The 47,490-nt window shown below is 38.7% G+C and carries 35 protein-coding genes; 10 read left to right on the top strand and 25 right to left on the bottom strand.

Features of this window, described 5'->3' with window-relative positions:
* Window positions 1-320: 320 nt before the first annotated feature.
* The 4 genes from SFC47_RS16935 to SFC47_RS16920 all read right to left on the bottom strand — a co-directional run bounded on the left by SFC47_RS16935 (window position 321) and on the right by SFC47_RS16920 (window position 2,598).
* Complete coding sequence (locus SFC47_RS16935; RefSeq protein ID WP_411255483.1) at window positions 321-680, bottom strand: ArsR/SmtB family transcription factor; 360 nt, start codon at window positions 678-680, stop codon at window positions 321-323.
* A complete protein-coding gene (locus tag SFC47_RS16930) occupies window positions 681-1,100 on the bottom strand; it encodes an SRPBCC family protein (protein WP_411255482.1) in 420 nt (139 codons plus the stop codon).
* Window positions 1,101-1,265: 165 nt separating this feature from the next.
* Window positions 1,266-2,252: a bile acid:sodium symporter family protein gene (locus SFC47_RS16925; protein ID WP_411255481.1), complete on the bottom strand. Its 987-nt coding sequence runs from the start codon at window positions 2,250-2,252 to the stop codon at window positions 1,266-1,268.
* Window positions 2,253-2,268: 16 nt separating this feature from the next.
* Entirely contained in the window at window positions 2,269-2,598 is a 330-nt protein-coding gene (locus tag SFC47_RS16920) for a rhodanese-like domain-containing protein (RefSeq protein ID WP_411255480.1), read from the bottom strand.
* Between the two features lie 191 nt (window positions 2,599-2,789).
* Between SFC47_RS16920 and liaG the strand changes: the two genes are divergently transcribed.
* Both liaG and SFC47_RS16910 read left to right on the top strand, forming a co-directional pair.
* A complete protein-coding gene (gene liaG / locus SFC47_RS16915; RefSeq protein WP_411255479.1) occupies window positions 2,790-3,623 on the top strand; it encodes a LiaG family protein in 834 nt (277 codons plus the stop codon).
* A gap of 112 nt (window positions 3,624-3,735) precedes the next feature.
* Window positions 3,736-4,125: a YuzC family spore coat inner layer protein gene (locus SFC47_RS16910; protein WP_411255478.1), complete on the top strand. Its 390-nt coding sequence runs from the start codon at window positions 3,736-3,738 to the stop codon at window positions 4,123-4,125.
* A gap of 59 nt (window positions 4,126-4,184) precedes the next feature.
* On the opposite strand, the gene SFC47_RS16905 is transcribed toward SFC47_RS16910, so the two are convergent.
* Window positions 4,185-6,416 carry an EAL domain-containing protein gene (locus SFC47_RS16905; protein WP_411255477.1) on the bottom strand — a complete coding sequence of 744 codons (2,232 nt, stop codon included), beginning with the start codon at window positions 6,414-6,416 and terminating at the stop codon, window positions 4,185-4,187.
* A gap of 192 nt (window positions 6,417-6,608) precedes the next feature.
* Between SFC47_RS16905 and SFC47_RS16900 the strand changes: the two genes are divergently transcribed.
* A complete protein-coding gene (locus tag SFC47_RS16900; protein WP_411255476.1) occupies window positions 6,609-7,967 on the top strand; it encodes an MATE family efflux transporter in 1,359 nt (452 codons plus the stop codon).
* 539 nt (window positions 7,968-8,506) lie between these two features.
* On the opposite strand, the gene SFC47_RS16895 is transcribed toward SFC47_RS16900, so the two are convergent.
* The 5 genes from SFC47_RS16895 to SFC47_RS16875 are packed head-to-tail and all read right to left on the bottom strand — an operon-like array spanning window position 8,507 to window position 13,007.
* A complete protein-coding gene (locus tag SFC47_RS16895; protein WP_411255475.1) occupies window positions 8,507-9,475 on the bottom strand; it encodes a sugar phosphate isomerase/epimerase family protein in 969 nt (322 codons plus the stop codon).
* Complete coding sequence (locus SFC47_RS16890) at window positions 9,472-10,491, bottom strand: Gfo/Idh/MocA family protein (protein WP_411255474.1); 1,020 nt, start codon at window positions 10,489-10,491, stop codon at window positions 9,472-9,474. Before SFC47_RS16890 ends, SFC47_RS16895 begins: the two co-directional genes overlap by 4 nt.
* The gene (locus tag SFC47_RS16885; protein ID WP_411255473.1) at window positions 10,488-11,522 is read right to left on the bottom strand and encodes a Gfo/Idh/MocA family protein; all 1,035 of its coding nucleotides are present in this window, start codon (window positions 11,520-11,522) and stop codon (window positions 10,488-10,490) included. Before SFC47_RS16885 ends, SFC47_RS16890 begins: the two co-directional genes overlap by 4 nt.
* Window positions 11,523-11,524: 2 nt before the next feature.
* Window positions 11,525-12,247 (bottom strand): ThuA domain-containing protein, encoded by a 723-nt coding sequence (locus SFC47_RS16880; protein WP_411255472.1) that lies wholly within the window; start codon window positions 12,245-12,247, stop codon window positions 11,525-11,527.
* On the bottom strand, window positions 12,222-13,007 hold the full coding sequence (locus SFC47_RS16875; RefSeq protein WP_411255471.1) for a sugar phosphate isomerase/epimerase family protein: 786 nt from the start codon (window positions 13,005-13,007) through the stop codon (window positions 12,222-12,224). Before SFC47_RS16875 ends, SFC47_RS16880 begins: the two co-directional genes overlap by 26 nt.
* A 129-nt stretch (window positions 13,008-13,136) precedes the next feature.
* Between SFC47_RS16875 and SFC47_RS16870 the strand changes: the two genes are divergently transcribed.
* The 4 genes from SFC47_RS16870 to SFC47_RS16855 all read left to right on the top strand — a co-directional run bounded on the left by SFC47_RS16870 (window position 13,137) and on the right by SFC47_RS16855 (window position 20,689).
* Complete coding sequence (locus SFC47_RS16870; RefSeq protein ID WP_411255470.1) at window positions 13,137-13,916, top strand: AraC family transcriptional regulator; 780 nt, start codon at window positions 13,137-13,139, stop codon at window positions 13,914-13,916.
* Window positions 13,917-14,087: 171 nt separating this feature from the next.
* On the top strand, window positions 14,088-16,247 hold the full coding sequence (locus SFC47_RS16865) for a glycoside hydrolase family 3 N-terminal domain-containing protein (RefSeq protein ID WP_411255469.1): 2,160 nt from the start codon (window positions 14,088-14,090) through the stop codon (window positions 16,245-16,247).
* A 19-nt stretch (window positions 16,248-16,266) separates the two neighbouring features.
* Window positions 16,267-19,608, top strand: coding sequence for a GH36-type glycosyl hydrolase domain-containing protein (locus SFC47_RS16860; protein ID WP_411255468.1), 3,342 nt, complete (start codon window positions 16,267-16,269; stop codon window positions 19,606-19,608).
* A gap of 109 nt (window positions 19,609-19,717) precedes the next feature.
* Complete coding sequence (locus SFC47_RS16855; RefSeq protein WP_411255467.1) at window positions 19,718-20,689, top strand: LacI family DNA-binding transcriptional regulator; 972 nt, start codon at window positions 19,718-19,720, stop codon at window positions 20,687-20,689.
* Between the two features lie 69 nt (window positions 20,690-20,758).
* Here the strand turns inward: SFC47_RS16855 and SFC47_RS16850 are convergent, their stop codons facing one another.
* The 13 genes from SFC47_RS16850 to SFC47_RS16790 form a co-directional block, all read right to left on the bottom strand.
* Window positions 20,759-21,529: an ankyrin repeat domain-containing protein gene (locus SFC47_RS16850; RefSeq protein WP_411255466.1), complete on the bottom strand. Its 771-nt coding sequence runs from the start codon at window positions 21,527-21,529 to the stop codon at window positions 20,759-20,761.
* A gap of 37 nt (window positions 21,530-21,566) precedes the next feature.
* Window positions 21,567-22,832: a hypothetical protein gene (locus SFC47_RS16845; RefSeq protein ID WP_411255465.1), complete on the bottom strand. Its 1,266-nt coding sequence runs from the start codon at window positions 22,830-22,832 to the stop codon at window positions 21,567-21,569.
* Window positions 22,832-25,261, bottom strand: coding sequence for a beta-galactosidase (locus SFC47_RS16840; RefSeq protein WP_411255464.1), 2,430 nt, complete (start codon window positions 25,259-25,261; stop codon window positions 22,832-22,834). Before SFC47_RS16840 ends, SFC47_RS16845 begins: the two co-directional genes overlap by 1 nt.
* A gap of 69 nt (window positions 25,262-25,330) precedes the next feature.
* Window positions 25,331-26,281 carry a carbohydrate ABC transporter permease gene (locus tag SFC47_RS16835; protein WP_411255463.1) on the bottom strand — a complete coding sequence of 317 codons (951 nt, stop codon included), beginning with the start codon at window positions 26,279-26,281 and terminating at the stop codon, window positions 25,331-25,333.
* Between the two features lie 16 nt (window positions 26,282-26,297).
* Window positions 26,298-27,158 (bottom strand): carbohydrate ABC transporter permease, encoded by an 861-nt coding sequence (locus SFC47_RS16830; protein WP_411255462.1) that lies wholly within the window; start codon window positions 27,156-27,158, stop codon window positions 26,298-26,300.
* Window positions 27,159-27,160: 2 nt separating this feature from the next.
* Window positions 27,161-29,419: a DUF5696 domain-containing protein gene (locus tag SFC47_RS16825; protein WP_411255461.1), complete on the bottom strand. Its 2,259-nt coding sequence runs from the start codon at window positions 29,417-29,419 to the stop codon at window positions 27,161-27,163.
* Window positions 29,412-31,433: a YIP1 family protein gene (locus SFC47_RS16820; protein WP_411255460.1), complete on the bottom strand. Its 2,022-nt coding sequence runs from the start codon at window positions 31,431-31,433 to the stop codon at window positions 29,412-29,414. Before SFC47_RS16820 ends, SFC47_RS16825 begins: the two co-directional genes overlap by 8 nt.
* Window positions 31,434-31,450: 17 nt before the next feature.
* Window positions 31,451-32,329 (bottom strand): carbohydrate ABC transporter permease, encoded by an 879-nt coding sequence (locus SFC47_RS16815; protein ID WP_411255459.1) that lies wholly within the window; start codon window positions 32,327-32,329, stop codon window positions 31,451-31,453.
* A gap of 18 nt (window positions 32,330-32,347) precedes the next feature.
* Complete coding sequence (locus SFC47_RS16810; RefSeq protein WP_411255458.1) at window positions 32,348-33,238, bottom strand: carbohydrate ABC transporter permease; 891 nt, start codon at window positions 33,236-33,238, stop codon at window positions 32,348-32,350.
* Complete coding sequence (locus tag SFC47_RS16805) at window positions 33,225-36,176, bottom strand: extracellular solute-binding protein (RefSeq protein ID WP_411255457.1); 2,952 nt, start codon at window positions 36,174-36,176, stop codon at window positions 33,225-33,227. The genes SFC47_RS16810 and SFC47_RS16805 overlap by 14 nt, the downstream gene beginning before the upstream one ends.
* A gap of 26 nt (window positions 36,177-36,202) precedes the next feature.
* A complete protein-coding gene (locus SFC47_RS16800; RefSeq protein ID WP_411255456.1) occupies window positions 36,203-37,585 on the bottom strand; it encodes an ABC transporter substrate-binding protein in 1,383 nt (460 codons plus the stop codon).
* Window positions 37,586-37,667: 82 nt separating this feature from the next.
* Window positions 37,668-40,034 carry a beta-galactosidase gene (locus SFC47_RS16795; protein WP_411255455.1) on the bottom strand — a complete coding sequence of 789 codons (2,367 nt, stop codon included), beginning with the start codon at window positions 40,032-40,034 and terminating at the stop codon, window positions 37,668-37,670.
* A gap of 15 nt (window positions 40,035-40,049) precedes the next feature.
* Window positions 40,050-41,021 carry a LacI family DNA-binding transcriptional regulator gene (locus SFC47_RS16790; protein WP_411255454.1) on the bottom strand — a complete coding sequence of 324 codons (972 nt, stop codon included), beginning with the start codon at window positions 41,019-41,021 and terminating at the stop codon, window positions 40,050-40,052.
* A 279-nt stretch (window positions 41,022-41,300) separates the two neighbouring features.
* Here SFC47_RS16790 and SFC47_RS16785 point away from each other — a divergent pair, with 279 nt between their 5' ends.
* Window positions 41,301-42,764, top strand: coding sequence for a sulfatase family protein (locus SFC47_RS16785; protein ID WP_411255453.1), 1,464 nt, complete (start codon window positions 41,301-41,303; stop codon window positions 42,762-42,764).
* A gap of 60 nt (window positions 42,765-42,824) precedes the next feature.
* Here the strand turns inward: SFC47_RS16785 and SFC47_RS16780 are convergent, their stop codons facing one another.
* Together SFC47_RS16780 and SFC47_RS16775 are read right to left on the bottom strand one after the other, a co-directional pair.
* Entirely contained in the window at window positions 42,825-44,087 is a 1,263-nt protein-coding gene (locus tag SFC47_RS16780; RefSeq protein WP_411255452.1) for an anaerobic sulfatase maturase, read from the bottom strand.
* A gap of 25 nt (window positions 44,088-44,112) precedes the next feature.
* Complete coding sequence (locus SFC47_RS16775) at window positions 44,113-45,573, bottom strand: sulfatase family protein (protein ID WP_411255451.1); 1,461 nt, start codon at window positions 45,571-45,573, stop codon at window positions 44,113-44,115.
* Window positions 45,574-45,747: 174 nt separating this feature from the next.
* Here SFC47_RS16775 and SFC47_RS16770 point away from each other — a divergent pair, with 174 nt between their 5' ends.
* Together SFC47_RS16770 and SFC47_RS16765 are read left to right on the top strand one after the other, a co-directional pair.
* Window positions 45,748-46,518, top strand: a complete 771-nt coding sequence (locus SFC47_RS16770) for an endonuclease/exonuclease/phosphatase family protein (RefSeq protein ID WP_411255450.1) — start codon at window positions 45,748-45,750, stop codon at window positions 46,516-46,518.
* A gap of 62 nt (window positions 46,519-46,580) precedes the next feature.
* Complete coding sequence (locus tag SFC47_RS16765; protein ID WP_411255449.1) at window positions 46,581-47,417, top strand: phytanoyl-CoA dioxygenase family protein; 837 nt, start codon at window positions 46,581-46,583, stop codon at window positions 47,415-47,417.
* Window positions 47,418-47,490 lie beyond the last annotated feature (73 nt).

The following is a 47,490-nucleotide window of genomic DNA, read 5'->3' as shown; positions in this document are numbered from 1 at the left end:
ACTCTTTCTGCCATGCTCTGCGGTCACTCCAGACCAACTGGAGTTACCCAAATGCTTTTTCTGCATCCTCTTCGGTAACTCCAGACCAACTGGAGTGACCCAAATGCTTTTTCTGCATCCTCTTCGGTCACTCCAGACACACTGGAGTTACCCAAATGCTCTATCTACCATGCTCTGCGATCACTCCAGACCAACTGGAGTGACCCAAATGCTCTTTCTGCATCCTCTTCGATCACTCCGACACCTTGTAGTTAACCTAACCCCCTCATAATCCGGCTCTCGGTTACTCCACACCTATAAACCAATAGAAAAAACCGACATTACTTCTTGTCGGTTTCATCTGATGGATTAACGTTCAAAATTGAGTTTTCAACAATATGTTTAAGAATCGAAAGTTTGTTTTCCCAAAACTTTTCATAGTAAGAAAGCCAATCTTTTAGCTCATTTAAAGGTTCTGGGTGCAAAGTATAAATCTTTTCTCTTCCTACCTTCCTTCCGCTGACTAATTCAGCTTCGGATAGGACTTGGAGGTGCTTGGCAATGGCTGTTCGGCTCATAGGAAAATGTGCCGTTATTTCCGAAATGGGCCTCTCTTTTTCCGAAAGTAATCTTAGCACCTCTCTCCGGGTCGGGTCAGCAATCGCTTGAAAGACATCATGCTTTTGAGCTGAAGCTGACACTTAGTTCTCCAAAAGTGTACGAAGTTTTTCTAAGATGCCTGTCCAGCCTTGAGACATATTCTCACGAATAACAGAAGATTTTTGTCCTGCTTTTCCAACAATTTCATCCGCTGCTTTCCATCCGCCATGGATAAGCGTGAATTCTGTTTTATCCCCCAAATCCTTTAAGCTAAATGATAAAAACCAGCCATCTGTATCCCATTTGAATGAAAGGGAATTCGGAGGATCAAATTCTGTCACTTTACAAGGTGATGGTCCAAATGGAGATTGGATATGGAATTCATAGCCAACTTCAGGCTTAAAGTCATTTGGCATAAACCATGCGGCAATCCCTTCAGATGTCGAAACCTGATCCCATACCTTTTGAATAGGCGCGTTGATTACAATCGTTTGTTTAATATCCTGTAATGTATTTTGCAAAAGTTTCTCCTACCTTCTATCAATGATATAAAACCTTTTGGTTTCACTTTCTGTATTATATAAAACCTTTTGGTTTCATGTCAACCGAATTTCTCCCATTACTTTACCCCAAACTGAAGTTTTTACCATCAAAAAAGACACTCCATTTTTGAAGTGCCTCTAGTGTCATATTCCTTCATTTTTGTTAACCCCATCCAGCTTTACATATAACGTTTTCTTGCTATAATAACGCGCTAATACAGATCCCGCAAAAGAAGCAAGTACCTGCTGGAACAGCATTCCGACTACCACTGGAACCGCCACTGCCGGCGGAAAATAGGTAACCGCAATAACAGCACCTGCACTGATATTTCTCATTCCGCCAGAAAAGGTCAAAGATACGATTGTATCTTTGTCACTTCTGATTAGTTTACCTATGAAAAACGAAAACACATATCCTGTGGCCGCAATAAAAAAGACCACCAGTATGATACCCATTAATTTAAGATTAATATTCTTCAAGTAAGGAGCAATGACAGCACCATTCAGCATGACAACAATTCCGATACAGATTTTAGAAAAGGGTGCCAATGTCGTGCTCAACTGCTTTGTCACACTGCGTTTTAAAAATTGATTAAGCAGCATTCCTAAGATGGAAGGAAGAACAATCATTCCAACTAAACCTTGCATGATTCCGAGCATATCCATTTCAATTTTTTCACCGATTAATAGAGACAAACAATAAGGTACAATAATCGGTGAAAGCATTGTATCGATTAAGATAATGGATAAAGTAAGCGGAATATTTCCTTTATAAATCGAAACCCAAATAAAGCTGGTGACACCGGTTGGGATAGCCATTCCTAATACAATACCGGTAATAGTAAAAATATCGTCCTGGAAAGTAAGATGTCCGACTCCCCATGCCCATATTGGCATGAGTATGTGTAATAAAATCATGGCAGCAAAGATCGGGAGTGGATGCCGCACCACAGTAGATAATGATTTGAAATTAGAATTTAAGCTCCCAGCAAATGTCATAAAAGCGAATATCCAAGGGATTAAATAAGAAAAGTCCTTTATATAGACAGAAAGTAATACACCCACTATAACACTCACAGGAGTGATTAAAGGCATGATTTTTTCTAGTTGTTTATTTAACGTCTGTAGCATGTTACTTCTCTCCAAGCTATTTTCTATATTCCTTCCATGCGGTAAGGCCGCCTTCTAAAACTTCTACTTGATAGCCCAGACTATCTAGAATGTTTGCGCACTTTGCCGCTGAGTTTCCAGTGGTACACGTAACAACAACATGCTGTTCCTTTGGAAGCTGGGATAGAACACCACCCTCTTCAAGGTTGAATATATCCGTTTTCGGGATATTCAGGCTCACCACTTGAGGTTCTTCGATATGGGATTCATTATATTTTTCAACTGCACGAACATCTAGAAGAATGATTTGATTTTCACCTATAATTCTCTCATGAAGCTCTTTTGGGGTAATCTTTTTTACGGTCATGGTAACACCTCCAATACCAAGAATATCACAAATTTAATAGTTCGGATATCGAATAAAATTTCCACTTTAGCTGCCATAATACATCTCTAGCCTTAGAAATAATTAAATCTCAGGTTCATTGGCGGTTCATGTAATATCCCTTATGATGAAACTATAAGAAATGAAGGGCAGGGATTTATATGAAGAGGATTGTGATACTCCTACTTATCATCACAGGGTTATATATTGTATTTAATCAGTCATTCCAATTGAATGGTTTTGCATTTGGAGGCAGTAAAGATGGGAGAGCTGCGGTATCAAAGACAATAAAAACCATCGATATTAATGTAGGAGGAGTAAAAACAACGATTATTCCTGAGAATCGTGATGATGTCGAGGCCGTTTTAACAGGCAAAGGGTCGCTGACCGTTAAAGAAACAGGCAGCACATTATTAGTAGAAACAAAGAAAATGTTTAACTGGTTCTCTTTTTCCGATAAAAGGGAATTAAAAATCTATATTCCTAACGATTATAACCGTAATATGAACATTCAAGTTGGTTCAGGCAGCTTAACTTTCGATGGGGAGTCAATGAATTTAGATGGACTTTCTTTGGATATTGGTTCTGGGAATGTTAATATCGATGATTTAATCGTGAATGAATTTACTCATGATGGTTCTTCAGGTGACGTTACCATTGACCGTTTACAAACGAAATCAAGCTCCTTCGACCTTAGTTCTGGGAATGTAGAGGTTACCCACTTTACAGGCGAACTAAAGGCAGATGTGTCATCCGGAGAATTCTCCATTCAAATGGATAAACTTAATGATCCGATTGAGATTGACCTGAGCTCTGGAGAAGTTAACATTGATTTACCTGATGATGCGGATTTCAGATTAGACGGCAAAGTAAGCAGTGGAGATATTACAAGTGATTTTCCATTAACCACTAATGGAAGTGATAAGAATAGTTTAAAGGGAACACACGGTTCCGGAAAGAATCCAATAAATGTTTCAGTCTCTAGCGGTGAGGTTCATTTATACTAATTTGGTAAGAGCGCTTGGATCTAAAATCCAGGCGCTCCTTCTTTGTAACCAAAAAAGTCCAATACACATAACGTATAATGCCTTGTGTTTTAAGTATGGAAGGAGCGTTACAATGTACTATTATTACAATCCTTATCAACCATATCCTCAGCCCCCTGCTTACCCGAGTTATTATGTTTATCCACCAGTAACCAGGCAATACCCGCAGGTGGATGTAAATGTTTTTACGAAGTCCATTAAATCCTATCGGCTATTAATGGCTCAAGGCAGCATTCTGTTGGACCGGTTAGGGGATGAAGATTTTGACGTACAGCTAATGAGTGCTGCACAGCAAGGGAATAAAGCGGAAGTAGACCGGTTAATGAAAACGATTGGCCTGAAGGTACCGGTGGAAACGAAATATACACCAAGCGGGGTAACCTTTGAGCTTATTACCCACCCTGAGCCTGGCAGCCCAATGTCCTGCTGTTCATTGACCGTACACTTGAAATGGGGAAACTAATAGACCTTCAGTTTGAAGGTTTTTTTTCATAAAAATGAGGCGGGAAGTCCCGCCTAATCCTATTCAAATGGAACAATGCCATTTAATAAAAACTCTTCCAGTTTCTCTGCAGATAAAGGTTTACTATAGTAGTAGCCTTGTCCAATCCGGCAGGAATTCTGCGTTAAGAATTTAACCTGCTCTTCTGTTTCAATTCCCTCAGCTATGACTCCGAATTTTAAATTCATCCCCATATCAATGATGGTTTTCACCATCATGCCTTGATTATCATGATAGATAATATCGTCAACAAATGATTTATCTATTTTAATTTTATCAATTGGAAGATGCTTTAAATAACTTAAAGAGGAATAACCTGTACCAAAGTCATCTATTGATAGCTGCACACCCAGCTCCTTTAACTGATTCAGAAGGATCGTGGAGTTCCCTAGGTTTTGCATAAGACTTTCTGTAATTTCGAGTTCTAAATACTTGGGTTCTAGACCAACTTCTTCTAGCATATCGGAGATAAACTGGATAATCTGCTCGTCCTGAAATTGACGCACAGACACGTTTACCGCAATCGGAAAAACTCCATAACCTGCATCTTTCCATGCCTTTCTCCGCTCACACGCCTCTCTTAATATCCACTTTCCTAATGGAACAATCAAACCTGTTTCTTCTGCAAGTGGTATAAATTCAGAAGGTGCAATATTCCCATATTCCGGGTGGTTCCACCGAATTAACGCTTCCACCCCGACAATTTCCCCCGTACGCAGATCTAACTGCGGCTGGTAATGGAGTGTCATTTGTTTCTGCTCCAAGGCTCTTCGTAACCAGTTCTCTACTTTCATCTTCCACGTTGAAATACCATCAAAGGTAGTTGAGTAAAACTGATAATTATTTTTTCCACGTTCTTTTGCTTGGTACATGGCGGTATCCGCATTTTTAATAAGTGTTTCCTCATCACTTCCATCCGTTGGATAAATGCTAATTCCAATGCTTGGTGTTACAAAAAATTCATCACAGTTTATTTCAAATGGAATTGAAAATTCATTAAGGATCCGCTTAGCAACAAAAACAGCATTTTCTTTGTCCATATCTTCAAGAACGATAATAAATTCATCCCCGCCCTGACGGGATACGAGACCTGCATTTTGTACGGCTTTTTCTAATCGGCGGGCTACCTTTTGAAGAATAATATCCCCAATTGAGTGACCTTTTGTATCATTGATAATTTTAAAGCGATCCAAATCTAAGAACAGCACAGCGTGTTTTCTATTCTCTTGTTTGTGCAGGACCTCATTCAGGTAATTTCTAAATTGATTCCGATTCGGTAATCCGGTTAACGTATCAAAGTAGGCCATGTATTTAATCGTTTGCTCCGATTTCTTTCGTTGTGTAATATCCCTGCCCACAACCTGAATCGCAAATCTGCCTTCGTAAAGTATAGACCTGGCTGCCATCTCCACATCAATGCTTTCACCGTCTGTTCGCTTAACCTGGAATTCAAGTCTAAGCCGTTCGTTCTCTAATTTATCAGTTGAGAACACTTTAGTCTTAATTAAATCTGTAATATGAGAAGGAACAAAATTCCTAACTGAATGCCCAAGCACCTGCTCCTGACATTGTGCACCAATCAATTTGAAGCCTGCTTCATTAATATATTCAATTTTCCCATCATAAACGACAGCAATAATATCAGGTGACATTTCTACTAAACTTTGATAGAGTCCTTCACTTTCTTTCCGATCTGTAATATCAAATAGTACGCTGGTAAAATCAACAAACTCACCTTTTGAATCAAAGGTTGGTATCCCTCTGTCCTGAATCCAGCGCACTTCACCATCTGGGCGAACTATTCGATATTGACTCGTTACCGTTTCACTAGCTGCCAGTTTCTTTTCTCTTTCCTCTAAAACATATAAATCCTCTGGATAGATCACTTCTCTCCAGAGGGTCGTATTTTCATAAAAATCATCCAGTGTATATCCATATAGTTTTTCTATTCCAGGAGTGATGAGCAGCGTGTCAGACTTTAGATCATGAGACCAGATTGCTACATCCAGCGTATCAAAGATGTTTTTCATTTTCTTTTCGTTTATTGTAAATTCGTTGGCTTTCTTATCGAATTCCTTTACTAAGAAAATTAAGAAACCGATAGCTGCAATCGAAATAACGGATGCGATATTGTTAATTATTTTAATAGAATGAAAGAGGTCTGGATTGATTAAATCTATCACTTGTAAAAGGACAAATAAACCAACAATGAGGATTAACAAAAACCTATATAAATTTCTTTTCGTATACATATTTGTCCCCCAATTAGTCTGGTATTATTTTAAAAATAGCAAATTCATAACTATATAACAATCTTATTATTTTTCCTTTTGTGAGTACCAATTTTGGAAATATTTTTAATAGAGGATTTCCTATTCCAAAATCTCTCAATGAGGAGTAAAATTAATCATTACTTTTACTAGACAAATGGATGGGAGAATATCGTGGAGGAACAAAAAAACAAATATCAAGACCAGACTCTCTTTAGTATTACCTGGCCGCTCTTTATCGAACTATCCCTTCATATGGGAATGGGTATTGTGGCTACTTTGATGTTAAGTCAATACTCAGATCAGGCAGTCGCTGGTGTTGGAGTAGCCAATCAACTGCTGAATATTTTCATCTTAGTTTTTAATGTTACTTCCATCGGTGCAACCGTATTAATCAGCCAAAATCTTGGTGCAGGTAAACTGCAGCGTGCAAGGCAGCTATCTTATTCTGTATTTGGTTTAAATTTCTGGTTTGGTGTATCCATCGCCATTCTCGTTTTTATTTTTGGAGAACCTTTACTTCGTTTATATAATGTCCATGGAGTTGTTTTCGACTATGGCCTTACCTTTGTAAGGATATGTGCTCTTTCACTGTTTTTCGAATCACTTTCTCTGGCATTAAGTGCCATTCTGCGCAGCCATGGCTACACCAAGGAATCAATGATGGTTACGGTTTATATGAATGTTATCAGTATTGGCGGCAATATTATTGCGACTACCGGAATCCTGGGTCTGCCGATTACAGGTGTAACGGGCGTATCGTGGGCCATCTTTGCAGCAAGAGCTTATGCTGTTTGCGCACTATTGTATTTGCTATATAATAGACTTTCCTTAAAAATTGTCATTCGGGACATTTTCAACGCAAAAAAACAAGATATCCGAGAATTGCTCGAAATTGGAATTCCGTCAGCTGGTGAAAATCTTTCTTATCAATTATCTCAAGTAGTTATTACTAGTTTCGTAGTAACAATGGGCACAGCCTCTTTGGCTGGAAGAGTATATATTTTAAATATCAGTATGCTCTGCTTTTTGTTCACTGTCGCGATTGCGCAGGGAACGCAGCTTTTGGTAGCACGTTATATTGGGGCAAAACAATATGACCGCGCCTTAAAACGAGGAATTCGCACACTGAAAATTGCGATGTTTGCCTCAACCTCTGCCTCACTTATCATCGCCTTCAAAGGGGATTTTGTCTTAAGGGCATTTACAGAGGACCCTTCGATTATTATGGTTTGTCTTCCTGTTTTATGGGCAATTGTATTCGTTGAGCCAGGAAGGGCCATGAATATCGTCCTTATGAATTCATTAAAGTCTGCAGGAGATGTTCGCTTTCCTGTTGTCATTGGGATTATCTCGATGTGGGGTATAGCGGTGTCACTAAGCTATTTACTTGGCGTTCATTTTGGTTTAGGACTTCTCGGTATCTGGCTTGCTCAAGGAGCCGATGAGTGGCTGCGCGGCTGTTTCGCTTTAAAACGCTGGCTGAGCAAACCATGGGAACGGTTTACTAAGGCTGTATTGACTCAATCCTGATACAGTAAAAAAGATTCGCGGGCACTCTTTGTGTCGATGAGTGACCGGTATCTTATTAAAAAAGCTGGTGCCGGCTCTCATTGATTCGATGAGTGACCGGTATCTTATTAAAAAGGATGGTGTGGGCTCTCATTGCTTCGATGAGTGACCGGTACCCTATTAAAATAGCTGGTGCGGGCTCTCATAAGGTCAATGAGTGACCGGTACCCTATTAAAAAAGCTGGTACGGGCTCTCATAAGGTCGATGAGTGACCGGTACCTTATTAAAAAAGCTGGTACGGGCTCTCATAAGGTCGATGAGTGACCGGTATCTTATTAAAAAGGCTGGTGCCGGCTCTCATCGCTTCGATGAGTGACCGGTATCTTATTAAAAAGGATGGTGCGGGCTCGCATAGTGTCAATGAGTGACCGTTACCTTGTAAAAAAAGTACTTACGGGCTCTCATAAGCGTGATAACGACTCAGAATCCCGATATCTATTGATTAACTACAAAATAAAAAACATAAGGGACAAGCAGTCCCTTATGTTTTTTTGTATTTTTAAGCCCACCACATTTGAGAAACAGACTCTTCGATTAACACAGACTTCAAATTAGTCACAGCACGTTTAAATCCTTCATCTATTGACATGATTGGGTCCTCATGTTCAATGCTGACTACATAATCGTAGCCATATGTACGAAGGGCACTCATCATGTCTGACCATTCCTTCAAACTATGTCCACAGCCCACTGAACGGAATGTCCATGCGCGAGATCTTACTTCCCCGTATGGCTGCATATCAGTGAGTCCATACATATTCACATTTTCTTGGTCAATATAGGTGTCTTTCGCATGAAAATGGTGAATTGCATTTTCTTTTGCTAGTATTTTGATAGCCGCAACAGGATCAATTCCCTGCCACCATAAGTGACTTGGGTCTAAATTGGCACCGATCGCGTCACATGTTTGTTCACGCAATTTTAATAGAGTATATGGAGTGTGAACTAAAAATCCTCCATGAAGCTCCAGTCCAATTTTCACGTTATGATCCTGCGCAAACTGACCGACTTCCTTCCAATAAGGAATGAGCTTTTCTTCCCACTGCCACTTTAACACATCACCATATTCGTTGGGCCATGGTGTAACGGGCCAGTTTGGATATTTTGCATCTTCATGATCTCCTGCCGTACCAGAAAAACAGTTAACAACAGGGACATTTAAAAGGGAAGCAAGCTTAATCGTTTTTAAAAGTGTTTCATGTGAGGTTCTGGCAAATCCCTCTTCAGGAGAAATTGGGTTGCCATGACAACTAAATGCACTGATTGTAAGCCCGCGGCTTTCCACTTGCTGAAGGTATTGATTACGAGCCTCTTCACTCTCTAATAATCCATCTAAATCACAATGGCTGTTTCCTGGATAGCACCCTGTACCGATCTCCACTGCATGGAGTCCAGCATCTTTGACTGTATCAAGCATTTCCTCAAATGATTTTTCCGCAAATAGAACCGTAAAAACTCCTAATTTCATATTTTATTTCCCCCGCTCTCATATATTTGATCAATAATTTGTGAAACTTGAAGTGCCTCTTCTGGTTTGACCACTAGCTCAGCCAATCCAAGGCATGCCTCTATAAAGTTTCTAGCCTGCTTCAATCCAGGATCTTCTTCTCCAGGAAGCCATGCCGCTTCACTATTTAAAAGCATTCCGTTCTTTGATGTATATAGTTCGAAAGGGAATACGCTCAATCCCCCGTCCACACCAGAAATGCTCAGATGCTCAGCGTCAGCCTTTATATTGGCTGCCCATGATGTTTCAAACAACATCGAAGCTCCACCTTCAAATTGAATATATGCCGTCACATGATCATCAACATTAAAGGTTTCATGATTAAACGAACCCCATTGATTCACTTGACCAGGCATTTTACTTAATGTGTTATAAGCGGTGCCTGTCACTCCTATCTGTTTCGGATTCCCCATCAGCCATAGCGCTAGATCTAACAGATGGCAGCCATAATCAATCAAACTGCCGCCGCCCTGCAGGTCTTTGTTGGTAAAAACTCCCCAGCCCGGTACTTTTCGGCGTCTCAGTGCCTGAACTCTAATAACAAGAGGTGCACCTACATCTTCCATCGCTTTCTTAGCAGCTTCAGCTTCCTTCATAAAACGGTAATGATAGGCAATCGCGAGAACTTTATCTGCCTTTTTAGCAGCCAAGACCATTGCCTCGCATTCTTCCGCAGACAAAGCCATTGGCTTTTCACACAGCACATGTACACCTGCTTCAAGGGCAGCAATCGTTATTTCTGCGTGGAATTTATTTGGTGTACAAATACAAACAGCATCCACCACTGAAAAAAGATCATGATAATTCGAAAATACATGGGGAATTTGATATTTCTCTGCCGTTTCTTTTGCATTTTCAACATTAATATCACTTAAAGCCGTAATCTCGCAAAAATCCTTCAACTGTAGAAAGGAAGGAATATGCCGGCCTAAGGCAATACCGCCGACTCCGATGATTCCAATGCGAAGCTTTTTCATCTTTCTCTCACTCTTACAATCTGCTTTGTTTCATTGGACTCTAACGCTGCCAAAATTACCTCCAATGATTTCATGCCTTCTTCACCGGTGACAGGCACCTCATGGTCAAGAACGATAGCATCGACAAATTTATTAATCACATGTGAAGTATTCTGCCCTCCGGCATCATTGGACTGTATTTTGCCCAGCTGATAATTCACTACTTCTCCGTTTACATATTGAACGATAAGTGAACTTACAGGATCATCCTCTAAACGCAGGACTGCTTTTTCTCCGTATATAATGGTGGAGTTATCTTCTTTACCCTTATAAGCCCAGCTTGCGGCAAGAGTTCCGATGATTCCGCTCTCGGTTTTTAAAACACAAACTGCATTATCATCTACACTTGCGAAATCCTTTGCATTTGTTTCAACAAAAGCTCCTACTTCTGTAATTTCTTCACCTAGTACATAGCGAAGTAAATCGGTCTTGTGGACACCTAGGTCACCCATCGCCCCAACAAAGGCTTTTTCTTTTTCAAAGAACCAGCTTTCTTTGCCATCAATACTCCAGCCTTCTGGTCCTCCATGGCCGAAAGCGGTACGGAAGCTATATATCTTGCCGATTTCACCGCTTTGGATTAACTGACGTGCTCTTTGGTGTGAGGGTACAAATCGCTGATTATGAGCAATCATTAGCTTCTTGTCATTAGCCTTTGCTGCTTCAACCATTTCTTCTGCTTCCTTCCTTGAAGTTGCCATTGGTTTTTCACAAAGGACATGAAGTCCGGCGTTTAAAGCAGCAATCGTAATCGGAGCATGGAGATAATTTGGTGTACAAACGCTGACGGCATCGACCAAACCGCTGTTTATTAACTCTTCATAACTCGTATATGCTTTCGCTCCATATTTTTCAGCGGTGGCTTGGGCACGTTCCTCATTGATATCACAAACCGCTGCCAGCTCAACATTTTTATTCAATTTATATTCCGGTAAATGGCGGTACTGAGAGATACTGCCGCAACCAATCACGCCGACTCTTAATTTTTCCATTCTTATTTCCCTCCAATTACTTCTAGTGGTTTCGCGTTCCCATAGACAGGACGCTCACGCTTAACAGGCTTCGCCCATTTCACGGCATTACTAATAACACGTTGTATGTCTTTGTTATGGTAAGTTGGATATGTCTCATGACCCGGACGGAAATAAAATACTTTTCCATTCCCGCGTTTGAAAGTACATCCGCTGCGGAAGACTTCTCCGCCCTCAAACCAGCTTGTAAAAATAAGCTCATCTGGCTGTGGGATATCAAAGTGCTCCCCATACATTTCTTCCTTTTCTAATTCAATAAACTCAGAGATACCTTCTGTGATCGGATGGCTTGGGCTCACAACCCAAAGTCGTTCTTTTTCGTCTGCTTCCCGCCATTTTAAATCACAGCTTGTGCCCATTAGGATTTTAAAGATTTTAGAGAAATGACCTGAATGAAGAACAATGAGACCCATCCCGTCAAGAACACGCTGTTGAACCTTTTGTACAATTTCATCCTTTACTTCACCATGTGCTAAATGCCCCCACCAAACTAATACATCTGTTTTGTCGAGAACTTCATCCATTAACCCATGCTCTGGTTCGTCTAATGTAGCAGTCCTTGCATCGAAACCGTCTGCCTTTAAAAACTGTGCTATCGTACCATGGATTCCATTAGGGTATATATCTCTTACAACAGGATTTTTTTGTTCGTGACGGTTTTCATTCCACACTGTTACGTTTACCATAACAACCAACTCCATTTTTCTTTAAATAATTTAAGCTTATCTCTATACTTTCAAATGGTGTAAGGCGGCTTTCATCCTGCTCAATAATCCACCACTGAACACCAGCTTCCTCTCCCATATTTAAAACGGATTGTATATCGACACCGCCTGTACCAAGCTCTGCAAAGAATTGTGCCTCATCTCTTGTCATGTCTTTCAAATGAATCAGTGGTGTTCTATTTTGATAACGACTAATCCACTCAACCGGTATTTCTCCTGCTTTTGTCAGCCAATAAATATCGAACTCTGCCTTTACATTTTCTGGGTTGGTATCTTCATAAATCGCTTCAAGTGCAGTTCTCCCATCGGACAGTCGTTTTAGTTCAAAATCGTGATTATGATAGCAAAGTGTTATCCCTTCACGTCTTAAAATTTCACCAGTCTGATTTAAAAATGAAGTAAGTGCAATATAACCATCTTCACTCTGGCGTTCAGGCATTAAGTATGGGCAGACAACAAAGCTGCTTCCAATTGTTTTCTGATCTTCAATCACTTGCATTAGATTATTTTCCAATTCTTCGAGGGGTACATGGCTCGACACAGCTTTTAGGTTAAGATCATCTAGTAATACTTTTACTTCCTTTGCTGATAAGCCGCCGAAGCCTGCAAGTTCAATACCATCGAAGCCAAGTTCAGCCACTCTTCTCAAGGTACCGGTAAAATCTTTAGAGCTTTCTTCCCGCAATGTGTACATTTGAACAGCTATTGGAATTTTAGACATCCTTAACACTCACTTCCTTTTCCTTACTTATTTGATTACATATTAAATGGTATATTTATAAATAAACATAGATGATATACTTAAAACATATACTATTTTGCTATTTTTCTATTTTTTAAGGAGGAATTTATGGAAACTAATATATTTTTTTGCGGATATTCCTATCACACAAATGGATATCATTCCCAGCACAAATCCGGATATCCTGCTTATTTATTCCGTCTCCAAACGGAAGGATTCAGTGAAGTTGTGGTGAAGGGAAGAAAAATGGAAATGAAGAAGGGTGACCTTTTGATTATAGAACCTGGCGATCATTATGAACTGCTAGTCAAAGAGGGCCAAAATTGCGGGGACTATCACTTAGGATGTGAAGGGTCATGGATTGAAGAATGGTGGCGTAATTCCGACATAGTTAATGTCTCCCAAATCGAAATTGATGACAAACTGCTGACTTTATGGCGTCAAATCATGATGGAAAAGCGCCGCCCAGCTTCCAGCCAAAACGAGGAGCTCTCCGGCTATTTACTACGAGCACTTTGTTTATATTTGGAACGTGCAGCAAACGAAACGGTTTCATCCTTCATCTACCCTTATCCAGTGTCTCGGATGATGCGTTACATTGAAGAGCACGCCACTACTGCTTTTAAACTAGAGGATGTGGCACGACATGCTGGTCTTAGCATTTCTCGTTCTGTTCATCTTTTTAAAAGTCATGTCGGAAAAACCATCATCGAATATGCTCTTGAAATTAGGCTTTCCGCAGCAATCGAGCGCATGAAGTACACTACTATGACACTCGAGCAGATTGCTGAAGATTGCGGATTCGGCAGCTATCCTTACTTTCACAGGGTATTTCATAAAAAATATGGCGTAGCTCCTGGAGTTTACAGACGTCAAGATATAGAGTAGCTTTATTCTAATAAATTATCATTTGTTTTCTCAACGACACTTAATCTCTCACAATAAAAACGTTTCGATTTTTCATTGACTCTATTTTTGAAAGCGTTTATAATCCAATTATATCCTATATTGAAACGTTTCAATAATTAAAATACATTAAGAAACAGGAGGAGAATAATAGTGGAACAACAATTGAAGGATCTACTTCAAAAAATGACTTTAAAGGAAAAGATTGGCCAACTTCTTCAGTTAGCAACACCCTTCTTTAAAGGAGCATCTGATAATGGTGAGATAACAGGACCAATGGTCGGTATGGGGATTTCTGAAGAAGATTCACAAAATTGCGGTTCGGTCTTGGGTGCGTCAGGTGCAAGAGAAGTTATAAACATTCAAAAAGCGCATTTAGAAGACAATCGTCTAGGTATTCCTTTATTAATGATGGCCGACATTGTTCACGGATTTAAAACAATTTTCCCTGTACCTCTTGCCATGGGTTGCAGCTGGGACATGGACCTTGCAGAAAAGAGTGCTGAGATTGCCGCCAAAGAAGCTGCCGTTTCTGGTGTTCATGTTACATTTGCACCAATGGTTGATTTAGTTCGCGACCCGCGCTGGGGCAGAGTTATGGAGTCTACTGGGGAGGATCCATATTTAAATAGTCTATTTGCTCGTGCGTTTGTTCGAGGATTCCAAGGAACAAATTTAACAAGTGATCATAATCGTGTAGCGGCATGTGTAAAGCACTTTGCAGCCTATGGTGCGCCAGAAGGCGGGCGTGAATATAACACGGTTAATATGTCAGAAAGACAGTTGCGAGAGTCCTATTTACCCGCTTATAAAGCCGCATTAGATGAAGGCTGTGAAATGGTTATGACTGCTTTTAATACCGTAGATGGTATCCCTGCTACTGGAAATAAGAAGTTAATGCGCGATTTACTTCGTGATGAATGGGGATTTGACGGAGTCATGATCTCTGACTGGGGTGCTGTCAAGGAGTTAATTCCTCATGGTATTGCTGAAGATTCCTCTGAAGCTGCCATAAAAGCGCTGCAAGCTGGCGTAGATATTGAAATGATGACAACCTGCTACATAGATAACTTAAAACAGTTAGTGGAAACGGGCAAAATAGAGGAATCACTCATTGATGAAGCCGTACTTCGTATTTTGAAATTAAAACAAACTTTAGGATTATTTGAAAATCCACATCGTGGTGCAGATGAAAAACGTGAGCAAGAATATATTCTATCCGAGGAGCATCGCAAGGCAGCACGAGAAGCAGCGAGGAAGTCTTGTGTACTATTGAAGAATGAATCTGTTCTTCCATTAAACAGGCACCAGAAAATTGCGTTAATTGGTCCTTTTGCTCACAATGGCGATATTTTAGGCCCTTGGTCTTGGCAAGGTTCTTACGAGGATGCCGTTAAATTGGACGAAGGTTTAAAAATGAAAATTGATCCTTCTTTGCTTACAGTCTCAAAAGGCTGTGACATTGAAACAGGTGCAGAAAATGAAATGAATATGGCATTAAAGGCAGCAAGTGAAGCAGATGTTATTGTCCTTGCTTTAGGTGAAAGTTCAGCAATGAGCGGAGAAGGCGGCAGCCGAGCTGATATTCGTTTACCGGAAATTCAACTCCAATTGATCGCTGAAGTGAAAAAACTGCAAAAACCAATGGCAGTTGTATTATTTAATGGTCGTCCTCTCGATTTACATGGTGTGATTGATCAAGCAGATGCTGTGTTAGAGGCTTGGTATCCAGGTACAGAAGGTGGAGCTGCGATTAGTGATTTATTATTTGGTGATGAAAATCCATCCGGCCGTCTATCCATGACATTCCCATATTCAGTCGGACAAGTGCCAGTATATTACAATCATTTTAATACTGGCCGCCCGAAAACTTCTGATGAATATGTACGATATGTAACTCACTATTTGGATATTCCGAATGAACCGTTACTTCCATTTGGGTTTGGTTTAAGCTATACAACCTTCTCATATAGCAATGCTTCATTGTCAGCTGAGAATATGACTCCTGAAGAAACTATTACTCTATCTGTAAATGTAACCAATTCGGGCAATGTTGCTGGTGAAGAAGTCGTACAGCTTTATATCCGTGACGTTGCAGGTGAAATTGTCAGACCTGTAAAGGAATTGAAGGCGTTTAAAAAGATTATGTTAGAGCCGAATGAGACGAAAGAAGTGTCCTTCACTATCACCGAGGAACAACTTCGATACCATCATGAGAATCTTCAGTTTACAAGTGATGCTGGTACGTTTATTGCATATGTTGGGCCGAACAGCCAGAATGTATCTGCTCTTACTTTTAAATTAGTAAAATAGGAAACTAGAGGTGACAACCATGTTAAAAGCAAAGGAATCAACATTTAAGATACAATCAGGAGACTTGTCCTTTTCGTTTCTTAATAGCGGTGATATATCTTCTATTACCTCAAAACATGTAATGATTAACCAAATCATTGGTAATCCAATTGATGGATCATTAAATAACCTTTACTTAAGGCTGAATAAAAATAATGAAATAAAAGTTGTTCCGCTCTTAGGAGTTAAATCTGAAAGCATTTTACACTATTCTGATTCTCTTATATCTTGGGAAGGAAGATTGGATCAGGTTATTTATAAGGTCACTTTTAGACTGTCTGATAAAGGCATTTGGTTCTGGGATGTAAATCTCAGCGGTACAGATGTAGAAGTAGATGTAATCTACGGACAAGATTTAGGTCTCGCTGATATGGGGGCTGTTCGCTCGAATGAATCTTATATGGCTCAGTATATTGATCATTCTGTATTTGAGGATGCTTCACGAGGATATGTGGTTTGTTCACGCCAAAACCAGCCGCAATCAACTGGATTCCCTTATATACAACAGGGCTCCTTATCAAAAACAGCCGCTTATTCCACAGATGGCTTCCAATTTTTTGGACTTTCTTATAAAGAAACAAACCAACCTGAAATACTAACAAAGTTATCACTTGCAAATGAAGTATACCAATATGAATTTGCTTATACTGCCCTTCAATCTGAGCGTGTTCATTTGAATGGATCAACAAAATTTGTATTCTATGGTATCTATAAAGACACACACCAAGAGGCGATCACCACATTAGAGTTTGAAGAAGAACTTATGGAAGCCTGGAACCAAGTTAAAGATTTAAATCCATTAGGTGCTGCAATTGAGGAAGTTAGTATCTCCCCTATTATTGGTGAGCCGCTAAAAACTTTATCGATGGAAAAAAATGAAATTGATCAACTCTTCCCGAACCGTCATCAAGAGGAATGGGATGGAGAAAACCTGCTTTCTTTCTTCACTGACAAGTATGAGCATGTTGTTTTAAAAGAAAAGGAACTGCTTGTTGAGCGTCCGCATGGCCATATTATTATGACTGGTCAAAATGGCAAGTTAAAAGATGATATTATTACTTCCACCTCTTACATGTTCGGAGTGTTTAACGCTCAACTTGTTGTAGGTAATACTTCAATGAATAAAATGTTAACAAATACTAGAAATGCATTAAATATCCTGAAAACATCTGGGCAGCGAATTTATATTGAAATGGAAGGCAAATTTCAACTGCTTACGATGCCTTCAATGTATGAAATGGGCTTTAACTATGCACGGTGGTATTATAAAACAGCTGATGATACACTAGTCATTACGAATTTCACAACTGTTGACACACCAGAAGTTCATCTCAAGGTGCGTTCTTTAAGCGGTAAATCATATCGTTATCTCGTTACGAATCAAGTTTCCATGAACAATAATGAGTATGTTGTACCTTTCCATATGGAGTTAGACGATCAAGAGATTACGTTCCGAGCAGATTCAAAAGCCGATAGTGCTAAAGCTTATCCACATCTTACCTATCGTCTACAAGTCAGAGGAGCAGATTATCAGGTAAATGATGAACGAAGATTTGGAGAAAATCATATTCCTAGGTCTGCTTCATTGGTAGTATTAGAATTATCCGAAACAGCCGAATGGGAAATTACATTCCAAGGCCTACTGCATGGAGAAAAAATCCCTTTTGCTAAACGCGAAGCGGCTATCGAAATAGAATCCTATCGTGAAGTTTATCGTAAGGTAATGAATGGATTCAAGCTTTCTCAGAACGAAAGTACACCTGCTGAACTTGAAAAGGTAAATGCTTTAACCTGGTGGTACACACACAATATGTTAGTCCACTACTCAGTACCACATGGTCTTGAGCAATACGGTGGTGCAGCCTGGGGAACACGTGATGTATGCCAAGGACCAACAGAATATTTTATGGCAACTCAAAACTACGATGCCGTACGTAATATTATAAAAACAGTCTTCTCCCATCAATACGAAGAAACTGGAAATTGGCCTCAATGGTTTATGTTTGATAACTATGTAAGCATACAAGCACATGAAAGCCATGGTGATATTATCGTTTGGCCGCTAAAAATGCTTAGTGATTATTTAACGGCGACAAATGATTTTAGTATTTTAGAAGAACAGGTACCATTTACAACTACGAAAACGTATACGTTCACTGAATATACGGCTTCTATTTTAGAACATGCAAAAAAAGAAATTGGCTATATAAAAGATAATTTTCTTCACAATACGTATTTGTCATCCTATGGCGATGGGGATTGGGACGATACACTTCAACCTGCCAATGCACAGTTGAAGAAATACATGGTAAGCAGCTGGACCGTGTCTTTAACCTACCAAGTAATGAGCCAACTATCTAAAGTAATTGAAAAAGCAGATTCTGTTATTGCAAATGAATTACAAACATTAGCATCTGGTATCGAAACTGATTTTAATAAGTTTATTTTGCAGAATAAAATCATCCCTGGGTTCGTTTATATGGAAAATCCAGATGAAGCAGAATTGATGCTTCATCCAACCGATACAAAAACAGGAATTCACTATCGCTTATTACCAATGACGCGAAGCATGATTAGCGAGTTATTAACACCTGAGCAAGCAGAAACACATTATCAAATCATTAAAAATGAGCTATTCTGTCCTGATGGAGTTCGGTTAATGAACCGTCCTGCTAATTATATGGGTGGAGTAAGCACACATTTCAAGCGTGCTGAGCAGGCAGCCAATTTCGGACGGGAAATCGGTCTGCAATATGTTCATGCCCATATCCGTTTTGTTGAAGCGATGGCAAAGCTAGGAAAAGTGGACGAGGCTTGGAATGGTCTTCAGGTTATTAACCCAATTGGTATTCAATCTGTTGTTCCAAATGCAGAAATACGCCAAAGTAATGCATATTTCAGCAGCTCAGACGGAAAATTCAACACACGTTATGAAGCACAAGACCGTTTTGATGAATTACGAAAAGGTACCGTTCAGGTAAAAGGCGGATGGCGAATCTATTCTAGCGGACCAGGAATCTATATGAATCAACTAATCTCAAATTGCTTGGGTATTCGCTTTGAAGCAGCTGATTTAGTGATTGATCCAGTCTTACCACAACAGTTGGATGGATTACATTTCGAATTTATGGTTAATGACTTCCTTGTTACGTTTGTCTATCATTTAACAAATCAAAAAGAAAAACGTGCTGTGATTAATGGGCAAGTCACGAAGGCGGAGGCTCTATCTAACCGATATCGAAATGGTGGAGTTCGTATTACTCATCAAGAACTCGAACAAAATTTAAACAACGACAATAATATAATTGAAATATTTATGTAGTTCCTGACCGGCGGTTAACCATACCGCCGGTTTTTTTGTGATTGAAACTTTTACTTATTGGCATATTGGACTATATAATAGAAGAATATGAATGTTAGGAGAACAAGCTATGGTCAGTATAAAGGATATCGCAAAAAAAGCTGGTGTTTCCATTTCTACAGTTTCCTACGCACTGAATGGAAGCACAAAGGTAACAAAAGCAACCTCGGAGAGAATTTTAGCGATTGCAAAAGAGCTGAACTACATACCTAATGCAGCCGCAAGAACACTAAAAAAAAGGGAAACAAAAATTATCGGTGCATTTTTAACAGAATTTAGCGGGGCCTTTTATGGAGAACTCCTCAAAGGGATGAGAGAAATGCTTTCTCTGAATGGTTATGATCTCATCGTCTGCAGCGGTGAACACTCCCACCGATTTCTGCCAGAACGTATGATTGATGGAGCCATTATTTTAGATGAAACCTTTTCTACTGAAGAACTAATAAGATATGCGGACCTCGGGAATAAATTAGTTGTACTTGATCGAGAAATAAATCACCCTGCCATTAAGCAAGTACTGCTTGATAATAAGGGCGGTGCTAAATTAGCCATTCAACACTTAGTTGATAAAGGCTTTTCAGAAATTTTTATCCTAACTGGGCCCGAGGGCTCATACGATTCCAACCAGCGTCTTTCCTCTGCTAGGGAAATAGCCAAAGATATAACCATTATTGAATTAAATGGCGATTTCACAAAGTCCTCAGGAGAACTAGCTGCCGAGAAATTGGTTCGTGACTATAAACATCCAATCGCAGTCTTTTCTTTAAATGATGAAATGGCAATTGGAATGTACAATTACTTATCAAAGACGCCTTACCGTGTCGGTGAACACTTCCATATTATTGGATTTGATAACATTGAGGTTTCTCATTATTTACAGCCGCGCCTGACAACGATTGATTATTCAAAACAAGAATGGGGTGCATTGGCTTCTGAGCAATTATTAAAACTAATTGAGAATCACCCCTCTGATAACAAACAAGTATTTGTGTCTTTATATGAAGGCGAGTCAGTCAAAAGCAATAGTGACAGTCATAATTAAAGAAAAGCAGGAACGCTGATTGACGTTCCTGCTTCTTTAGTTGAAGATTTTGAAAAACTATCAAATTAATCATCCTAGATCACTGGCGGAATTTGCCCCCCGACTCCGCAGCAACTCAACTAATTCGCGGGCATTACTGCGACGTGCTGCATCGAGAGGGGTAAGCTTGTCGTACCCTACCCAATTAATATCAGCATCGTGCTCAAGAAGGTATTCAGCAGTATTCTTCTGCCCTCCATGACACGCACACCAAAAGGCTTGGGTAACCTCGTTTGAAGTGGGTATGACACTTCCAATAAAGTATTCTTTTACCTTACTCAATAATCCGAGCGCAGCAGCATGCCAAAGCTTAGTCTTTGCACCACAAGCGACTAATCTCTTTGCTGCATTCCACTGCCCGAATGCCACCGCATCGTCGAGCGGCGTACCACCGGCGATAACAGCACCAGGAGCTTCAATGTCAGCACCGGCTTCTAGAAGAGCGTCAATCACTTCAATGTCATCACTGCTTGAAGCCCAGTGAAGCGGTGTTTCGGTGTGCGGACCAGTAAATCGAGCGTTCACCTCAGCACCGGCACGAACCAAAACTCCGACTGTTGTTGCACCATTCGGAAAGTGACCTGGCCAGTCTGTAACAATATGGAGCAGAGTACGTGACATTCCAAGGCTGCTACACTTTTCATCATAATCTCTTCCTACAATTCTCGCATTGACTAGATTAGGATTTTCAGCAAGCAGACATTTCAATGATGTGACATCACCCGTGTGGATTGCCTTGACAACGTCGACGGCAAGCTTATCATCTTCATAAATAAAGTCCATGTCAGTCTCCCATCGCAATTTATATAAGTCATTGTATTTGTGAAACGAATATAAATTATTTTACAAGCCGTTCTGTAAAGAAGGACATACCCCGCTTAAAAGCAGTTAATCCATACAGCATGGAACTCCAGTCAATCAGCGTAACCTTCGTTGGGTACCAGCGATTTGGCTGCTCAAGATGCCACCATGAGTATCGATGTAAACCATACTTATAGGCTGCTCTAAACTTTTCCTCATCTTCCGGATTATTCGGATTCGTGTAGACATCGTACGGAATATGAAGTTTATATAAGGCATATAAATCATAAATTCCAGCAGGATATACTGGTAAAAAACCTGCTACAATATAGGCAGAAGCAATATCATGTGGTGAATCATTTATCTTATCTGCATGGTAGCCTCCGTGCAAACCATCATTTGGACCTGCTCCATAACCCCATACATATGACCCGACATCACTTAATTCCTTCCATTTTAATCGATCTGCCATACAAGCATTCTCATAAAACTCTCGATAGGTCGGACTAGTTGCATATTCTGGAACAAGATAAAATGGAAATTGATGTACAAAGGATGACAAGAATGCTCTTGCATCATGATCTGTAAGAACAGGAATATCACGATAATGGATTTGCGGTAAATTATTGATTTCTTCTTCCGCGAAATTATTATTCCATAAATCTTGGATATCCTGGTCTTCAGGCTGACACAATAAAGCAAGATATGAAACGATTACGTACTCGTTATAAGCAGGAAGTGGAAGTGTGCCTTTTCCATCCTTCACCACCATGTTGATGACACCCTTCTCTTTATCATTAACAACTACACGCCAGTCGATAGATTTTAAAAGTTTTTGCGCCAGTTCAGCAATAACTGGATCCTTGTCTTTAAAATGCTGCCCTGCAAATAGTGCTCCCGCGACCAATAAGGAGGTATCAATTGTTGATATTTCCGAGTGAAGGTTTTCACCTGTCTCCATATCGACGAAATGTGCAAAAAATCCGGTTGAAGCGTCACGTGCTACTTTGCAGCCTTCCACTTCTCCGAGACAAGCCTGCAAAGTAAGCAATGCTTTCTCCCCTGCTTTGTCATCCCATCCTTCCATATCCGCTATAGCAAGACTGATTAACCCAACCCCTGTAGCTGCAATAGAGCAACGGAAATCAGGATTTTCGCCAAACGTCATATAGGCATCAGCATATAAACCAGTTCTTGGGTGACGAGAGGCCTCAAACAACGCATACGAATCATGATACTGTCGATCGAAAAAATCTTTCACATTAGCTGGAAGTTGCTTATAAAAGTCTGTAACTAAAGTCATTACATAACTCCTTTCACATTCTTGAAATAGATGGTTAGATCGTCATCAACTTTAGCATGTTTATGACTATTAACCAGAGTTATTTCCCCTATCTTCACTACGGAATAGTTCTCATTAGGCTCAATTTCCTTAGTTGTTTCAAAAGCAATAACATCTTGACATTGTGTTAAACGGAACTGAATACTTTCTTCTGTAATTTTTGTAATTTCGGCAGTGGAGTATACAATCTTACTTTCATTAACCAATAGATTGACAGGTAACATCACTCCATCTTTGCTCTGAAGTGTAATCGATTTACCACCAAACAAAGCTTCACCATTTTCATATACTTTAAATTCCTTCTCAAATCCGTCAAGGTTAAGGATATGAATAAATTTCTCACCTTCATGATTAGAGGTAGATGTCATAAATATCCCATGTTCCTTACAATCGTGTGTCAGCCTAGCTTTTGCACCCAGCTTTTCAAAGCCTTCTTTAAATAACGCGATATCACAAGGGTATGCATTTGCCATTACGATTGCCCGTCCTTTTCCTACGGTTACATCGAATGCGCAAACTTCATCATTTTCATAGACCCGTAATATTGGTGCAGCTTGACCTATTTCAAAGGTTTGAGCAAAATGACTTCTAACTTCAGGTCGTGGCGCAGCCCAGTTATCAGCGTAAACAGACAGAAAATGTCTATGTGTATCTCTATAGATTCCTTTTGGTTTGACACCAAAGGCATCGGCAAGAATTGTGCAGGGTTTCCCTTCCATATCGTACTGTGGAACTTCACCATACAGGAAGATTCCGCCGCCTTCATCCAAATAATCGACAAGTTTTCGTTGAATTTCACTATCCATGTATCTTGCGGAAGGAAGCGCCAATACAGGTGTTTCTTTCGCTGATAAAGTCTTATTCTGAATATCAACAGACCCGAATCGATAGCCTGAAAGGAGCATTGATTTACCCATAATCTCCCATGAACCTCTAGCACGAATAGATTCAATGTTTGTTAGAATTTCTCTCATCTTTTCACTTTGTGGATAACGGTACTCTGTCATGTAATAATCAGGGATAAACGCAAATGCAACATCATCGCGTTCTTCATCCATAACAGCTATTTTGTCTGAAACTGCCATCATCGTTTTGATTGCCCTCGCCATACGTGGAAAAGTATAATTAAGCTCTCCTTCAGGGCTGATTGGAGCAGCAAATCCATGGCGTTCTCCGGTGCTCGCAATTCTATCGTTTCCATCTCCAACCTTATTATCTAGACGATAATTTCTTCCCCCAGTTAATAAGTAATAGTTCAGTAAACGATTTCCTTGAGCAATACACATTCTCGTTTTAAAATCAGCAGCCGATACATCATAGCGTGAACCAAGGTTATTTCCAAAATTACCATCACCGCAGTTGAATTCCACTGAAGTTAAAGGTTGATCTGGATTATGAACTGCATCCATGAAACCATTGATGATATATAAGTCTTGGAAGCTCACGATATCTAAATCACCGAAATAAATATCAGAACCTGATAAATAACCAGGGGCTTGTGTATAAGATTCATAAAGCTGACTGATTCCAATCGGAAAACTAAATCCGCGTCCTGCACCTGTTCCATGAATATTTACAACAAATGGGATGTCTTTTACGCCAAACTCTTCTGCATATCCTCTAAGTGCAGCTACATATTGCGCAAATCGATGTCTCATATAGTAACCGAGATCCTTCATTAGTTCTGCCGCATATTCCTCTTTTGGTGAACGAATTGCATTATTTCTAATTTCTGGATCATTTAGATTAAACGGATATCTTGAATTTAGTACTTCTTCTTCATACTGATTACTTAACCATTTAGAGAATTCTCCAAGGACAAAATCGGTTAAATCAGGACAATTACTTACCCAGGAAAGCATCCCAATTTCATTATCAAGTTGGAATGCAATGATGTTTCCGCCGTTGGTATGCAATCTAGGTGTAACAATTTTCATTACAGCTTCGTACCAATTTCGGACCTCTTGCAAAAATCCAGGAGCATTATAATCCAGAGTAGGAGTTGTAGCAGGCTTACGATCCCATGCTATTGGTATGATTTCCGGATGTTTTTCATAAACCCAGTATGGAACACCTTCGTTTTTCATTTCTGCCATAATAAATGGACCTGGCCTTACAAAAAAGTATAAATCGTTTTCTTCACAAAGGTCTATGAACCCTTCTAAATCTAACTCGGGACGAGTTTTCCCTTGTAGATCTACTTCCCCTTCAACTGGTTCATGAAGAAGCCATGGAACATATGTCGCGACTGCATTACAACCAGAAAGTTTTAATTTATCAATCCTGTCTTGCCACTCATTTCGGTCAAGACGGTAATAATGAATTTCCCCGCACATAATGATTTGAGGCTTACCATCGATAATGATTTGTTTATTTTTAATTTCAATCATAACGCACCATGCCTTTCACCAATTTCGTTCTATAACAATAGTAAAGGGTGGTAAATCCACCCTATAGTTTTATTCACCTGTAATACCTGAACGGTCTACTCCTTCAACAAACCAACGTTGAGTAATAAAGTAAACAACCAGTAATGGAAGAATCGAAAGAATCGTCCCAGCCATCTTAATTCCTTCATTCAATTGATTTCCATCCAGCCCCATTTCAGCTGGGAACATTTTTTCATAGGTAGCAACAAACTTTTGTAACTGCAGCGGCAAAGTAGTAAGCACATCGCCAAAGTAAATCGCCGCAAGATATGTTTCATTCCAATACCATACAAACGAAAATAAAAACGAAATAATAATGGCTGGAACCGCCATCGGAAGAGCAATGGTAAAGAATATTCGTAAATGTCCTGCTCCATCAATTTGTGCAGCTTCTTCAAGTGCTTTCGGTACCATTTTAAAAAATTGATAAAATATCAAGATAAATATGGCACTGTTCAATCCCTGTCCAAAAGAAGCGGGCAGCATAAATGCCTTTAGACTTCCAAGAATATTCAATTCATTGAATAATAGATATCTTGGAATCATCGTAACCTGTGGAGGAATGATAAAAGTCGCAAGCACTAGCACAAATATAACCTTTTTGCCGCGGAATTCAAATCGTGCTAACCCATAGCCAATAACGGCTGCAACAGCCGTCTGTGCTATAGCAGGAAGAATCGTTACATATAATGTTTCCATGAGTGTTGAAAAGAAATTAAGTACATGATTAGCCTTCGTATAATTTTCTAAATAAAACTGGGTAGGAATCCAATTGACCATAGGGTTTAGAAGATCATCCAAACTTTTGAAACTGTATACCCCCATATAAATCACTGGGAACAAGTAAACAAACCCAATTCCAATTAATAATCCATATACTAAGACTTTAAAGAGCAAACCGTCAGTCCCTTGCATTCCAAGAAAAAACCTTTTCGTTTTCAAGTAATATTTATCAAGCTGCTGTGTTTTTGATTTTTGCACTTTGAACCCTTCCTTTTTAATTGTAATTTTTCTTCCCCTTTAACGTCATAGCTCCTACACTAATAACGAGTGCAAGTGCAATTATGAGAAAGTAAATCCAGGACAGTGCCGATGCATATCCAAAACCAGTATCAACTTTAAACATGTTTGTCTGGATATGCTCAATAATCGGATTCAAAGAAAATATCGAATACATAACAATTGTATAAATCGTGTTAACAATAATCATTGGGAATATACTTGGAAGTGTGACTTTCCAGAATGATTCCCAATTTGAGGCGCCATCAATCTTTGCCGCTTCATAAATCTGCTTATCCATCTTTTGTAATGCTGCGAGGAAAATCAAAATTTGCACTCCAGAAAACCAAAGAATCATGATTAAGTTTTTTATTAAATAAAGCAAAATTCCATTAAAAAAACCATCAGGACTATCTATCAGAGCTTGATAGATTGCATATTTCTCGATCGTTGGTATCGTCGTAATTCCTTGGTCGATCAGTTCCTTCATTACTGGACCGCTGGCAATAATTACAGGGAGGAAAAAAATCGTTCGGAACATTCCTCGGAATTTTACCTTTTGGTTAAGCAAGAGAGCAATAATCAATGAAAAGACAATGATAATGGGAACGGATATGATCATTTCCTCTAGGTACTTCGTTAATCGTTCAGTAAAGATAGCATCGACAACAAAGGCATATTGAAAGTTTTCAAATTTAATAAACTCAGTTTGAATTCCACTTGTTGTAATCTTCACCTTTTGAAAGCTTAAAAATAAAGAATATAATAGAGGAAATGCGGTAAAAATTAAAAACCCAATGATCCATGGTGAAACAAATAACAGTCCTACTAAACTATTTTTCGCCTTTAAACCTTTCACCGCTATTCCCCCCTTTCAATCACTGCAAAGTCTTGCGCCTGGACCTGGGTTCCATGTGCACTGTATGGTGAGTCAGTATAGTTGACAATAATCATCTTTCCATTTGAATATGACATTTCGACAACTCCAGCTTTCGTTACTTCCCTTGCTGTAATTGCTGCACCTTCTACTTGCCCAAGACTCTCTTCAATCTTCTTATATTGTTCAACAATCTCATCTTTCCAAAGATCAAATTCAGAAGTATAAACACCTTTTGATGGTGTTTTCTTCAATAAATGTGACGGTTGATCGGTTAATAAGAAAGACGGATAAGCTCCATATTCAATCATTCTAAGCACATCCTCCTCAGGATTAGCATTGAAATTGGAATATGGCGCGAAATAAGGTATATACCCCTTTAAAACGATTTGTAAGAAAGGAACGGTATCTGTTTCGAATGCATAGCTGGATGAGTACATCGGGATGTCCAAATAACGATCTGTCTGGTTCCAGGCATATACATTTGGCTCATATAGTGCAACATTCCCCAGCTTTTTGTTAAATTCATGAACCAGATCATTATAAGTATTAATCGTTTGCATCCGATCCGAAGACGAACTCTTATTATAATCTGAAAACAGTGTGAAGCCAGTTGAATCTACGGCAAGATTGGATATCCCATTTTTACTATAATCATGGATATCATCCTTAGCCATCTCCAAAGATTTCGAAGGAGACAGATAAAATACTTTCTCTTCACCTTCTAAGTGTGAAATCGTTTCTGAACTTATTTTCTTCGCTACATCCTTACTGCCTGAGTATCCAGATGCTCCTTCATAGGCTTTTGTATAGTCAGTATAAAAATAGAGTGGGATGTTGTCCTTTTTTAATGCAGCGGTAGTATCAAATACATCATTTTTATTACCCAGCTTTTTCTCAATTGGAAATTTAGAAGGCAGTGTTCCAGTTAAACCTCCCTTTGACCACCCTTTATAAACAACAAACATATTATCCACATCATTTTTTTTCAACTCTTTGGTGAATTGTGGGATTTGGTTAATTTCTGTCATCCGAATGACAGAATCCCAAATTAATCCATCCTTTACTTCTCCGCCGAGAATTTCAAGTCGTACTTGTGCTTTGTCATCTTGTTTTTTTAATTGATTCTTTTCTTCTAAGTACTTTTGATATCTTTTAGCCATACCAACATAATCTGCATCTCTATCTCTTAGGAACATATAACGGAGTTTTATATCAACGTTATTTGCATTTTCTTGATATACATTAATTCCATTCATGCTCTTACTTGTCGGCTGGTAATATTCTTTCCGATAATGAAACTGTGAAGATATCCAGTTAAAATCAGTCGAAACCCCCGCTGGGTAAGCCAAGATATCACCGTAAGTATATCCATCTTCAATAACAGTTAGGAAAGCATTTTGTTTTACACCATGTACAGCTCCGAAAACAGGCATCTTGATTTGTTGGACTGGATACACTTTTTCATTGACTTTTACAGTTTTCATAAAGCTTTCATCTTTTCCAAAGATTGAGCCAACAAATGGAGTATCTGCTTTTTTTCCGCTCTTCTCATATCGAATTAATGCACCGCTGCCATCTGGCAAAAACATGTATCCATTCAAATCATTCTCGTTAACCGCCCCTAGGAACGGGTAAACCTTTATTGAAATCAGCTTTGTACGCTTGTTTTCTTCAATCTTTTCTTGTGGAATAGAAACTTGTAAACTATCATCCTCTAATTCTACATTTAATTGAAAGCTAACCTTCGCTTGATTCATAAACACTTTGGCACTAAAACCATTTTTGGTCATTTCAATTTTAGGCTTGGAGTTGTTTGTCAATATGCTCTCGCTTCTTACCTTCCCTTTACGGTCAGCGTATTCCACTGTAATAGCGGACTGGATCATTTCTTCCCATGTCTTATTAATCCGGTAGTTTTCAGGATGATCGACTCCGGTGTTCCAAACATATTGGGTTTGTTTATCCTGAATTTTTAAAGCGAGAGATTCTTTATTTACGTAAAGGACTAAGTTCTCATTTTCCGCTGCTTTTTCAAAGCCTTCGAAAGATGGTGAGGGTTTCATTTGGTGTTCGTTTGCTTTTTCCGGTTTAGTAAATTGAGCAGAAGTATATTTCATTTCATTATGATCAATATCATTTAATACAGAAGGTTGTTCCGAATTTGATTTATTAGTCGAATCCGCAATTGCATGAATGGGCATAAGCATAATGGTAAGGGCTATAAGTAGTATCCTATACACGCATCATAACCTCCTTTATGATGGAATAGACAAAGTCATAAACTTGGTCAAATAATACAAATACAATGAAAACAACAAGAATCATTATGATCATTCCGAACAAAGTAACAAAGATATTCCGCACCGTTTCTGAGAAGGTGTAATTGTGAATTTCCTGAATCATGATAAACAGAATGATTAAACACCAGACGTAAATAATACGGATGGAGAAAATGTAAATAAACGATTCATTATAAGTTAGAACATTAGATATTACGGTAATAGGAATAATGAACACGAGATAAGGAGCAAGAGAATAGATCGTCCCAATATAAATATCCTTAAATCTTCCTTCTCCATCATTAATGGTACTTACCATATAGTTAATCAATATAAATAGCAGCAGCGGAACAAAAACGATTAAAATTTCTACTAGTAAACTTTGGTCCCCAAGTCCATGGTACGAGAAGATAAATCCCGTTTGGAATTTTGCTATTAAATATTCAATGAATAAAAGGATATAAAGAATGGTTGCAGACAAAACCGTAGCATACTGTTTCCGTTTTAAATAATAAAAACTGTCAATGGGATGCTTGAAAAATTTAAATAAAAATAGTAATTCTGACAAAAGCTTTCGCTTCTTCCATTCATTCCATTTGTTTCTCGGTAAATCTAATATTTTTCTCTTTTTATCCAGGTATTTAATAAAATAATAGATTATCATTAATCCGATAAGGATGAGCAAAACGGAACTTAGGTTTTCCTGCATCCATGCTTGCCGGACTTCCCAGAAAGCATCTGAATAACCATAAACATCCTCAGCAAATTTATATTCTTCTAAAGCTTTGTCAAAGTTTTGCTGTTTATAATAGGATTTTCCCATTGCTGTATGGGCAAGTCCAAAAGAAGAGTTTAATTCCAAGACTGATTCCCAGTATTGTTGACTTTCTACATATAATCCTTCTTTAAATAAAGCAATTCCTTTATGAACTTGACCTGCAAAAGCAGTTGCCGCCAAGACTGTAATCATACCGCGCTCTTTATCAGTTATGTAAAGCTTGCCATTTCGGTCAATGGTAATCCCAGTCGGTTGTTTAAATAATCCCAGGCGGTTTGAACCATCATCTGTCCCGCCAAACACAAACAACAAATTTCCGAAACTATCAAATTCATGAATTTCTCCAGTACTGTTTAAGGTAAAAATGTTCCCATCTTTATCAACCGTGATATCTTGATAGGTTGAATCCCAAGAGATAAATGGGTCGAGCATATTCTTTCCGGCAACATTTAGTTTTTTGATTACCTCGTTTTCAGTTCCTTCCGTCACAGAATATATAAGTCCCTGTTTATCAAGTGCAATATTATCTGGAGCCGGTGGAGTTTTCATAAACATTTTAGATTTCTGAGTTTCTGTAGTGATTAAATTCTGGATAAATGACTTAAAGCTAATCTCAGTATTATTTACACCGTAATAACCTAAGAATGAACCATCTTGACTAAGCTGAATGATTCCATTCGTTGAACCTTCACTAATAACATAAAGATTTCCACGGCGGTCCACTCCAACCTTTTGTGGTTTATATGGAGATTTTTTTCCAAAAAGTGGTGAATCTGGTTTACCGTATTCAGCCTTAAGCTCCCCGCCTGAATTAAAACGAAAAACCTTCTCTTTTGCATAATCTGCTACAAAAATATCGCCGGTCTCGTCAACGAATACCCCTGTCGGTTTCTCAAGTACACCTTCTCCAATTCGTGCATGAATATTTCCATTTTCATCAGCCATAATAACTTTTTTAGTTCCAGAATCGACTATATAAATATATCCATTTGCATCAGAAAAAATATCTTCAGGATTTACCACCTCTTCTCCCGATAAAAACTCACCAAGAGGTGTAAATGCTGTTTGTGTTTCAATTAATCCCCCATCAGATGATAATGTTTCTGTCTTATATGGAGCAGAAGCAAATGCAATTGATTGTAAGGGAAGCATTAATAATAAAACTATGCACAAAACAACTCTAATAAAATGCTGCATGTCCCTCCCCCTATCTGTTACTTAATTCCTGAATGCGCCATTGTATTCATAACTTGACTTTGAAGTATGATAAAAATAATTAAGTTCGGAACGAACATGATTAATGAAGCAGCAGCTGCCATGCCCTGTCCGGCAACAACATTTCCTGAAGCCTGTGCAGTTAGAGTCGACATATAGAAAGAAAAGGTTTTGAGTCCTTCATCATTTACATAAAATGTGGAACTTTCAACACTATTCCAAACTAACTGGAACGATAATATCGCAATGGTTGCAATAGCAGGCTTTACTAATGGGATAATAATTTTTGTGAAAATGTGTAGATCCGACGCTCCATCTAATTTGGCAGCTTCAATTAATTCATTAGGTATTTGATCGATAAACTGCTTAACTAAAAACAGACCAATCGGCATGGCTAACAAAGGAAGAATATGAACTAAAAAGTTATTAATTAATCCTAATTCTTCTATTAATAAGTATCTTGGGATTGCAACTGCTGCAGGAACAAACATTAATGCAAGAGTATTAATCTCAAATATAGTCTTTTTTAATTTGAATTCTTTCTTTGATAAAGCGTATCCAGCCATCGTACTAATAATAATAGTTAATAAGACTACGATCAGCGTAATAACAATACTATTAAATAAATACCGGGACATAGGCACCCCAGACGCATTTGCTTGTCCAAACAAGTCAGCAAAATTTTGCAAGGTAGGCTTTTCAACGAAAAAACGCGGCGGGTAGGCAAACAGCTCATCAATTGGTTTGAATGCATGGAAAAATATATAAACAATTGGTAAAGCCATAAATACTGCCAACGGAATTAAAAAAGCAAGAAACTTTATTTGGCTTTTATGAAACTTTGATGGATTCATTTTTGTTCCATGAAAGGCTGACATACAATTCACTCCTAGTTGTTAGTCCTTTTCTCCAAACAGCCTCCAAGCCACTTTAGAGAATGCATATACAACGATTAATAGTACAACCGATATCGCTGCTGCATAACCCATTTCGTAGCGGATGAAGCCAAAGTCTTCTAAATGGTTTACCATCAATTGACCTGAATACTGTGGTGTAGGGTTTGCCCCAGAAAGAGCAACCCCAATGGCACCCGCCTGAAATGTTCCTACTACAGCCATAACGGCACCAAACAGCATTTGCGGTCTCATGGATGGGATCGTAATGTAGATAACCTCTTGAAAACGGTTCTTGATCCCATCAATATAACCTGCTTCATAAATTTCACTATTGATGTTAAGTACCCCCGACAGCATCGCCAAAAATCCTACACCCATACTGCCCCAAAGGGTAACAAGAATCATGATTTTCATTAAATATTCAGGCGATTGCAGCCATTGAATCGGCTCTAACAATAATCCCATAGTAATTAGCATACTATTTAAATATCCTGTTTGATCTCCACTAAAGATAATGGTCCATACCACAGCCATTGCAACACCAGCGGTCATGGAAGGAGAATAAATAATTAATGCTAGAATGGTCCTTATTTTTTTAGGAACCTGAGCCAAAGCCCAGGCAAGGATAAACGAAAGTATATATCCCCCCGGACCAACTATTAAAGCAAATGTTAGAGTATTCGGAACAATCTTTTGCATAAAAACTTCATCTTGAGTAATTAAGCTTACATAATTACTTAACCCAATGAAAGTTGGTGCTTCAATGGCATTGAAGTAGGTAAAGGACAATAGTATGGCTGCACCTACAGGAATAACGATAAAAGCTGAAAATAAGAGTATATATGGACCAAGAAAAATCCATTGACTAAAGTCTCGTTTATTTTTTGTCATTTTCTTCGCCTGCCCAACTTTCTACTTGTTCAATGGTAGGGATTGGATACGGCTTAATCATTTTTCCATTTTTCATATAGCCAAACTCCTCCATTTTGCGGCTCATCTCTCTATCAATGGCTATGATTGAGTCATCAACCGCAGATCTCGTATTTTCCCCATCGAAAACAATCCGATTCCAGATGTTACTTAACTCACGTTCTATCATGTAAGTGCCAGGTGTTTTCGGTACTTCCTGTAAAAACTCCCATTGCTTTAGAATTTCTTCCTTATGTTCTTCTGGCCATGGCAGATTTTCAAATGCCTCAATATTGGCCGTATTCCACATGAATTCTGGTCCATAAAGGGTTTGCAGACTAGATGCAAATTCTGATTGTGTTTCAACAGACATCCACCATTTTAGAAGTTCCCATGATTTTTCAGGTTCTTTTGTACCTTTAAAAATCATTGCCGAACGGCCAGAACCTGTCGCCCAGCGTTCAATCGTTCCATCTTCCTGCTTCACTCCCGGTTGAGGTGCGATATCCCACCATCCTGCAATTTCAGGTGCTGCTGCTGTCAATTGGACATAGGTTGAAAAGTTTGCGATTCCAATCGGCAGTGTTCCATACCTAAAGTGATTGTAGAAATTAGGAACCTGAAGGGGCAAGCTATAGATGGTATTTAGATCCGCCATGAATTGAATACCCTTTAGCGCTTCCTCACTTCCAATCGCTGTCTTCATTCCATCCTTTTCATAAAGGTCTCCATGGAATTGATAAATAAAAGGAGCGGTTGTTTGAAACGGTTTAAACGCTGCAGATCCTGAAATAGGTGTGTAGTAATTCATCCCAAATCGTTGTAACTCAGGTAAAATACTAATCACATCATCCCAGGTATCCGGTACAGGAAGATTCAAAGCATCAAGGATATCTTTTCGATAAAACTGAACATAGAAATCCTGTGTTTCCGGAAGAGCATATACCGAGTCCTCAATCATTAAAGGTAAAAACGCTCCTGGTGAAAACTGTTTGCTATATTCTTCAAAATCTTCGAATTGATGCAAATCTACTGCTGCATCACGGATTGCTAATTCGTATGGCAGCCAGTTGCTTATTCCAAGAGCAACATCAGGCTGTTTATTAGCTGCATTAGCCAGTACTAATTTTTGTTCTTCTGGCATAATTGAAAACTTAACAGATATTCCTGATTCTGGTGTAAAGGTCCGATCAGCTAAATTTTGGATAAGCTCTACGTATTGGCGTGAATGGTTCACCCATACCTCAATCGTTTTATCATCATTATTTGATACTGAATAATTTCCAGATGTAAATGATAGAATAAATCGTTCCATTGCATCCCATGATTTTTTGAAAAAACCAATCTCCTCAGATGGCAATTCTTGTTTTCCATGAACATAAAAACGATCAATTAATAATGGTTGTTTCGGTAAATCCACTAACAGGTTCCCAAGCAATTGCGCTACTGAAGAAGAACCTTCAGATAGTTCTGTCAACCTATTTGGAATTTCATCTGGTTCTTCACTTAACGTCATTAGTTTCTTAACAGCCATTTGAAGTGAAACCATTTCTTTTGAACTTTGTTCGGATTTACTCAAGGTTGCTAAATAGTCATTTTCTTCTTCTAGTATGTCGGCCCACTTAATAACACGCTGTTCTATATCCGGAATAAATTCACTTATTTTCCAGCCGCGGGAGCGGTCAGTTTGATTTCCTGTTAGTTTTTTAATAGAAAGAGATAACTCTTCAATTTCTTTCATAACCTCATTGGTTGTATTGATTACTCTTTCTACTGGTGAAGCATCAGCTTCTAAACTAATAACGTGTTGCCCCTTTGTTAAATAGAATAAATATGGTTCTCCCTTTTTATCGCTGAGAGTGAGATTGGACCACTTTTTATTAAAATCAATTTTAAAGGGTGATACTTCAGCAAAAGGAGTCACACCGTCAATTAACAATTTTCGAAATACCGGTGCGCCAGTTTGTTTATTCTGTTGAACTTTAAAAGTTAGCTGGTAAAATCCATCTTTTTCGACTTTCACGTTCCAATTCACTGCTTGTCCGCTTGTATTCCAAGAGTCACCGCCAAGTGAATTTAATAATAAATACTTAGGATCACTCGGCACAGAGGATGCGTCAGTGGAAGCAAATGGCCTGATGTAGGAACTATTCTTTGTATAATTCCTTTCAGCCTCATTTATAATTAAATCATTTACTAGCTTTTTATTTTTATTGCTTTCTAAATACTCAATATAAGAAATAGACTTTGAAAGAGAGGTAACTTCTATTTTTCCAACCAGCATTTCTCCCCGAAGGTTGGAAAGTTCAATTGTGTTTTTTCCCTTCTTCAAATAATACTTTAATGGCGAAGGCTGCAGCTGACTTGCATCTTCAGCCTTAACACTATTCCAGTTTTTAACGGTTAATTGTTCTGGGATAATATCATTCCCAAATCTGTCTTTTGCAAAAGTTTTTTGTTTATTTTTCCAGGTAACTGGAAAGACAATTCTCCTGCTTTCATAAAAAGGAAATTCACCATTCACCAGGATTGAGCCCTCTATTGGAACAACCTCATTGCCTAATGGATAATAATCGAAAGAAAGCTCGTATAACCCATCCTCTGGAACATTAACTTCATATGAAATTGATTGCTGATTATGCCAATAGAAAACACTATCCCCATATCCTTTGCTCTTTGATTCCGGCAAAAGATTCTGTTGATCTAGACTAGCAGTATTTACTGAAGGAACAGACACCTCAAATTTTGAGGCGCCCTTAATTCCTTCCTTTTCCCACTTTTCAAGGACAGTATGATAGCGTTCTTCTACAACATTTTCGGCCGGCACTTTATCACTGTTATTTTTTTCAGCAGATGCAAAACCTTGTGGAAAGATGAAGAACAGCATAATAACCGACCAAACTAATATCCTAGACTTCATACTATCAACCTCCCCGAACAATTGAATTACTTATTTTTTAAAGCTTCTTGCGCTTCCACACTTATTTGATCTGCTAATTGATCAAGTTGCTTTGCATAATCTTCAACTTTAAGTACACCTTTAACAAAGCTTTCTACTAATTCCCCTGTCTTGGCATTCGCCTTATCACCAGCTGTAACGCCAGTAAGTGCCTGCCACCTTGCATCAACATATCCTGGTACCATTTTTACTGGTTCGATAATTGCCTTATCAAGATTGTCGTAAGCTGTACGAATTCCAGGTACATCATTGATGGCAAAGTATTCATCAAGAATTTCCTGGTCCGTGTTAATCGGCAATGAATTTAATACTTTTCCTTCTGTATCAGCAAGTTCCATGCGCTTCATATAGCCTTCTTTACCAAATGACATCCATTTAGCAAAAAGATAAGCTTCTTCAGGATGTTTAGTTGATTTAGAAATTCCCGCAAAGTCAATTGCTAAAGCAGTTACTCCACCAGGAAAACCAATAAAGTCCCAATCAAAAGTTGCCTTTTCAGTTAAATTTGGAACTGCCCAAGTTCCATCCCATTTAATTGCAAGTCCACTTTGAAGGAAAACTTCATTACCATCTTTCCCTTTAAAATTCGCTTTTTGTTCATCTGTTAACGTATCGTACGCATAACCGTTCGTACTAAATTCTTTTGCTAGATTTATCCCATTAATAAACTCTGTACTATCTAATGAGTATTGCCCGTCTTTTAATGTGTACCAGCCCATGTCTGGATTTACAGCAGCAGGATACCAATCAACTAGTGAATTAGGATTATTAATGCCAACAATACCTTTGCTGATATTTGTAACTTCTTTCACACCAGAAATAAAATCTTCAACAGGTGTTCCGAATTCAGGATAATCTAAATTTGCTGCATTAAATAAATCCTTGTTTACAAAATAACCTAAAAAATGCTGTCCATATGGCACTGCGAACGTTTTACCGTTATAAGCAGCAGAATCTTTAACTACTTGTGGAACGTTTGCAAAATCCTTATCCTTTGAAACTAGTTCAGAAATATCTAATAACCAATCATTTGATAACGCTAGTGGAATCTGTGGTAATGCAAATACATCCGGCATTGTACCAGCACTCGCTGCAGTTGCTAATGTCCCATTCCAATCTTTTGTATTAACTGTTTCATTGATCTCAATTTTGATATGTGGGTATTTCTCTTGGAATGCTTTAATCATTAACCTTTCTAAATTCTGCTCTTCTTCAGTACCTAAATTCCAGTTTGCATAAGACAGGGTCACTTCTTCTTTTTTACCAGCTTTTTCCTTAGTTTTTTCACCGCTTGTTTCTTTAGCACTGTTACAAGCTGCTAGAGAGAAAATAAGGGTTAACACTGCAAAAATAGACAAAATCTTTTTCACTGAAAATCTCTCCCTTTAAATAGTTATAGATACTACTAGTTTTTTAGAAAGAACCTGCAAAGATTCATATTCTCAATAGGTACTAATGAGTCGATTGGAAATAGATTGTTTCTGTTTCCATCCTTGACTGAATCACCACTTTATATTGATCGTTAGATAGTTTCTCAACAGTTGTTGTCTCTGATGGATTTGGAACCCATTTAGAAGATTCAAAAACAAATTCTTCATCTTCTTGCGTGACTTTAAAGGAAAGTGCTAATTTTCCCCCAACTTGCTCTACTTGATAAATTTCTCCTGTACCGTAAGAGATACTTAAATCCCCTAGTATTGGAATGTTAATTGGAAGCATAAGTCCACTTCTTGCAGGAATAACGAAATTCTTACCGCCAAATAGCGCTTGTCCACTGTAATTCAATGTTGTTGTTTTTTTGTATTCATCAAAATTATGAATGAAGAAAAATGTGCGGCCTTCTGAATCAGAACGGACAGCAATATCTAGCTCATCCTCTAATGTAATCCGGCTGTTAATACCTGACCTTGCTGCAAGATCTACAATACAATCAAATTGATGATTAAAATTAAATTCCATTCCTGCACCAAACATAATCAATTTGCCGTTTCCAAGACGTTTTTCAAACGCTATTACGTCGGTGTCAGAATCTTCGCTCCACGCAAAAGCACCATCTTCAATTTCATATAATTCCATATTTTCGGCCTGAACATTATCAATACCATTAATACAAGCAAAACCACGTTTTTTATGCCCTTTCACTCGGACTCCAATGTAATCCTTTAGAACGGTGCACGGGACATTTTTCATCGTTTTTACAGGTATGGTTGGGAACATAATCAATTTGCCCCCGTTTTCTAGATATCGTACAAGCTTAAGCTGAATCTTTTCATCCATCCAAGAAGTAGTGAACATCCAAAGAGTCGGCACTTTTTCTGGGTCAAGTTCATCCTCACTCATAACATTTATACCGTCAAAAATGATGTTGTTAGTTCTCAGTCCTTTTGCTATTCCGTTATACAAGTAAACTTCTCTTCCATGCTGAATGGTATCGATCATGTTCTTTGTATGCTCATCATAGAATTCAGTCATGTAATAATCAGGATAAAATCCAATATGCGTATCAACCACTGGCTTTGTTTTAACGAGTGAGTCCTCATAAACTTTTATCATCTCACCTAGGTGTTGAATTACCAAGTAATGAGGTCTTTTATCACCATTGGATGAAAGCGGTGCCTGCCACTCATGGCGTCTGCCAAACAATCCGATATTTTCGTAATTTTCTCCACCTGCGAACATGTAATAGTTAATACCATTCATCCCGTCAGCAATACAAAGCCGTGTTGTTAAATCAAATGCAGTTGGTTGAAGCCTTGGCTTGTCATGAATACTTCCACCCTGGAATTCCGCCGAAAATAACGGCTGTTCTTTCCATTGAATTGCTCTTGTAAATGCGTTTGCCAGAACAATGTCAATATAGTTATCGTATTCAATATTGCCAATGTAGTAGTCTCCCGCCATTAACACATTATCAATCTTTGCCGCTTCCAGCAGTTGAGAAATTCCAATTGGATACATTGTGCCTCGTTTTAATAAATCTATCGTATGAAAGCCGTGGATGTTTACCACGAATGGAACGTTAATCCCTTTAGTTTCAGCTGAATGTTTCAAATGCTCTATAAACATTCGGTAATGCTCACGAAGGAACAAGCCAAACTCATTACGAATTGCATGTGCATAAATGGCTTCAGGTTTTTTTACCATCGAATTTGAAAATTCTCTAATGTCCTCAAAAGGAACTCGGAAAGTATTTTCAAAATCTTCATGCGTATATTTGTTTCTTAAATACCCTTCAAATTGGGTTAACGTCGCTTCGTTATAATCTGGCTGATTGGTTACCCAATGGAACATTCCTACTTCATTATCAAGTTGGAATAGAATTACCGGCCCATGATTTGAAAGCAGAAACGGCTCGATAATGGCACAAACTTCCTGATACCATTTTTCGACTTTCTCCAAGAAAACAGGATGCATGTAACTAACAACTCTTGTAGGGTGAATCTCAACTTGGTTTGTTTTCGCTACAGCTTCTGGATAGTTTTCAATAAACCATGTAGGGACACCATGATCGACAACTTCTGCCATTACATAAGGACCCGGCCTTACAAGACAATATAATCCTTCCTCATTCACAAGCTGGAGGAATGTTTTTAGATCTCTTTCAGGCAACGTTTCACCTGTTAGATCAATAACGCCTTCTTCTATTTCGTGAAAAATCCAGGGGATGTATGTACTAATCATGTTTGCCCCAGCTTCTTTCACCTGTCGAATCCTGTTTCTCCATTCCTGTTTAGGCACCCGAAAGTAGTGAAGTTCTCCACCGAAAAGAAGGACATCCTTATCATTAATATTAATTTTTCCATCCTCTATCCGTATCATCTTTACACCTCCTGGTTAACCTGAAGATCGGCTTATTAATTCAACCAATACAGGTTCTGGTTCATATTCGTATTGATTATCAAGCATCGCCAGTAATGATTGTGCTGCAATGGTTCCCCATTGTTTTCTCGGAACTCTAATAGTTGTCAGCGGAGGATTAAAATTCTGAGATGAATAGATATCATCGAATCCTACTATTGCAATATCTTCTGGCACTTTCAATCCGATTTCTTGTACTGCTCTGATAGCACCCATTGCCATTTCATCGTTCGCACAAACCATTGCTGTTGGCAGGTTATTTCCCATTCGTTCTAAATAACTTTTCATTTGGTCAAAACCGCTTGATTCTGTAAAATTTGCACGAAGAAGATCCTGCTTTGAAAAACTAATATGATGATTTTCAAGTTCATTCATAAAGCCTTTTAATCGTGTTTCTCCATCGTACGATTCAGCAGATCCAGCAATAAAACCAATCCTTTTGTGACCTTTGGCAATCATGTAATTAACCATCATCGCTGCTCCCTTTTCGTTGGGGAGCAAAACATTTTTAATGTATGGACCCTCGAGCTCTCTATCAAGCATGATAATTGGTGACTTTTCACTTGCAAGACATTCTAGAAGGCGGTCTTCCATATGATAATTTAGAATAATCGCTCCATCTACATAACCTTCAACAAGGAGCCGATGTCTTTCTGAAGAGGCATAAACGACAAGTTCATACCCTTTACTCATCACCACATCTTGAATGCCTTCCATCATTTCTGTGAAAAACGGTCCGGTAAAACCACTCAAAAACAAACCGATAATATTAGTTTTTTGCTTTTTCAGATTTTTGGCCAGACCATTTGGCCGATAGCCAATTTCTCGAGCAGCATCTAACACTTTCTGTTTGGTATCATCAGAAATCAATGTGCTTCCATTAAGTGAATAGGAGGCAGTCGAAACACTTACTCCAGCTCGCTTCGCTACATCTTTTAAATTAACCAATTCTATACCCCCCCTTCTTTGAAACGTTTCAAAAAAGAAAAAAATTTTTTGTAACGTTTCAATAGAAGGGTAAAAAAATATATATTCTACCAAACTATTTTTTGTTGAAACGTTTCAATGGATTTATTATAATTCTAGTTGAAATCGGTTTCAATAGAAAAAAATATTTTTTTTCATAAAATTATTTAAAATACGACAAAAGTCACAAATATCCACCAATTCTCGTTGTTTCATGAATCAATTAATAGACAAATTTATTTAAGAAAGGAAGAGTATCAAATGAAAATTCTTTATATTGATGTTGACTCATTGAGGCCCGACCATTTAGGAGCATATGGATATCATCGCAACACTTCACCAAATATTGATAGTCTTGCAGAACGCGGAGTTAGATTTACCAATTACTATGCATCTGATGCACCTTGTGCCCCTTCCCGTACTGCCTTGTTTAGTTCTCGATATGGTATACACAATGGTGTCGTGAATCATGGAGGAACTGAAGGAGATATGAGACGCATCGGTCCAAACCGTCCTTTTAACCATCACCATACTCCCTATCAAGCATGGGTGGATAAATTAAGATTTAAAGGACTCCATACAGCTATGATCAGCCCGTTCCCTGGCCGTCATGCAGCATGGCATGTAACAGAAGGTTTTCTTGAAGTCCACGACACAGGAAAACATGCAGGTGAAACTGCTGGGGATGTAGCAACCGAAGCCGTACGCTGGATAAAGGAAAAAGGCAGCGAAAAAGAGAACTGGTTCTTGTATCTAAATTTTTGGGATCCTCATACTCCTTATCGTACACCTGAGGATTATGGTAATCCTTTTAAGGATGATCCCGCACCTCAATGGTTGACAGAAGAAATAATAGCCAAGCATCGGGAAAGCTACGGACCAATGGGTGCCCGTGATTTAGTACAAGTAAAACAGTGGCCTGGCCTTCCTGATGAAATCGCTTCTCGTGCAGATTTCAAAAAATGGATTGACGGATATGATACAGCCATCCGTCATGTTGATGATCATATTGGAAAACTATTACATGCACTGGAAGAACAAGGTATATTGGATGAAACGATTATCATAATTTCTGCCGACCATGGTGAAAACCAAGGTGAACTGAATGTGTATGGAGACCATCAAACCGCAGACCACATCACAAGCCGGATCCCTTGTATTGTTGCAGGACCTGGAATTAAACAAGGGCATGTGGATGATGACTTTCACTATCAAATTGACTTTGGGCCTACGTTCACTGAACTAATTGGCGGTAAGGTAAGCGAAAGATGGGATGGAGTCAGCTTTTTACCTGCATTAACAAATGGAGAATCAAGAGGTCGTGAGTATCTTGTTGTCAGTCAACAGGCATGGGCTTGTCAACGTGCAGTACGTTTTGATAATTGGATGTTAATTCGTACTTATCACGATGGGTTGAAAGAATTCCCTGAATTGATGCTGTTTGATATCGAAAATGATCCTCATGAGACAACGAATTTAGCAGATGAACTGCCTGAGATCGTCGGTAAAGGATTGCGGATGCTTGACCAATGGGTCGCTGAACAAATGAAATCTTCGGAATATCCAACTGATCCAATGTGGAACGTCATTCATGAGGGAGGACCATTCCATACAAGAGGAGATTATGCTCTCGACGGCTATTTGAATAAACTTCGCAAAGAAAACCGGCATGCTGCAGCAGAAAGGTTAGAGCGCCGTTACAGACCTGAGAAGTTTACTAAATAGTTTTACCTCGAAAAAAGTTTAATAGAAAACAAAAAGCATCGGAGTTCCGATGCTTTTTGCTTATTTCTTTCCAATAACATTTTGGAAAGTTTCACAGCATTTTTTGAATTTTTTTCCACTTCCGCAAATACATAGATCATTTCTGTTCGGCAGTTTTAATCCCGTATTTATATACTCCTCTAGCCAGCGTTTTTTGATGTTTTCTGCAACGATTTCCATTCTCTCATGGGCATAAGCATAGATTTGTTTGTAGCTTTGACAGAAATAATCCACATCCACTAGCGTTTCGTTTTCTCCAAAACTCCATGTCCGATTCCGAGGGCAGCCTCCGTGACAAAGATCGATATATTGACAGCTTTGACATTGTTTCGGCAGATTGGGTTTTAGTTTGAGAAAATCTTCGTAAACAGGACTATTTAAAATATCTACTAAGCTATCAGTTCCTACATTGCCAATTTTATATTGATCATTAATGAAGAAATCACAAGGATATGCGTCACCATTCTGCTCAAGAATTAGTGTTTTGGGACATGATTTGCGGTGAACACATAATTCTGCTTCACGGTGCACATATACATTCAACATATTATCGAAAAAGCGGACAGATGTGATTGGATTCCCGTCATTGTACCAGATATCGAATGCTTCACACAGAAACGCTCCATATTCTTCTGGTGTAATTAAGTATTCACCCTTTGCATCAGTCTCTTGGGCACGAAAGTCCATACATGGAATAAATTGCACAAACGTAAATTTCTCCCGCTGATAAAATTCCATTAACTCTTTTGCCTTATTTACATTGTTCTCATGGATAACTGTTAGAATATTAAAATCAACCTCATGTTTACGCAAATAATCAATCCCATGCATTACACGATCAAAGCTCCCAGACCCGGAGCCAGTAATCCGTCTTGCGTCATTGATTTCCTTCGGTCCGTCTAAACTAACTCCCACTAAAAAGTTGTATTTCTTTAAAAATTGAGCAATTTCATCATTCAACAAAGTTCCATTTGTTTGTAAGGAATTGCTGATCATAGTATGAGGAGGGGCATATTTAGCTTGCAGTTCAACAACCTTCTCAAAAAAGTCCAAACCTGCCAATAAAGGCTCCCCGCCCTGCCAGGCAAATTTTGCTGAACCGTTAGATATCGCCATATATTCCTTAATAAATTTTTCAAGTACACCATCATCGATTCTATTGATCTTCCCAGGTTTCCCTCCGCAGCGGCTGTAATAGCAATAATCACAGGCTAAATTACAGGCCTCTGAAACCGTCTTCCACATGACACCAATACTTCCATGATCAGATGTTAAACAAGTCATAGCAAAATCCCTCTCTATGTGCAGATTATTCGAATTCTTTTGGATGACGTTTCTTTAATTCTGGTACAAACTCTTCACGTCCCGTTTGTTTTAACCTTTCAGTATACATCTTCAAGTGGCCATTTGCATGGAATGGACCGCCTTCTTTCATTACTGTCCAAAGTGGATCAACATCATAATCCATTGTTTTCATCATTTCATCGTGCCATTCGTTCAAATAATATACGGCTTCCTTACAAATATCCTTTCGTTCACTCGCAATATTGTTCTGTTCATAAGGATCGTCTTTTAAGTTGAATAACATTTCTTTATCAAATAAATGATAACCATCATGGTATGTGCGAATATACAGCCAATCACCAAAACGAACCCCGCGCTGGCAGACATGTGCACATTGTGAAATCACTAAAAACTCTCGATCGCTCTTTTCCCCGCTTTTAAGAACGGATGCATAGCTAGCTCCATCCCAACTTGGTTTTGCTGGTTTATTAAACATTTCTGCTAATGTAGGAGCTAAATCCAAGCTATAATGCAGGCCGTTATCCACATGACCTTGATTCATTCCGGGCCAGCGAATAATCATCGGTACTCGACATGTTCCATGGTCCGCTGTTCCATGTTCACCATAGATTCCTAATTCCCCCATATTCTCTCCGTGGTCGGCTGTGATGACGATTACTAACTCTTCCATTAATCCTTGATTTTCAAGCTCTTTAAAAATCCTGCCTATATGTTCATCCATATATCTAACACCACAGTCATATCCATCAATCATTTTTTTCATGTCTATCATATTTTTGATTTCTACCGGATATCTTGGATATTGCGGTATTGGATTACTCCAATACATATCTATTTCATGGACACTATGAGGACCAACTAATTTTTTGTGATTCTCTAATACCTCTTCAGTAAGCCACTCTGGTATAGTATCATTTTCAAATGGATTACCAAAATCTGATGGAACGCGATATGGCGTATGCGGATCCCAGTAATTCACATATAAACACCAATTATCCTCTTTCGCATTTCGTTTCACCCAATCAAGAACGGTTGGCGTTACTTCTTCAGCTGATTCCATCCCACGATTCCCTGTATTATAAATTTCATTAAATCCTGCATTAAAATGCCAAGAGGAATGTCTTTCTGCAAAAGGACTAATCAGGACGGTTCTTAATCCCTCAGAACGTAAAAAACCAGGTAAACTTTCATATACTAAGCGGTCTTGAAAAGCACGTTTCGGTCCCTCATGACGTAGATCCGCTGCTGTACCACCGTGACCAACTGCACCATTATGAATCCCAAATTGCCCTGTCATTAAGGCAGTTCGTGAGGGAAGACAAGGTGCATCAGACGTATAATAATTTGTAAAACGAACTCCTTCTGCGGCAATTTTATCAATATTTGGGGAAGTTTCTCGATGGTATCCATAACATCCTAAGTGATCCGGTCTCAATGAATCTAAATCCAATACTAACATTCTCATATTATTAAATCCCCCTTCTATAAATCTCATATCATAGCAATCATTAATCAGAATTGACTAAAAATTTATTGAAACGTTTCGATGTGTTCATTATAATTAGATGCGTAATCGGTTTCAATACTTATTACCAATATTATTTTAATAGATATTATCAAAAAACAAGGATGTGAAAAGATGGAAATTACAATTATGACGTTCAATTTGCGTGTTGATGTCCCCAGTGACCGTGAGAATGCATGGGCGAACCGGTCAGATAAGGCTTGTGATATCATCCAAAAGCATGACCCGTGCATCATCGGTATTCAAGAAGGGCTTTCCTATATGTTATCCGATATTGAAGGCCGTTTAGGTAACTATCAATATCTTGGGCATGGCCGTGAGGCTGGGAACACAGGAGAACATTCAGCGATATTCTATAAAGAAGATGTTTTTAATGTTGTGAATCAAGGACAATTTTGGTTATCTGAACAACCTAAAGTTCCTGGCAGCAAAAGTTGGAACTCTGATTTTCCGCGGGTATGTACCTGGGGGCATTTTCAATTTAAAAAGTATCCTGAAAAAGAATTCTTTGTTTATAATACTCACTTAGATCATATCAGTCAGGAAGCAAGGGAGCAGGGAATTCGAATGATATGGGAATTCATATCCACCCATTCCCCAAATGATAGACCTTTCTTTTTAACAGGAGATTTAAATGCAACACCTGAAAATAGTATTATTAAATTCTTACATAGTAAACAACAGTTGGCTGATGCCTATAGCATATTACGAGGTGACGCCGGATCTACTTTTCATAATTTTTCAGGTGATACAGATGGCCAGCCGATCGATTATATCTTTGCTGCAAAAGAGGTTCAGTTACAGAATACCATTGTAGATAGGAGTAAAATGAATGGCAGCTTTCCGTCAGATCACTATCCAGTTATACTCAAGGCCACTATTTAATCATATGAATTTTGTAAAATCTCCACGTTCGAGGAACTTATATGGTATTGGAGGGAATTGGGATGTGTAAGTCAAAGGATATACTTCCAACTATGAAAGATAGTTATGAATTGATGTCAGGTCAAATCGAAGAATATCAAAACAACGGTCATATTTGTTTGAGAGGTCTAGCATCCTCAGAAGAAGTCAACATTTATGGACAAGCGATTCGAGAGGTTGTAAAAGAACTAAACTATCAAAAAGCTCCACTTCACGAACGGACCACATATGGAAAAGCATTCATTCAGATAGGAAATGTTTGGGAGAAAAGTGAAGTTGTTCAACGCTTTGTCATGGCTCGAAGATTTGCAAAAGTTGCTGCTGAATTGATGGGTGTTGATGGAGTGCGAATTTATCATGATCAAGCATTGTTTAAAGAACCAAATGGGGGGCACACACCATGGCATCAGGATCAAATTTATTGGCCGTTTGATTCAGACAAAACGATAACCATGTGGATGCCAATCGTCCCTATTTCAGAAGAGATGGGATCTATGACTTTCGCTTCAGGTTCTCACAAATCGGGGTATGTCAGTAAATTAGAGATATCCGATGAGTCTCACCGGACATTAGAACAATATATTGAAGGGAAAGGTTTCGAAAAAGTGACATATGGTGCCATGGATGCTGGCGACGCAACATTTCACGCAGGCTGGACCATGCACAATGCTCCAGGAAATCCAACAGACCGTATGCGAGAGGTCATGACAATCATTTATTATGCAGATGATTCCATAGCTGCCCATCCCGACAGCAATGCTCGTAAAAACGACTTAGCCCAATGGCTGCCAGGTGTTAAACCAGGTGAATTAGCTGCAAGTCATTTGAATCCACAGGTATATAACAGAAGACTTTCCTAACATTCTAGTCCTATAAATCATAATTGGAATCAGGGCTGTCCCTTTTTAAGTGACAGCCCTGATTCTAATATAA

This window comes from Neobacillus niacini, from assembly GCF_046591715.1.
GTDB lineage: Bacteria > Bacillota > Bacilli > Bacillales > Cytobacillaceae > Neobacillus > Neobacillus niacini_L.
Note: the sequence above shows the minus strand (reverse complement) of the source record. Positions and strands in the feature narration are given on the sequence as shown.

Coding starts and splice junctions, on each gene's coding strand:
- SFC47_RS16860 (WP_411255468.1), top strand. CDS start 16,267: ATGTTAAAAGCAAAGGAATCAACATTTAAGATACAATCAGGAGACTTG.
- SFC47_RS16870 (WP_411255470.1), top strand. CDS start 13,137: ATGGAAACTAATATATTTTTTTGCGGATATTCCTATCACACAAATGGA.
- SFC47_RS16890 (WP_411255474.1), bottom strand. CDS start 10,491: ATGAAAAAGCTTCGCATTGGAATCATCGGAGTCGGCGGTATTGCCTTA.
- SFC47_RS16855 (WP_411255467.1), top strand. CDS start 19,718: ATGGTCAGTATAAAGGATATCGCAAAAAAAGCTGGTGTTTCCATTTCT.
- SFC47_RS16805 (WP_411255457.1), bottom strand. CDS start 36,176: ATGAAGTCTAGGATATTAGTTTGGTCGGTTATTATGCTGTTCTTCATC.
- SFC47_RS16880 (WP_411255472.1), bottom strand. CDS start 12,247: ATGGTAAACGTAACAGTGTGGAATGAAAACCGTCACGAACAAAAAAAT.
- SFC47_RS16895 (WP_411255475.1), bottom strand. CDS start 9,475: ATGAAATTAGGAGTTTTTACGGTTCTATTTGCGGAAAAATCATTTGAG.
- SFC47_RS16780 (WP_411255452.1), bottom strand. CDS start 44,087: ATGACTTGTTTAACATCTGATCATGGAAGTATTGGTGTCATGTGGAAG.
- SFC47_RS16845 (WP_411255465.1), bottom strand. CDS start 22,832: ATGACTTTAGTTACAGACTTTTATAAGCAACTTCCAGCTAATGTGAAA.
- SFC47_RS16875 (WP_411255471.1), bottom strand. CDS start 13,007: ATGTCTAAAATTCCAATAGCTGTTCAAATGTACACATTGCGGGAAGAA.
- SFC47_RS16815 (WP_411255459.1), bottom strand. CDS start 32,329: ATGTCAGCCTTTCATGGAACAAAAATGAATCCATCAAAGTTTCATAAA.
- SFC47_RS16795 (WP_411255455.1), bottom strand. CDS start 40,034: ATGATACGGATAGAGGATGGAAAAATTAATATTAATGATAAGGATGTC.
- SFC47_RS16820 (WP_411255460.1), bottom strand. CDS start 31,433: ATGCAGCATTTTATTAGAGTTGTTTTGTGCATAGTTTTATTATTAATG.
- SFC47_RS16885 (WP_411255473.1), bottom strand. CDS start 11,522: ATGGAAAAATTAAGAGTCGGCGTGATTGGTTGCGGCAGTATCTCTCAG.
- SFC47_RS16810 (WP_411255458.1), bottom strand. CDS start 33,238: ATGACAAAAAATAAACGAGACTTTAGTCAATGGATTTTTCTTGGTCCA.
- SFC47_RS16775 (WP_411255451.1), bottom strand. CDS start 45,573: ATGAGAATGTTAGTATTGGATTTAGATTCATTGAGACCGGATCACTTA.
- SFC47_RS16785 (WP_411255453.1), top strand. CDS start 41,301: ATGAAAATTCTTTATATTGATGTTGACTCATTGAGGCCCGACCATTTA.
- SFC47_RS16925 (WP_411255481.1), bottom strand. CDS start 2,252: ATGCTACAGACGTTAAATAAACAACTAGAAAAAATCATGCCTTTAATC.
- SFC47_RS16840 (WP_411255464.1), bottom strand. CDS start 25,261: ATGATTGAAATTAAAAATAAACAAATCATTATCGATGGTAAGCCTCAA.
- SFC47_RS16770 (WP_411255450.1), top strand. CDS start 45,748: ATGGAAATTACAATTATGACGTTCAATTTGCGTGTTGATGTCCCCAGT.
- SFC47_RS16905 (WP_411255477.1), bottom strand. CDS start 6,416: ATGTATACGAAAAGAAATTTATATAGGTTTTTGTTAATCCTCATTGTT.
- SFC47_RS16765 (WP_411255449.1), top strand. CDS start 46,581: ATGTGTAAGTCAAAGGATATACTTCCAACTATGAAAGATAGTTATGAA.
- SFC47_RS16920 (WP_411255480.1), bottom strand. CDS start 2,598: ATGACCGTAAAAAAGATTACCCCAAAAGAGCTTCATGAGAGAATTATA.
- SFC47_RS16910 (WP_411255478.1), top strand. CDS start 3,736: ATGTACTATTATTACAATCCTTATCAACCATATCCTCAGCCCCCTGCT.